This window comes from Sedimentitalea xiamensis, from assembly GCF_030164465.1.
Classification (GTDB): domain Bacteria; phylum Pseudomonadota; class Alphaproteobacteria; order Rhodobacterales; family Rhodobacteraceae; genus Sedimentitalea; species Sedimentitalea xiamensis.
In genome coordinates, this window is sequence record NZ_JASNJE010000029.1 from 1 (window position 1) to 56,725 (window position 56,725).

Annotated in this window: 53 protein-coding genes, 2 tRNA genes and 1 riboswitch (1 of these 56 cut by a window edge); of the genes, 26 read left to right on the forward strand and 29 right to left on the reverse strand. The window is 65.5% G+C overall.

What is annotated here, in order from left to right; translation table 11 throughout:
* Positions 1-210: hypothetical protein (locus QO034_RS18170; RefSeq protein WP_284486955.1), on the forward strand; the 210-nt coding region annotated here is incomplete at its 5' end.
* Between the two features lie 14 nt (positions 211-224).
* On the opposite strand, the gene QO034_RS18175 is transcribed toward QO034_RS18170, so the two are convergent.
* Positions 225-300 (reverse strand) — tRNA-Lys (locus tag QO034_RS18175).
* Between the two features lie 220 nt (positions 301-520).
* Here QO034_RS18175 and dapF point away from each other — a divergent pair.
* Positions 521-1,354: a diaminopimelate epimerase gene (dapF, locus tag QO034_RS18180; RefSeq protein ID WP_284486956.1), complete on the forward strand. Its 834-nt coding sequence runs from the start codon at positions 521-523 to the stop codon at positions 1,352-1,354.
* Positions 1,351-2,601 (forward strand): tRNA (N(6)-L-threonylcarbamoyladenosine(37)-C(2))-methylthiotransferase MtaB, encoded by a 1,251-nt coding sequence (gene mtaB, locus QO034_RS18185; RefSeq protein ID WP_284486957.1) that lies wholly within the window; start codon positions 1,351-1,353, stop codon positions 2,599-2,601. The genes dapF and mtaB overlap by 4 nt, the downstream gene beginning before the upstream one ends.
* An 11-nt stretch (positions 2,602-2,612) precedes the next feature.
* Here mtaB and QO034_RS18190 read toward each other — a convergent pair whose 3' ends face one another.
* From QO034_RS18190 to thiB, 9 genes are all read right to left on the reverse strand, one after another.
* The gene (locus QO034_RS18190; protein WP_284486958.1) at positions 2,613-4,295 is read right to left on the reverse strand and encodes an adenylate/guanylate cyclase domain-containing protein; all 1,683 of its coding nucleotides are present in this window, start codon (positions 4,293-4,295) and stop codon (positions 2,613-2,615) included.
* Positions 4,296-4,530: 235 nt separating this feature from the next.
* Positions 4,531-5,325 (reverse strand): cytochrome c1, encoded by a 795-nt coding sequence (locus tag QO034_RS18195; RefSeq protein WP_284486959.1) that lies wholly within the window; start codon positions 5,323-5,325, stop codon positions 4,531-4,533.
* A 17-nt stretch (positions 5,326-5,342) separates the two neighbouring features.
* Positions 5,343-6,689 carry a cytochrome b gene (gene petB / locus QO034_RS18200; protein WP_284486960.1) on the reverse strand — a complete coding sequence of 449 codons (1,347 nt, stop codon included), beginning with the start codon at positions 6,687-6,689 and terminating at the stop codon, positions 5,343-5,345.
* A gap of 11 nt (positions 6,690-6,700) precedes the next feature.
* Complete coding sequence (gene petA / locus QO034_RS18205) at positions 6,701-7,261, reverse strand: ubiquinol-cytochrome c reductase iron-sulfur subunit (protein WP_284486961.1); 561 nt, start codon at positions 7,259-7,261, stop codon at positions 6,701-6,703.
* A 221-nt stretch (positions 7,262-7,482) separates the two neighbouring features.
* A complete protein-coding gene (locus QO034_RS18210; RefSeq protein WP_284486962.1) occupies positions 7,483-8,094 on the reverse strand; it encodes a glutathione S-transferase in 612 nt (203 codons plus the stop codon).
* 42 nt (positions 8,095-8,136) lie between these two features.
* Positions 8,137-8,763, reverse strand: coding sequence for an FMN-binding negative transcriptional regulator (locus QO034_RS18215; protein WP_284486963.1), 627 nt, complete (start codon positions 8,761-8,763; stop codon positions 8,137-8,139).
* Between the two features lie 65 nt (positions 8,764-8,828).
* The gene (locus QO034_RS18220; RefSeq protein ID WP_284486964.1) at positions 8,829-9,521 is read right to left on the reverse strand and encodes a thiamine ABC transporter ATP-binding protein; all 693 of its coding nucleotides are present in this window, start codon (positions 9,519-9,521) and stop codon (positions 8,829-8,831) included.
* On the reverse strand, positions 9,508-11,064 hold the full coding sequence (locus QO034_RS18225) for a thiamine/thiamine pyrophosphate ABC transporter permease ThiP (RefSeq protein ID WP_284486965.1): 1,557 nt from the start codon (positions 11,062-11,064) through the stop codon (positions 9,508-9,510). The genes QO034_RS18220 and QO034_RS18225 overlap by 14 nt, the downstream gene beginning before the upstream one ends.
* Complete coding sequence (gene thiB / locus QO034_RS18230; RefSeq protein ID WP_284486966.1) at positions 11,040-12,017, reverse strand: thiamine ABC transporter substrate binding subunit; 978 nt, start codon at positions 12,015-12,017, stop codon at positions 11,040-11,042. Before thiB ends, QO034_RS18225 begins: the two co-directional genes overlap by 25 nt.
* A 33-nt stretch (positions 12,018-12,050) precedes the next feature.
* Positions 12,051-12,152, reverse strand: a riboswitch (TPP riboswitch).
* Between the two features lie 166 nt (positions 12,153-12,318).
* Here thiB and aroC point away from each other — a divergent pair.
* Positions 12,319-13,419, forward strand: a complete 1,101-nt coding sequence (gene aroC / locus QO034_RS18235) for a chorismate synthase (RefSeq protein ID WP_284486967.1) — start codon at positions 12,319-12,321, stop codon at positions 13,417-13,419.
* A gap of 34 nt (positions 13,420-13,453) precedes the next feature.
* Here the strand turns inward: aroC and QO034_RS18240 are convergent, their stop codons facing one another.
* Together QO034_RS18240 and QO034_RS18245 are read right to left on the reverse strand one after the other, a co-directional pair.
* The gene (locus QO034_RS18240; protein WP_284486968.1) at positions 13,454-13,633 is read right to left on the reverse strand and encodes a hypothetical protein; all 180 of its coding nucleotides are present in this window, start codon (positions 13,631-13,633) and stop codon (positions 13,454-13,456) included.
* 98 nt (positions 13,634-13,731) lie between these two features.
* Positions 13,732-14,193: a hypothetical protein gene (locus QO034_RS18245; RefSeq protein ID WP_284486969.1), complete on the reverse strand. Its 462-nt coding sequence runs from the start codon at positions 14,191-14,193 to the stop codon at positions 13,732-13,734.
* 180 nt (positions 14,194-14,373) lie between these two features.
* Between QO034_RS18245 and QO034_RS18250 the strand changes: the two genes are divergently transcribed.
* The 4 genes from QO034_RS18250 to QO034_RS18265 all read left to right on the forward strand — a co-directional run bounded on the left by QO034_RS18250 (position 14,374) and on the right by QO034_RS18265 (position 19,446).
* Positions 14,374-15,309, forward strand: a complete 936-nt coding sequence (locus QO034_RS18250; RefSeq protein WP_284486970.1) for a DMT family transporter — start codon at positions 14,374-14,376, stop codon at positions 15,307-15,309.
* Between the two features lie 254 nt (positions 15,310-15,563).
* Positions 15,564-17,480: a DUF3604 domain-containing protein gene (locus QO034_RS18255; RefSeq protein ID WP_284486971.1), complete on the forward strand. Its 1,917-nt coding sequence runs from the start codon at positions 15,564-15,566 to the stop codon at positions 17,478-17,480.
* Between the two features lie 128 nt (positions 17,481-17,608).
* On the forward strand, positions 17,609-18,451 hold the full coding sequence (locus QO034_RS18260) for a peptidylprolyl isomerase (RefSeq protein ID WP_284486972.1): 843 nt from the start codon (positions 17,609-17,611) through the stop codon (positions 18,449-18,451).
* Entirely contained in the window at positions 18,448-19,446 is a 999-nt protein-coding gene (locus tag QO034_RS18265) for a HupE/UreJ family protein (protein ID WP_284486973.1), read from the forward strand. Before QO034_RS18260 ends, QO034_RS18265 begins: the two co-directional genes overlap by 4 nt.
* Before the next feature lie 103 nt (positions 19,447-19,549).
* On the opposite strand, the gene QO034_RS18270 is transcribed toward QO034_RS18265, so the two are convergent.
* Entirely contained in the window at positions 19,550-20,416 is an 867-nt protein-coding gene (locus QO034_RS18270; RefSeq protein WP_284486974.1) for a branched-chain amino acid aminotransferase, read from the reverse strand.
* 154 nt (positions 20,417-20,570) lie between these two features.
* On the opposite strand from QO034_RS18270, the gene QO034_RS18275 reads away from it, so the two are divergent.
* The 7 genes from QO034_RS18275 (at position 20,571) to QO034_RS18305 (ending at position 26,761) form a co-directional block, all read left to right on the forward strand.
* The gene (locus tag QO034_RS18275; RefSeq protein WP_284486975.1) at positions 20,571-21,080 is read left to right on the forward strand and encodes a MarR family winged helix-turn-helix transcriptional regulator; all 510 of its coding nucleotides are present in this window, start codon (positions 20,571-20,573) and stop codon (positions 21,078-21,080) included.
* Positions 21,080-21,781 (forward strand): response regulator, encoded by a 702-nt coding sequence (locus QO034_RS18280; protein WP_284486976.1) that lies wholly within the window; start codon positions 21,080-21,082, stop codon positions 21,779-21,781. Before QO034_RS18275 ends, QO034_RS18280 begins: the two co-directional genes overlap by 1 nt.
* Positions 21,782-21,851: 70 nt before the next feature.
* The gene (locus tag QO034_RS18285) at positions 21,852-22,781 is read left to right on the forward strand and encodes a histone deacetylase family protein (protein ID WP_284486977.1); all 930 of its coding nucleotides are present in this window, start codon (positions 21,852-21,854) and stop codon (positions 22,779-22,781) included.
* Positions 22,778-23,020 carry an exodeoxyribonuclease VII small subunit gene (locus QO034_RS18290; RefSeq protein ID WP_284486978.1) on the forward strand — a complete coding sequence of 81 codons (243 nt, stop codon included), beginning with the start codon at positions 22,778-22,780 and terminating at the stop codon, positions 23,018-23,020. Before QO034_RS18285 ends, QO034_RS18290 begins: the two co-directional genes overlap by 4 nt.
* On the forward strand, positions 23,021-23,887 hold the full coding sequence (locus QO034_RS18295) for a polyprenyl synthetase family protein (protein ID WP_284486979.1): 867 nt from the start codon (positions 23,021-23,023) through the stop codon (positions 23,885-23,887). It begins immediately after the preceding gene.
* A 22-nt stretch (positions 23,888-23,909) separates the two neighbouring features.
* A complete protein-coding gene (gene dxs / locus QO034_RS18300; protein WP_284486980.1) occupies positions 23,910-25,838 on the forward strand; it encodes a 1-deoxy-D-xylulose-5-phosphate synthase in 1,929 nt (642 codons plus the stop codon).
* Positions 25,838-26,761, forward strand: coding sequence for a restriction endonuclease (locus QO034_RS18305; protein WP_284486981.1), 924 nt, complete (start codon positions 25,838-25,840; stop codon positions 26,759-26,761). Before dxs ends, QO034_RS18305 begins: the two co-directional genes overlap by 1 nt.
* Here QO034_RS18305 and QO034_RS18310 read toward each other — a convergent pair.
* Positions 26,743-27,624 (reverse strand): SDR family oxidoreductase, encoded by an 882-nt coding sequence (locus QO034_RS18310; protein ID WP_284486982.1) that lies wholly within the window; start codon positions 27,622-27,624, stop codon positions 26,743-26,745. The two genes, QO034_RS18305 and QO034_RS18310, sit on opposite strands and share 19 nt — an antisense overlap.
* 87 nt (positions 27,625-27,711) lie before the next feature.
* Between QO034_RS18310 and QO034_RS18315 the strand changes: the two genes are divergently transcribed.
* Complete coding sequence (locus QO034_RS18315) at positions 27,712-28,344, forward strand: class I SAM-dependent DNA methyltransferase (protein ID WP_284486983.1); 633 nt, start codon at positions 27,712-27,714, stop codon at positions 28,342-28,344.
* A 92-nt stretch (positions 28,345-28,436) separates the two neighbouring features.
* Here QO034_RS18315 and QO034_RS18320 read toward each other — a convergent pair whose 3' ends face one another.
* The 4 genes from QO034_RS18320 to QO034_RS18335 all read right to left on the reverse strand — a co-directional run bounded on the left by QO034_RS18320 (position 28,437) and on the right by QO034_RS18335 (position 33,345).
* Positions 28,437-29,216, reverse strand: coding sequence for a carnitinyl-CoA dehydratase (locus QO034_RS18320; RefSeq protein ID WP_284486984.1), 780 nt, complete (start codon positions 29,214-29,216; stop codon positions 28,437-28,439).
* Entirely contained in the window at positions 29,204-31,234 is a 2,031-nt protein-coding gene (locus QO034_RS18325; protein ID WP_284486985.1) for an acetate--CoA ligase family protein, read from the reverse strand. Before QO034_RS18325 ends, QO034_RS18320 begins: the two co-directional genes overlap by 13 nt.
* A 169-nt stretch (positions 31,235-31,403) precedes the next feature.
* Positions 31,404-32,564: an acyl-CoA dehydrogenase family protein gene (locus tag QO034_RS18330; RefSeq protein ID WP_284486986.1), complete on the reverse strand. Its 1,161-nt coding sequence runs from the start codon at positions 32,562-32,564 to the stop codon at positions 31,404-31,406.
* Between the two features lie 25 nt (positions 32,565-32,589).
* Complete coding sequence (locus QO034_RS18335; RefSeq protein WP_284486987.1) at positions 32,590-33,345, reverse strand: class II aldolase and adducin N-terminal domain-containing protein; 756 nt, start codon at positions 33,343-33,345, stop codon at positions 32,590-32,592.
* 105 nt (positions 33,346-33,450) lie between these two features.
* Here QO034_RS18335 and QO034_RS18340 point away from each other — a divergent pair, with 105 nt between their 5' ends.
* Positions 33,451-34,344, forward strand: a complete 894-nt coding sequence (locus QO034_RS18340) for a LysR substrate-binding domain-containing protein (protein WP_284486988.1) — start codon at positions 33,451-33,453, stop codon at positions 34,342-34,344.
* On the opposite strand, the gene QO034_RS18345 is transcribed toward QO034_RS18340, so the two are convergent.
* On the reverse strand, positions 34,314-34,733 hold the full coding sequence (locus QO034_RS18345) for a VOC family protein (protein ID WP_284487006.1): 420 nt from the start codon (positions 34,731-34,733) through the stop codon (positions 34,314-34,316). The genes QO034_RS18340 and QO034_RS18345 overlap by 31 nt on opposite strands.
* An 88-nt stretch (positions 34,734-34,821) precedes the next feature.
* Between QO034_RS18345 and ade the strand changes: the two genes are divergently transcribed.
* From ade to QO034_RS18370, 5 genes are all read left to right on the forward strand, one after another.
* Positions 34,822-36,618, forward strand: coding sequence for an adenine deaminase (gene ade / locus QO034_RS18350; RefSeq protein ID WP_284486989.1), 1,797 nt, complete (start codon positions 34,822-34,824; stop codon positions 36,616-36,618).
* A 5-nt stretch (positions 36,619-36,623) separates the two neighbouring features.
* The gene (locus QO034_RS18355; RefSeq protein ID WP_284487007.1) at positions 36,624-38,084 is read left to right on the forward strand and encodes an AMP nucleosidase; all 1,461 of its coding nucleotides are present in this window, start codon (positions 36,624-36,626) and stop codon (positions 38,082-38,084) included.
* A 142-nt stretch (positions 38,085-38,226) separates the two neighbouring features.
* Positions 38,227-38,514: an HU family DNA-binding protein gene (locus tag QO034_RS18360; protein WP_284486990.1), complete on the forward strand. Its 288-nt coding sequence runs from the start codon at positions 38,227-38,229 to the stop codon at positions 38,512-38,514.
* Between the two features lie 344 nt (positions 38,515-38,858).
* Positions 38,859-39,533: a VPLPA-CTERM sorting domain-containing protein gene (locus tag QO034_RS18365; RefSeq protein WP_284486991.1), complete on the forward strand. Its 675-nt coding sequence runs from the start codon at positions 38,859-38,861 to the stop codon at positions 39,531-39,533.
* A 509-nt stretch (positions 39,534-40,042) separates the two neighbouring features.
* The gene (locus tag QO034_RS18370; protein WP_284486992.1) at positions 40,043-40,921 is read left to right on the forward strand and encodes a DMT family transporter; all 879 of its coding nucleotides are present in this window, start codon (positions 40,043-40,045) and stop codon (positions 40,919-40,921) included.
* On the opposite strand, the gene QO034_RS18375 is transcribed toward QO034_RS18370, so the two are convergent.
* Complete coding sequence (locus QO034_RS18375) at positions 40,918-41,439, reverse strand: glutathione peroxidase (protein WP_407696785.1); 522 nt, start codon at positions 41,437-41,439, stop codon at positions 40,918-40,920. The genes QO034_RS18370 and QO034_RS18375 overlap by 4 nt on opposite strands.
* A gap of 143 nt (positions 41,440-41,582) precedes the next feature.
* Between QO034_RS18375 and msrB the strand changes: the two genes are divergently transcribed.
* Entirely contained in the window at positions 41,583-42,032 is a 450-nt protein-coding gene (gene msrB, locus QO034_RS18380) for a peptide-methionine (R)-S-oxide reductase MsrB (RefSeq protein WP_284486993.1), read from the forward strand.
* Positions 42,029-42,538, forward strand: a complete 510-nt coding sequence (gene msrA, locus QO034_RS18385) for a peptide-methionine (S)-S-oxide reductase MsrA (protein ID WP_284486994.1) — start codon at positions 42,029-42,031, stop codon at positions 42,536-42,538. Before msrB ends, msrA begins: the two co-directional genes overlap by 4 nt.
* Positions 42,539-42,579: 41 nt before the next feature.
* Here the strand turns inward: msrA and QO034_RS18390 are convergent, their stop codons facing one another.
* The 8 genes from QO034_RS18390 to QO034_RS18425 all read right to left on the reverse strand — a co-directional run bounded on the left by QO034_RS18390 (position 42,580) and on the right by QO034_RS18425 (position 54,432).
* Positions 42,580-42,750 (reverse strand): YegP family protein, encoded by a 171-nt coding sequence (locus QO034_RS18390; RefSeq protein ID WP_284486995.1) that lies wholly within the window; start codon positions 42,748-42,750, stop codon positions 42,580-42,582.
* 255 nt (positions 42,751-43,005) lie between these two features.
* Positions 43,006-45,012, reverse strand: coding sequence for a hydantoinase/oxoprolinase family protein (locus tag QO034_RS18395; RefSeq protein ID WP_284486996.1), 2,007 nt, complete (start codon positions 45,010-45,012; stop codon positions 43,006-43,008).
* 68 nt (positions 45,013-45,080) lie between these two features.
* Positions 45,081-46,205, reverse strand: coding sequence for a tRNA epoxyqueuosine(34) reductase QueG (gene queG, locus QO034_RS18400; protein ID WP_284486997.1), 1,125 nt, complete (start codon positions 46,203-46,205; stop codon positions 45,081-45,083).
* A 69-nt stretch (positions 46,206-46,274) separates the two neighbouring features.
* A complete protein-coding gene (gene fzlA / locus QO034_RS18405) occupies positions 46,275-46,940 on the reverse strand; it encodes an FtsZ-binding protein FzlA (protein ID WP_284486998.1) in 666 nt (221 codons plus the stop codon).
* Positions 46,941-46,997: 57 nt separating this feature from the next.
* Positions 46,998-47,774, reverse strand: a complete 777-nt coding sequence (mtgA, locus tag QO034_RS18410) for a monofunctional biosynthetic peptidoglycan transglycosylase (RefSeq protein ID WP_284486999.1) — start codon at positions 47,772-47,774, stop codon at positions 46,998-47,000.
* A gap of 103 nt (positions 47,775-47,877) precedes the next feature.
* A complete protein-coding gene (gene gltB, locus QO034_RS18415) occupies positions 47,878-52,410 on the reverse strand; it encodes a glutamate synthase large subunit (RefSeq protein ID WP_284487000.1) in 4,533 nt (1,510 codons plus the stop codon).
* Positions 52,411-52,452: 42 nt separating this feature from the next.
* Positions 52,453-52,893, reverse strand: coding sequence for a GFA family protein (locus QO034_RS18420; protein WP_284487001.1), 441 nt, complete (start codon positions 52,891-52,893; stop codon positions 52,453-52,455).
* 102 nt (positions 52,894-52,995) lie between these two features.
* Positions 52,996-54,432 (reverse strand): NAD(P)-dependent oxidoreductase, encoded by a 1,437-nt coding sequence (locus tag QO034_RS18425; protein WP_284487002.1) that lies wholly within the window; start codon positions 54,430-54,432, stop codon positions 52,996-52,998.
* Between the two features lie 230 nt (positions 54,433-54,662).
* Between QO034_RS18425 and QO034_RS18430 the strand changes: the two genes are divergently transcribed.
* Positions 54,663-55,490: an undecaprenyl-diphosphate phosphatase gene (locus tag QO034_RS18430; protein ID WP_284487003.1), complete on the forward strand. Its 828-nt coding sequence runs from the start codon at positions 54,663-54,665 to the stop codon at positions 55,488-55,490.
* Here the strand turns inward: QO034_RS18430 and QO034_RS18435 are convergent.
* Positions 55,467-56,450, reverse strand: a complete 984-nt coding sequence (locus QO034_RS18435) for a complex I NDUFA9 subunit family protein (protein ID WP_284487004.1) — start codon at positions 56,448-56,450, stop codon at positions 55,467-55,469. The two genes, QO034_RS18430 and QO034_RS18435, sit on opposite strands and share 24 nt — an antisense overlap.
* Positions 56,451-56,657: 207 nt before the next feature.
* Here QO034_RS18435 and QO034_RS18440 point away from each other — a divergent pair.
* A tRNA-Leu gene (locus tag QO034_RS18440) sits at positions 56,658-56,725 on the forward strand (it continues 19 nt past the right edge of the window).

Below are 56,725 nucleotides of genomic sequence, written 5' to 3' on the forward strand. Positions count from 1 at the left end.
AACATCCCCAAATTGCTCCCTCAATCCTTTGAGGAAGCTTCTGAAACGAAATATCAGGGGGGTCACTTTTGGACGCCGATTACCCCAATACAGGGGTCAAATTTGCATGCCGGTTCACAGGAGAACGAGACTTCGGCCTCTAAAGCAGCGCGCCACCACGGCGCCACCACCACATTTGGAAATATGACGCACACACGCCAAACTGTCTAAGCCCTTGTTTTCAGTGGTGAGCCGTGCAGGATTCGAACCTGCGACCCACTGATTAAAAGTCAGTTGCTCTACCAACTGAGCTAACGGCCCACACTTTCCAGGAACGATCACCCGATCCTGTGCCGCTCTCTAAGCCAATTGTTCCAGTGGGATCAACCGCCTAAATCGCGCAAAATCGCCCGGAACAAGATTTTCCTGCTCTGGAGCATAGGCGCCTAGGTAGAAAACCCCGGCTGCCGGGTCAAGCCCTCAAAACAGGATTCGCTGCGGCATACTGGATTCATTGAGATCGCGGGGATATATGCCGGGCATGAACGATGGTTTGGACAGCGGCATAGCCTTCATGAAGATGCACGGGCTTGGCAACGACTTTGTCGTTCTGGATTCGCGTGTGCGCCCCGTCGAGATGACCGAAGAGTTGGCGCGCGCCATTGCGCATCGCCATTTTGGCGTCGGTTTCGATCAGCTCGCCGTGATCTCGAACGGGCGCGGCGATGCGCATCTAACGTTCTTCAATGCCGACGGCACGACATCCGCAGCCTGCGGCAACGCGACCCGCTGCATCGCCCGTTTCCTGATGGAGGAAACGGGAAAATCGTCCCTGCATCTGACGACCGACAGGGGCGACCTGGCCGCGGTGGACGCCGGCGGCGGCCTGACCTCGGTGAACATGGGACCGCCACAGCTTGACTGGGCCGACATTCCCCTGGCCGAACCGATGGATACGCTGGAACTTCCGATCGAAGGCGCTCCGACGGCGACCGGAATGGGCAATCCGCATTGCACCTTCTTCGTCCCCGACGCCGATGCGATCCCTCTGACCGAATTCGGCGCGCGCTATGAACATCATCCGCTCTATCCCGAGCGCACCAATGTGCAGGTGGCGCAGATCGTCGGCCCCGATCACATCCGGATGCGGGTCTGGGAACGCGGGGTCGGGATCACGCTGGCCTCCGGAACCTCTTCCTGCGCCACGGCCGTCGCTGCCGCCCGGCGCGGATTGACCGGGCGCAAGGTGCGCATCGATCTGGACGGCGGCACGCTGGAAATCGACTGGCGCGACGACGGCGTCTGGATCACCGGTCGGACGATGCACGTGTTTTCCGGCAGGCTGACGCCGGACTTCCTGGACGGTCTGGCATGAGCGCGCCGAAATTCGCCACGCTGGGCTGCCGGCTCAACGCCTATGAAACCGAGGCGATGAAGGACCTGACCGCCCGGGCCGGGCTGGAGAATGCCGTCATCGTGAACACCTGCGCCGTCACAGCCGAGGCGGTGCGCAAGGCGCGCCAGGAAATCCGCAAGCTGCGGCGCGAGAATCCTGCGGCGCGGATCATCGTCACCGGCTGCGCCGCCCAGACCGAACCGGACAGCTTTGCCGCCATGGAGGAGGTCGATGTCGTTATCGGAAACTCCGAGAAGATGCGGGCCACAACCTGGGCAGGTCTTGCGGGGGATTTCGGCACCGAACCGGTGCAGGTCGATGACATCATGTCCGTTACCGAAACCGCCGGCCACCTGATCGACGGGTTCGGCACCCGCAGCCGGGCCTATGTGCAGGTCCAGAACGGCTGCGACCACCGCTGCACCTTCTGCATCATTCCCTATGGCCGGGGCAATTCGCGTTCGGTTCCCGCCGGCGTGGTGGTCGACCAGATCAAAAGGCTCGTGGACCGGGGTTACAACGAAGTGGTGCTGACCGGGGTGGACCTGACAAGCTGGGGCGCCGATCTGCCGTCGCAACCGCGCCTGGGCGACCTGGTGATGCGGATCCTGCGGCTGGTCCCCGACCTGCCCCGCCTGCGCATCAGCAGCATCGACAGCATCGAGGTGGACGACAACCTGATGGCCGCGATCGCGACCGAGTCGCGCCTGATGCCGCATCTGCACCTGTCGCTGCAACACGGGGACGACCTGATCCTGAAGCGCATGAAGCGCCGACACCTGCGCGACGACGCCATCCGGTTCGCCGAGACCGCCCGCGCCCTGCGGCCGGACATGACGTTCGGAGCGGACATCATTGCCGGGTTCCCGACCGAAACGGACGCGCATTTCGAGAATTCGTTGAAACTGGTGCGGGAATGCGACCTGACATGGCTGCACGTCTTCCCCTATTCGCGGCGCGACGGAACCCCGGCGGCGCGCATCCCCAACCAGGTGAACGGCAAGACCATCAAGTCCCGCGCCGCCCGGCTGCGCGCTGCAGGCGATGCGCAGGTGGCCCGCCATCTGGCCGACCAGATCGGACGGACGCATAGCGTCCTGATGGAAAGCCCCCGCATGGGCCGCACCGAGCAGTTCACCGAAGTTCGGTTCGACGCTCCCCGGCCCGAGGGCGAGATCGTCACGGCGCGGATCACCGGCCAGACCGCGACGGCCCTGACGGCCTGACCGGCCGCGCATCAACCGGGCGCCATGCCCGCTTTCGCCAAGCCTTCGAAATACCGGCGCGTGCCCGGTGTATCCAGATAGCCCGACCGGGTCCGGATCTGGGCGATGGTTTCATCCGGCGACAGTTTCGAGACCGCTTCCAGCGCCGCTGCCGCTTCCTCCGTCCGGCCCAGGTAGCCACAGGCGGCGGCCTTGTGCCGCCATGCGGCGCTGTAGTCCGGATTCTGCCGCAGCGCCTCGTCGAGATACGGCAACGCCTGTTCGAACTGGCCCATCTGCAGAAACGCGAACCCGATCCCGCCCCGCGCCGCGTTGGCCAGGGCTTCGCCGCCGAAGCCGACATTGATGCGCGGCAGGTATTCGAGCGCCGTCTCCGGATCGCCCATGTAGAGAAACAGCCAGCCGCTCCAGAACAGCGTATGCGGATCGAACGGAAGATTCCGGATCAGCGCCCGGATATCGGCCCGCACGGCCTTGCGGTCTCCGGTGCGGATCAACCGTCCAAGCGCGAGCATGACCCTTGCCGGGGATTGCTCCGGTTCCAGACGGTCGACCTGTGCGGCCCAATGATCCATCTTGTCCAGATGCGCCTGGACGAAGTGGGACTGACCCATGGAAACCGCGCTCATCAGGATGACGAGCGCATAGGCATAGGCATATCCAAAACCGGGCTTCAGGCGGATCGCTTCGGCGAAACAGTCCAGGGTTTTGCGATGGGCTTCCCCGGATTGTCCGGCGAAGGCGAAACCATAGACCATCCACTGTTCGGCGGTGCGCAGCGAATCCGGCAGGGTTTCGATCTTGCGGATCTCGGCGCCGATGACGCCCTGCATGATCCGGTTCGACAGGTCCGCCCCCGTCCTGTCCTGCCAGTCGAAGGCGTCCGCCAGATTTCCGCCGATCTTGAAAACCTCCAGCAGCCGCCCGTCCGGCCCCCATAAACGCGCTTCCAACCGCAAGACATCGGATCGCGCGCGCAGCACCGGCGCCACGATGTATCGGTCGGGGTCATTGTCCTGGGAAATGGTCGCGTCCAGCCAGCGCGTCGAGTCCAGGTAGAACAGCAGGTCGCCGGTCAAGGCCGATGCCAGTTCCGTGAGTTCGGCCCGTGTATCCGCAGTTCTGACAGGCTGGATGATCAGCCGGGGAAAGCCCGGAATTGCCAGGGCCGCGTAAGCGCCTGCCACGTCGCCGCCGCGCGACCACAGCCTGACAGGTTTGGCGATGTTCTTGAGAACCCGCTCGCCCGCGTCGTCGAAGGACGGGCGCAGGGTTCCGTCTAGCAATCCGAAAACCGCGTCCGAGACCACCACCGCTCCGGGTTCGGCGATCTCCTGCAGGCGGTCGGCAATGTTCACGCCTTCGCCGAACACGTCCCCTTCCGTTTCGGCGACGTCGCCAAGATGCACACCGATCCGGATCTTCAGCCCGTCGTCGTTCTTCAGCCGGTCTTGAAGCTGCATCGCACATTGAACCGCATCGGAAACCGTGCGGAAGGTCACGATCCAGCCGTCGCCCATGTTCTTGACAACACGCCCTCTCCGGGCGGCAATGACGGGGTCCATGATTTCGCCGCGCAATCGCCGCAGCGTTCGCAGCGTCCCTTCCGCGTCTTCGTTCATCAAGCGGGTATACCCGGCGACATCCGCGGCCAGAACGGCGGTCAGACTCAGATTCACGGACAAATCGGGCATCAGAAAAACCGGTCTTCGAATACCGGTTCAGCCTAGCGATTGTCACGCCCGTTCGACAAGCCCGCCAGAAGGGCAAACGCCACCTCCAACCTCTTTGGACAAGGATAGTTTCTGACCCCGGCAACCCTGTCGGGAAAATCGCCCGACGCCACATCTTAATCGTGTGGACCGGACCGCTGAACTGAAAACCCCCGCGCCATGGGCACGGGGGCAAGATCACTTGTTGCGGAACGGATCAGTCGGTCTTCTTGCCCTTGATCGGCGCCCAGATCCGCTTGTTCGTCAGGTAGAGCAGCACCGACAGGAAGGTCAGGAACAGAACCCCGACAAAACCGGCCTGCTTGCGCGCCATCAATTTCGGCTCGGCAGCCCACATGAGAAACGCCGACACGTCCTGCGCCATGTGGTGCACCGTGTTGGAATGACCGTCCGCGAACTCGACCTGCTCGTCGGACAGCGGCGGCCCCATCGACAGCCAGCCGCCGGGGAAGGCGGTGTTCTCATAGAGAATAACGCCCGCCTCTTCCTTTTCCTCGCCGGTGTAGCCCGTCAGGATCGACGCGATGTATTCGGCTCCGCCCATCCCCCTGAACATCTGGTTCAGACCCAGGCCATAGGGTCCGTGGAACCCGGCGCGTGCCTTGGCCATCAGGCTCAGGTCCGGCGCGCCGAGCGAGTCGTTGGCCGGAAAGTGATCGACCGGCGTGGCGGGACGAAAATCGTCCAGTTCCGGGTCGAAAACCTCGAAATTATCCGCGGCATAGACACGGATCTGATCCTCCGGCATTTGCGGCCCGCCTTCGTCCGACAGGGTGCGGATCGGCACCTGTTTCAGGCCATGACAGGCGGCGCAGACTTCGGTGTATATCTGCAAGCCACGCTGCAACTGGTTCCGGTCAAAGGTGCCGAAGGGACCTTCGAACGAGAACGCAAAGTCCTCGATGTGCTGGTCGCCACCCCCCGCTGCCATGGCCCCGATCGGGGCCATGGCCAAGGCGAAGGCGGCACTGATTGCGAGTTTCTTCATCATCCGTCCCGATCCTTCTCTTACTCGGCGGGTGCCGTGGCGGCGTCAGAACCGGCCCCGGACTTCTTGCCATAATGCGCCTCGAAATCTTCCTCGATGGTCGCGGGCTGCGCAGTAGGCTTCTCGATGACGCCCAGAATGGGCAGAATCACCAGGAAATACCCGAACCAGTAGGCCGATCCGATCAGGGCGAAGCTGGCATAGGGTTCTTCGGCGGGCATCGCGCCCAGCCACATCAGCGCGAAGAAATCGATCACCAGCAGCCAGAACCACCATTTGAACATCGGGCGATACCGACCGGACCGCACACTGGACGTATCCAGCCACGGCACGATCGCCATCACCGCGATCGAACCGAACATGGCCAGCACGCCGAAGAACTTGGCATCGACGATGCCGCCGGTCACGAAGCTGGCGAACTGGACAACCCAGACCTCGGAGGTGAAGGCGCGCAGGATCGCGTAGAACGGCAGGAAGTACCATTCCGGAACGATATGCGCCGGCGTCACCAGCGGGTTGGCTTCGATATAGTTGTCCGGGTGCCCCAGGTAGTTCGGCATGAAGCCGACGACGGCCCAGAACACGGCCATGATGACCGCCAGTGCGAACAGGTCCTTGATCACGAAATAGGGCCAGAACGGAACCGTGTCCTTTTCCGCCTCAGCCTTGGACCCACGGCGCACTTCGACGCCCGTCGGGTTGTTGTTGCCGGTGGTATGGAAGGCCCAGATATGCACCGCAACCAGCCCGACGATGATGAAGGGCAGCAGGTAGTGCAGGCTGAAAAAGCGGTTCAGCGTGGGGTTGTCCACCGCCGGTCCGCCCAGCAGCCAGGTCTGGATCGGTTCGCCGATGAACGGGATCGCGCCAAAGAGACCGGTGATCACCGTCGCGCCCCAGAACGACATCTGCCCCCAGGGCAGAACGTAGCCCATGAAGCCGGTGCCCATCATCGCCAGGAAGATCAGCATCCCGATGATCCAGGTGATCTCGCGCGGGGCCTTGTAGGAACCGTAATAGAGACCGCGGAAGATATGCGCGTAAACCGCGATAAAGAACAGCGACGCGCCGTTCGCATGCAGGTAGCGCAGCATGTGACCGCCGTTGACGTTTCGCATGATGTGTTCGACCGACGCAAAGGCCATGTCCACATGCGGAGTATAGTGCATCACAAGAACGATGCCGGTGACGATCTGCAACACCAGGCAGAAGGTCAGGACGATCCCCCAGATCCACATCCAGTTCAGGTTCTTGGGCGTGGGGATCATGATGGTGTCATACATCAGACCGACGACGGGCAGGCGCTTGTGCAGCCACTTCTCGCCACCGGTCTTGGGTTCGTAATGATCGTGCGGAATACCGGACATATGCTGCTTCCTTATCCCAGTTGGATCGTTGTTTCGTCGATGAACTGCGCCACCGGGACCGGCAGGTTCTCGGGCGCCGGCCCTTTGCGGATCCGGCCTGCGGTATCATAGTGAGACCCGTGGCAGGGGCAGAACCAGCCATGGAAATCTCCGGCGCCGTCGCCAAGCGGCACACAGCCCAGATGCGTGCAGACGCCCATCATGACCAGCCATTCGCCGGCTTCGTCCATCGTGCGGTTCTCGTCCGATGCATCGAGGCCCGGCTTGTTCGCATTGCGATCCTGCGGATCGGGCAGGTCTGCCACGTCGACCGAGCGCGCCATCTCGATTTCTTCCTCGGTCCGGCGCCGGATGAACACCGGCTTGCCCAGGAATTTCACGCTGATCTGGGTGCCGACCTCAACGCCGCTGACATCGACGCGGATCGACGACAGCGCCTGAACATCCGCGGAGGGGTTCATCTGATTGATTAACGGCCAGACGGCGGCCCCTGTAAGTACGGCTCCGGCGCCAGCGGTGGCGTAATAGAGGAAATCTCTCCGGCTGCCTTCGTGATCTTCTGCGTGCGACACGAGGTTTCTCCAATCTCTTCGCCCCGGCGGGGCAGTCATGCATCGAAGCCGTCACCTGTCACGACTTCTGTATGCGGGTCTTTATCGTCGCGCACTTAATTCGTCCACAGGTCATAGTCGCGCAGGTTGTCACATCTGCGCCCATCTGTCGCAAATGCGCCGCTTAAAACCAAGCTGCCGCACAACCAGATAAAAGGAAAATGCGATCTGTGACTTTCAGGTCATCCGGCGGGCGGCAGGGTGGCCATCATGCTGGGGCGCGATTCGAATTCCGAGAACCATGCGGCAAGCGTGTCGTTGCCCTGCCGCCAGTTGCGCAGCCCATGCCGGAAATCGATATATGCCAAGGCGCAGGCGACCGATATCTGGCCCATGTCCAGAGGTCCGGTCAGGTGGCTGATCCAGCGGGCGTTCAGCACCGAAATCGCGCGGGCGATCTTGGCCCATTGCGCTTCGATCCATTCCGGCGACTGCTGTTCCGGGGGGCGCAACCGGGTCTCATAGGTCATCGACACCCCGCAATCCATGATTCCGTCCCCGGTCGCTTCCAGCGTCAAGACTTCCCAGCGCCGCGATCCCTGCGGATAAAGCGATCCCTGGAACAGTTCGTTCAGATAGGCGCAGATCACCCGGCTGTCGTAAAGCGTCGTGCCGTCGTCGCGCACCAGCGCCGGAATCTTGCCGAGCGGATTGCTCGCTACCAGCGTTTCGGACGGTTGAAAAGCGGTGGTGGCCACGGGTTCCAGCGCAACCTCGTCGGTTCTGCCCAATTCGTGCAGCAGAACATTGACCTTGCGCACGAAGGGAGAGGCCGGAGAAAAAAACAGTTTCATGGCAATATCCTGAATTGAAATGACCCTATCTTATCAGGACATTCACCCCTGTCCATCGGCCCCGCGCATCAATGCCGCCAACAGGCGCGTTTCCGCGCCGATCCCGTAGGCGTCCATGTAGTCCGCAGCCCGCAGCCTGACCGCGGCCGGTTTGTTCTGGTTCAGCTTCCAGGTTCCATCCACCGCCGTCACCGTCAGCCGGCAGGGCACGATCGTCCGCATCAACCGGTCAAGGACATCGGCGTCCATCTTTTTCGCGGTCCAGGGCGTTTTCGGCAGCAGGCGATCTTCGAAATACGCCGACTGCCGGTCCAGCAGCCCACGCAATTCGGTCTGTGGCCGCAGTTCCAGCACGCCGGTCAGATGCACCGCCACGTAATTCCAGGTCGGGACCTGGTCCGGCACCTCGTACCAGTCCGGCGAGACATAGCCGTCGGGTCCGGATACGGCGATCCGCGCCGCAAGCGGCGTTTTCAGCGCCCGGACAATCGGGTTGGACCGCACGAGGTGCAGGTTCGCCTGGCCGCCTTCTTCGTTCAGCAGGAACGGAACATGCGACAGCATCGGCGCGCCATCGCCCTGAACCGCGAGCACCCCAAAGGCCCGTTCCCGCGCAAAGGCCAGATTTTCCTGCGCCTGCGCCGTGTGAAAAACCGGGTTGGGGTGCATGGCGTCTCTCCTGTGGCTCCGGGAGCATTTGCAGAACCCCGCCGGTAATTCAAGGGACCGCCAGGTCAGCCGAGATAGTCGCGCAACGCCGGCGGCGGATCGTCCAGAAGCGCCGCCGTGTCCCGCGGCGGACAAGCCACGCCCTCCGTCACCAGAACGACCTGATCGGCGATCCTGCGGGCATCGCCGGGATCATGGCTCACCATCAGCAAGGTCGCGCCGGTCTCGCGGACCAGATCCTCCACCAGCCCCAGCATCTCGACCTTCAGCGCCGGGCCCAGCGCCGCAAAGGGTTCATCCAGCAGCAGCAGCGGCCGCCCCTGCACAAGCACCCGCGCCAGCGCTGCGCGGCTCTGCTGCCCGCCCGACAGGGCGGCGGGCTTGCGGGTCTCCATCCCGGCAAGCCCCACACGGGCGATCGCGGACGCGACCCGGTCCCGTTCCGCTTGGTTCAACCGAAGGTCGGGATGCAGCCCCAGGCCGACATTCTGGGCCACGGTGAGATGCGGAAACAGGTTGCCGTCCTGAAACAGCATCGCGACCGGCCGCTTTCCCGGATCCGCATGGCCGATGTCCTGCCCGTGCCACACGATCCGCCCCGCCCGGACCGGCAGAAAACCGGCGATGCCGCCGATCAGGGTCGACTTGCCTGCGCCCGACGGTCCGATCACGGCGACCTTCGCGCCCGTCGGCACGTCGAAATCCGCCTTCAGGTCGAAACCGCCGTTGTCGATCACCACCGCCTCAAGCTTCAGCATGCCAGCGCCCTCCCCGATCCAGCAGCCAGAACGCCGCGACGGACAGCACCAGCAGCAGCAGGGCCGCCCCCGCCGCAGCCTGCATCTGGTAAGCTCCCATGAGACGATAGACCTGCAACGGCAATGTCGCGCGCTCCGGGTCCGCGAACAGCGCGATCACCCCGAGGTCGCCCATCGACAGCGCCGCCGCGAGCCCCGCTGCAAACCCGATCTGCGCCCGCATCCGCGGCAAGACCACCAAGCGCAGGAACGGCGCCCCCGCCATGTCCAGCGACAATGCCAGCGGGCCATGGCGGTCCACCACCTGCCGCGCCCGCGGCACGAGTATGCGCAGCGCAAAGGGCAGCGACATCACCGCATTGACCAGCGCCGTTACCGGAAGCGCCAGCGCGAAAGGGTCCGCAACCGCATGAACCGCCACGAACAACCCGGTCCCGATCACCAGCGGCGACACGGCCAGCCCCAACAGACCGGCCAGTTCGACGCTGCGGCTCCAGCCCGTCGCCACGGCCAGCGCCATCGGAACCGCCAGCAGGACAAGAACCACGGTGCTGACCGACGCAACCAGCACGGAATTCGCCGCCGCCGCGAAGACGGACGCGGGCAAGAGAGCCAGTCCCGGCAATCCCGCCAGGACGATCGCCGACAGCGGCAACACCAGGAACAGCGCCGCCAGCGCAATGACGCCGACATCCACCGTCCGCGCCAGGCCCGCCCTAGCATCCCACCTTTGCACAACCCGGTCCAGCCCGGCGCCGAACTCGTCGCCACGCGCCGTCCGAAGCGCGATTAGCGCCGCCGCCCCGGTCAGGAAGATCTGAACGCAGGACAGCAGGGCGGCGCGTTCGAGATCGAAATCGAAACGGAACGCCTGGTAGATCGCCAGTTCGATCGTCGTCGCCCCCGGTCCGCCGCCCAGTGTCAGGGCGACCGCGAAACTGGTCAGGCAGATCGCGAAAACGACGGCCAGCACGCCGGGCACGATCCGCTCCAGCATCGGCCGCTCCAGCAGACGCCACATGTCTGCCGACGTCGCCCCCAGATGCGCCGCGAGGCGGAACTGTTCGGCCGGGATCTCCTGCCACCCCTGAAGGATCAGCCGCGTGGCCAGCGGCAGGTTGAAGAAGACATGCGCCAGCACCACGCCATGCAGACCGTAGATTTGCAAGGGCTCCAAGCCGAACCACCCCAGGGCGATGCTGATCCAGCCGCTGCGCCCGAAGACGTCCAGCAGGCCGAGCACGGCAACGATCACCGGCAGGATGAACGGCGCGCCCAGCAATGCGATCAGCAGCCGCCGGCCGGCGAACCGCCGCCGGGCCAGCGCCCGCGCCAGCGGCACCGCCAGCCCGACGCTGAAAACCGCGGACAACACGGCCTGCCAGAGCGTGAACCGCACCGCCGCCCAATCCGACGGCCCCAGTCCACGGCCAACCTCGGCGCGCAGGGCGACCGCCAGCAGCGATCCCAGGATCAGCACCGCGACCAATGCCGCAGCGCCGACTCCGGTCCGATGGCCTACCGGCTGAGCGCGCCCAGCCATTCAGCCAGCGCTTCATCGCGCACCATCGCGGCCTCCTCGGAGGGCACGAGCAACGCCTTGTCCGGCGCGATCAGCGTCTCGAACCCCGCCGGAAGCCCGCTCTCCGGCACCACCGCCGGATACATCCAGTTGGTGGTCGGGATGACCGACTGGAACGCGTCCGACACCATGAACTCCAGGAACCGGTCCGCCAGGTCCGGCTGGTCCGATGCGGCCAGTTTTCCGGCCAGCTCGATCTGAAGGTAATGGCCTTCGGCGAACGGCGCCGCCGCCTTGCTGGCGTCCTCTTCGGCGATCAGGTGGTAGGCCGGTGAGGTGGTGTAGGACAGCACCATGTCGGCTTCGCCCTCCAGGAACAGCCCGTAGGCTTCGCTCCAGCCCTTGGTCACGGTGACGATATTGTCCGCCAGCCCGGCCCAGATCTCGCCGGCTTCCGCGCCATAGGCCGCCTTGACCCACATCAGCAATCCCAGTCCGGGGGTCGAGGAACGCGGATCCTGAATGATGATCTTGCGGTCGCTCTCGCCCAATGCCCGGAAATCGCCGGGCACGTCCTCGCCGACCTCGTGCACGAAGGCGAAGTAACCCCAGTCGTAGGGCACGAACAGATCGTCCGACCAGACCAGCGGCAGATCGTACCCGGCCTCCACCCCGTGCGGCGCGAACAGGCCGCTGTCGCGCGCCGCCTGCGTCAGGTTGGTATCCAGCCCCAGCACGACATCGGCCGCGCTGCGCGCGCCTTCCAGCTTCACGCGGGCCAGCAGCGCCGCGCCGTCGCCGACGCCGACGAACTTCAGATCGCAGCCGCAGATCTCTTCGAATGCCGTCTCGACCGCCGGGCCGGGGCCCCAGTCCGAGACGAAACTGTCATAAGTGTAGACGGTCAGTTCCGGCACGTCGGCAATCGCCCCCGTGGCGCAGAACACTCCCGCAGCAATCGCAAGATACTTCATGGCATCCTCCTGTTGCGGCGACAGGGCAAAGGCGGATTGCGTCCTGACCTTCCCTCCGCCGGTATGAGCCGGTTCAGGTTCAACGGGTCCGCATTCCGCGTCTCAGCCCCACACAGGACTCCCCGAGGTGCCCGACACCCTAGTTCCGGCCCCGGCGCTTGGCAAGCGCCCGCCCTTCATCTTTGCCGAAATACTCCGGGGGAGTCCGCCAAAGGCGGACGGGGGCAGCGCCCCCGCCCCGACAAACGCTTGCGACACTCCCGCCGCGCCGCTAAGCACGACCCAAACGGAGATTGCCACCATGTCGATCAACAGCTTCGGCCACCTGTTCCGCGTCACGACCTGGGGCGAAAGCCACGGCCCCGCCATCGGCGCGACGGTCGACGGCTGCCCGCCCGGCGTGCCCATCAGCGAAACCATGCTCCAGCACTGGCTGGACAAGCGCAAACCGGGACAGAACAAGTTCACGACCCAGCGCCGCGAAGCCGACGCGGTGCGCATCCTGTCGGGCACCTTCGAAGGGCAGACCACCGGCACCCCGGTTCAGCTCCTGATCGAGAACACCGATCAGCGGTCCAAGGACTACAGCGACATCATGGACAAGTTCCGCCCCGGCCACGCGGACATCACCTATTTCCAGAAATACGGCATCCGCGACTACCGGGGCGGCGGACGGTCCTCCGCCCGCGAAACCGCATCGAGGGTGGCCGCCGGCGGCCTCGCGCGCGAAGCGATCAAGGCCATCGCGCCCGGTGTCCGGATCACCGGATACATGGTGCAGATGGGGCCGCACAGGATCGACCGCGACCGGTTCGACTGGGACCAGATCGACGCCAACCCGTTCTGGGTGCCCGACGCAAACGCGGCGATCAAATGGGCCGACTACCTGGACAGCCTGCGCAAGTCCGGCAGTTCCGTCGGCGCGATCGTGGAAGTCACCGCACGCGGCGTGCCGGCGGGTCTGGGCGCGCCGATCTACGGCAAGCTCGACACCGACCTCGCCGCCGCGATGATGAGCATCAACGCCGTCAAGGGGGTGGAAATCGGCGAGGGCATGTCCGCCGCCATGCTGACCGGCGAAGCCAATGCCGACGAAATCCGCATGGGTCCGGACGGACCCGAATATTCGTCAAACCACGCCGGCGGCATCCTCGGCGGCATCAGCACCGGGCAGGACATCGTGGTACGGTTCGCCGTGAAACCCACCAGTTCGATCCTGACCACGCGCAAGACCGTCACGAAATCCGGAGAAGACACCGAGATCATGACCAAGGGCCGCCATGACCCCTGCGTCGGCATCCGCGCGGTGCCCGTAGGCGAAGCGATGATGGCCTGCGTGATCCTCGACCACCTGCTCCTGCATCGCGGTCAGATCGGGGAAAATCGGGGGGTGATCGGCTGATCCGCCATTGCGGGGCGCTGACGGCCCCGCCGCGTCAGTCCATCAACAGCTTGGAATTGTGACCATTGGGCATATCGGCCAGCAACTCCTGCACCCGCATGTCGTCGCGCGGCCGCAACTCGGACATCTGCCGCTGCATGCGATAGGCGGCAATGGCGCCCACGCCGACCAATGTGGTGGCGGACAGCGTCGCAACGATCTCGAACGGTGTCATGTCAGGCTCCTTTCACGCGGTCAGATACACGCTCGGGCTTAATATAGTGTGTCCGAAGGCAAATTACCACGGTCTTCATCGCCAGGACCATTTCCGCCTCATGCCCGCACCAGTTCCGCCACCGCCTCGATCGACTTGATGTCGGCTTCAGTCTGCTCGACGCGATAGCCCCAGACCAGGCGCAAGATCAACAGCCCCGCCGCGGCAACGAAGGACAGGACCCCGATATAGGTCGCCGATACCGGCCCCAGGGCCGAGGTGTTGAAAAAGATCAGCGCGCTGACGGAGGCGCTCAGCGCGACAGTGGGCAGGGTGATCGTGAAAGCGTCGAAATTCGCCTTCGTCAGCAGAATCGTCCGCCGCCGCCGCAGCGCCGACCCCAGCAGAACGCCGCGCAGCACCTTGCGGTCGCCCTCCGATACGATGCGGGGCGCCATGAGCGATGCCGCATGGCAGGCGCGCGGCCCGTCGATCAGGGAGGTGATCAGGACATCCGCGTCGCGCAGATCCGCAGGCTGCCCACCGACTTCGTGATGAGACATCTCCAGAAGCTTCGTCAAGATATCGCTCTCGGCCGCCATTCCGACTCCGTCACCCCGCTGCATCCCGGTCAGAATGAAGAAACCGGCCAGCGGAAACAAGCCGGCAGCGGATGCGGCACCGATCCCGGCGCAAAATCACGCCGGATCGGAACCGGCCGCATCTTGCGCTTTGGCGAGGTTGGGCGCAGACCTGTCGCCATGAACAAGAACTTAACATCGCATCGACCCGGACTGGCGGTAATCCTCAAGATCAGCGCGATTTTCCTGTTCACGATCATGTCCGCCATCATCAAGGCCACCTCCGATGCCGTGCCGCCCGGCGAAGCGGTGTTCTTCCGCTCTTTCTTTGCCATACCGGTCATACTGGTCTGGCTGGCCCTGCGCGGGCAATTGCGCAACGGGCTGCTGACCCGGAACCCGGCCGGGCATTTCTGGCGCGGTATCCTCGGCACGACCGGGATGGGATTGACTTTCGCGGGGCTTGGGCTTCTGCCGCTGCCCGAAGTCACCGCGATTGGCTATGCCACACCGATCTTCACCGTGATTCTCGCGGCCCTGCTTCTCGGGGAGCGTATCCGCATGATCCGCATCACCGCTGTGCTTCTGGGCCTGATCGGGGTGCTCATCATGCTCTGGCCGAGGCTCGGTTCCGGCGCCGTGCAGGACGGAGCCACGCTGGGCGCCATGCTGGTTCTGGGCGCGACCGTGACGCGGGCCTTCGTGCAGATCCATATCCGCAAGATGGTGCAAACCGAAAACACCGCTGCGATCGTGTTCTACTTCTCGGCCACCGCGTCGCTGATTTCCCTGATGACGATGCCGTTCGGCTGGACGTTTCCCGCGCCCGACGTCGCCATCCTCCTGATATTGGCCGGGCTCATCGGCGGCGTCGCACAGATCCTCGTCACCTCGTCCTACCGGTTCGGACCGGCGTCGATGCTGGCCCCCTATGACTATTCCTCGATGATCTTCGCCATCCTCGTCGGTTACGTCTGGTTCAGCGAACTTCCCACCGTCATCATGCTGACCGGGGCGGCGCTGGTCATCGCCGGCAACATTCTCGTCATCTGGCGCGAACACCAACTGGGCCTGAAACGCGGCAAGGCGCGCTCCGTCACCGACCCGAAAAGCTGACCGTTCGATCCAGGACCGGGCGGCGGATGGCAGTGCATTGCACCGGGCACGAATTCCCCGCGCAGCAATTGCCCCAAGCGCGCCGGTCAGGTGCGGTTTCATCCCGTCCGACCGGCGACAGTGTTGATTTTTCACGCCCGATCGCATTCAAATCATACATCCAAAAGTAGAATCCGGACCATGCCGCAATGGGTTGGTTCGCCGAATTCAACACACGGCCTCCTGAGCCGCCCGACAGGTGAAAAGGACATACAATGACCAAACGCTTTGTTTCGCTGCTGCTTTCGACGACCCTGCTTGCTTCGCCGCTGCCGGCCCAGGTCACGACCGACGCCGGCACCATCGACCCGGCCGGCATCGAGCGATTCTTCAACCAGCCGGGCTATTCGCCCTATGCCGGGCGCAGCTTTCCCTCGCGCCCGCTCTGGGGCGAACAGCACCTGCACACCTCCTGGTCGCCCGATGCGTTCGGCGGCGGCACACGGGTCGGTCCGGACGATGCCCTGAAATATGCCAAGGGGGCCGAGATCACCTCGAACACGGGTCAGCAGGTCAGGCTCTCGCGGCCCTATGACTGGATCGTGGTCGCCGATCACTCCGACGCGCTCGGCGTCGTCGCCAGCATCTACGAGGGCGATCCCGCCTTCATGTCCGACCCGACCCTGAAGCGCTGGCACGACGAGATGAGAAAGGGCGGCGAGGCCGCGACCGCCGTGGTCATGGAGATGATCACCCTGCAGGGGGAGGGCAGGATCCCGCCCGCAATGACCGACACCACCACACAGATGGACATGTGGCGCGAAATGACGCGGATCGTCGAGAGCCACAACCAGCCCGGCATCTTTTCTGCCATCATCGGTTACGAATGGACATCGAACTACGGCGGCGGCAACAACCTGCACCGCAACGTGATCTACCGGGACGGCAAGGACAAGGCCGACATGGTCCGCCCCCTGACCACATTCGACACCGAGCTTCCGCGCGAACTCTGGAACTGGATGGCGGCCTACGAGGAGGAGACCGGCGGGCGGTTGCTGGCGATCCCGCATAACGGCAACCTGTCCAACGGCCTGATGTTCGCCACCGAAACCCCCGACGGCGAACCCATCGACGCCGAATGGGCGATGAACCGCGCGCGGTGGGAACCGCTCTACGAAGTCACGCAAGGAAAAGGGACATCCGAACAGCATCCCAGCCTCGCCCCCGCCGATGAATTCGCCGATTTCGAGATCTGGGATGCGGGCAACCTCAACGTGGTGCCCAAGGAACCGGGGATGCTCGACTACGAATATGCCCGCGAGGCGCTGAAACGCGGCCTGGCGCTCGAAAGCGAGTTCGGCACCAACCCGTTCAAGTTCGGCCTGGTCGGATCGACCGATGCGCATACGGGCATTTCCTCGACCGAGGAGAACAACTTCTTCGGCAAGTTCCCGGCCAGCGAACCCGGACCGGAACGCTCGACCGGCAACGCCTTCGATTTCGACGGGCGCACGGTCAAGGACTGGAAACTCGGCGCCTCGGGCCTCACCGCCGTCTGGGCAAAGGAAAACACCCGCGCGGCGATCTGGGACGCGATGAAGCGCAAGGAGGTCTACGGCACTACCGGCACGCGGCCCTTCGTCCGCTTCTTCGGCGGCTGGGACTTCACCGCCGAAGACGCGCAGCGCCGCGACCCCGCGACGGTCGGCTATGGCAAAGGCGTCCCGATGGGCGGCGATCTGCCCCCGGCGCCCGAAGGCGCCGCCCCCAGCTTTCTCGTCGCCGCCCTGAAGGATCCGATCTCGGGCAATCTCGACCGCATCCAGATCGTCAAGGGCTGGCTCGATGCCGGGGGCGGGATGCGGGAACGGATCTACGACGTAGTCTGGTCCGGCGACCGGCAGCCCGACGCCGAGGGCAAGCTGCCCCCGGTGGGCAACACGGTCGATGTCGGGAACGCAACCTGGACCAACACCATCGGCGCGCCCGAACTGATCGCGGTCTGGCAGGACCCGGAATTCGATCCGGCGCAGAAAGCCTTTTACTACGCCCGCGTGATCGAAATTCCGACACCGCGCTGGACGGCCTATGACGCCGCCTACTTCAAGGATGCGAACTTTTCGGAAGATGTTCCAATGACCGTGACGGAGCGTGCCTATACCTCGCCGATCTGGTATGTTCAAAACGATTGATCCATGGGGAACGCGGCAACGGCGGTGACGGTCGGGCACGCTCCGGGCGCCGCGACGCCTCCATCCATCGCATGGCCGGCGCGGGCGGCTTTTCCGGGACGCCGCGCGGCGCAAGAAACGAAAAGACCATGACGATCAAGTCCATCATCCGCTCGCCGCTCCTGCATTTCTTCATTCTGGGCGGCCTGGTCTTCGGTCTCTACGCCCTTATGAACCCTCCCGGTGCGCAGCCCCCCCGCGACGATGTTCTGCGGTTTTCGGAAACCGAGGCGGATCGGCTTGCCGACGCGTTCACCGCCGCCTGGGGACGTCCGCCGACCGAAGCCGAAGCCCGCGGGCTGGTGCGCGACTGGGCGGTCGAAGAGGCTATGGTGCGCGAGGCCCTGACCCTCGGGCTCGACCAGGGCGACGCGATCATCCGCAACCGGCTGCGCACGAAGATGGAATTCCTCGCCGAGGCGCCCGCCGCCGCGATGACACCGGACGACGAGACGCTGCGCGCCTTTTACGACGACAACAGGGACCGCTACGCCCGCCCTGCCATGCTCGGCTTCGCGCAGGTCCTGTTGCCCGAGGATGCCGATGCGGAAGAAATCGACGCGCTGCGGGCGGCACTGGCGCAGGGGGCCGATCCCTCCGGCGTCGGACAGGCGACGATGCTGCCGCCATCCATGGACGGCATGCCCGTTCCGGCCATCGAGCGGGTCTTTGGCGGCGGATTCGGCGCGGCGGTTGCGGCCCTTCCGCCACAACTCTGGTCGGGGCCAGTGACAAGCGGATATGGCCGTCACCTGGTCATGGTCCAGACCGTGCAGGAGACCGCAGCGCCCGCGCTGGACACGGTGCGCGACCGGGTCCTCGCCGACTGGCGTTCCGAGCAGGCGCGCAAGATGCGCGCGGCCTACACAGACGGGCTTCTGCGCCGCTACACGCTGGACCTGCCGGGGGAAGACGGGGAAGAGCGGCCATGAGGCGGCTCGCGGCCCTCGCCCTGCTGCTGCTCGCAACCCTGCAACCGTCGGCGCCGACAGCGCACGCGCTCGATCCCGGATACCTCGAACTCTCCGCGATAGACGCGGCACAGTGGCGGGTCTACTGGCGGATGCCCGACGTGAACGGCCGCCCGATGCCGATCGCGCCGCGGCTTTCGAACGCTTGCGAACAGACCCCGTCCCCCGCGCCGGCGTTTGACGGGCGGGCCTGGGTCGCGTCCTTCATGGCCACATGCCCCGACGGGCTCGCCGGGGTCACGATCCGCATCGAGGGGCTGGAACGCACCCGCACCGATGTGCTGGTCCGCTACGAACTGGCGCCGGGACAGGCCCGGACCCAGCGCCTGACCGCAAGCGCGCCAGACTTCACCGTGCCCTCCGACCCCGGCCGTGGCGCGGTCTTCGCCAGTTACGTCTCGCTGGGCGTCACGCATATCCTCGAAGGCCTCGATCACCTGCTCTTCGTCTTCGCGCTGCTCCTGCTCGTAGGGCAGCCGCGCCGCCTGATCTGGGCGATCACCGCCTTCACTCTGGCGCACAGCCTGACGCTGGCGGCGGCGACGCTCGGCTGGCTGCGGCTGCCATCCGCCCCGGTCGAGGTGGTCGTCGCGCTGTCGATCGTTTTCCTCGCCTATGAACTGGCCTTGCCGCCAGAACGCCGCGATCCGGCGGCAGAGCGTTTCCCGGCGCTCGTCGCCTTCGGGTTCGGCCTGATCCATGGGCTGGGCTTTGCCGGGGCGCTGCGCGAGATCGGCCTGCCGCAAGACGACATTCCATTGGCGCTTTTGTCCTTCAACATAGGGGTCGAACTGGGGCAGCTCCTGTTCATCGCACTGATCCTGACCGTGGGCCATCTGGCGCGCCGGGTGGTGCCGGTCATGGCGCGCAACGGACCGCGGCTCACCCGTGTCAGCAGCTACGTCATCGGCAGCACCGCCGCTTTCTGGGTCATCGAACGGATCGCCGCCTTCTGATCCCACCCGGCCCCGCCCGGCGGGCGGGGGCACGGGGCGGGCCTCCATGAAGCAACCCCGACGAAATCTTGCCGCCGGGGTCCGGGCAGGTTCCGGAACCGCCTTACTGGCGCACGAGCTTTTCGTAGCTCTGCGCGATCTCGCGGGTCAGCGCGCCGACTTCGAAATTGTAGTCGCCGATCTGCCCGACCGGAGTGACCTCGGCCGCGGTGCCGGTCAGCCAGCACTGTTCGAACCCTTCCAGTTCCTCGGGCATGATATGGCGTTCATGCACCTTGACCTGACGATCCTTCAGCATCCCGATGACCGTCTGGCGCGTGAGGCCGTTCAGGAAGCAGTCCGGATCGGGCGTGTGCACTTCGCCGTCCTTGACGAAGAAGATGTTTGCGCCGGTCGCTTCGGCGACATAGCCGCGGTAGTCGAACATCATCGCGTCCGAACAGCCCTTGGCCTCTGCCGCGTGCTTGGACATGGTGCAGATCATGTAAAGGCCCGCGGCCTTGGCATGGGACGGAATCGTTTCCGGGCTTGGACGCTTCCATTTGGAAATATCCAGCTTCGCGCCCTTCATCTTGGCGTCGCCGTAATAGGCGCCCCATTCCCAGGCCGCGATCGCCAGGCGCACCGGATTGCGGGCCGATGCGACACCCATGTCTTCGCCCGCGCCACGCCAGGCGATGGCCCGCACATAGGCGTCTTTCAGGCCGCTGGCTTCCAGAACCTGGATCTTGGCCGCCTCGATTTCATCCACGGTATAGGGGATCTCGAAATCGATCATGTTGGCGGACCGGCGCAGACGCTCGGAATGTTCGCGGGATTTGAAGATCTTGCCGTTATAGGCCCTTTCACCTTCGAACACGGAACTGGCATAGTGCAGCGCATGGGTCAGGATATGCACATTCGCATCCCGCCAGTCGATCATTTGGCCGTCCATCCATATCTGGCCGTCGCGGTCGTCATATCCTGACATTGTTCATCCTCCGGAACCTGTGTTTTTCATTTATTGCGCAGTTATGTCCACATCGGTCATAAAATTGCGTCAAATCTGCGATTCGATACCGCTTCGCTCTTGGAATGTCAACAAGGCTGACGTATGCTGCGTGAAATCAGGGAAGAGGCTCATCATGTCAGACGGGCGTTCGGCACAGGTCTATGGCGGCGAAAGCCTGCTGTTCCTGACCGATGAACAATTGCGGCAGGGCATCGAGGCCATGTTCTTTGCCTATCGCGGCTTCACCGCCGACCCGGACAGGATTCTCGGCGAGATGGCCTATGGCCGCGCCCACCACCGGGCGGTTCACTTCATCAACCGCGCTCCGGGCACGACGGTGAACAACCTGCTCGCGATCCTGGGCGTCACCAAGCAATCGCTGAACCGCGTGCTGCGGACGCTGATCGCCGATGGGCTGGTGGAAAGCCGCGTCGGCACCAGCGACAAGCGCGAACGCCACCTGTTCCTGACCGACCCGGGCCGGGCGCTCGAAGGCCAGCTGAGCGACGCGCAACGCGCGCGCATGCGCGCCGCCTTCCGCGAGGCCGGCCCCGAGGCGGTCGCCGGGTTCAAACAGGTTCTGGAAGCGATGATGGATTCCGACATGCGCCGCGCCTACACGAAATTGCGGGACGGCGCCTGATGACCGACCTCGACGCCCATCTGCTGATCGTCGATGACGACGAACGAATCCGCGACCTGCTCAAGAAGTTTCTGCTGCGTCACGGGTTCCTGGTGACGGCCGCGCGGGACGCGGCGCATGCGCGGCGGGTGCTGTCCGGGCTGGACTTCGACCTGATCGTGATGGACGTGATGATGCCGGGCGAAGACGGCGTCAGCCTGACCCGGTCCCTGCGCGAAACGCATAGTACGCCGATCCTGCTGCTGACCGCGCGGGGCGAAACCGAACACCGGATCGCCGGACTGGAAGCCGGGGCCGACGATTACCTCGCCAAGCCGTTCGAACCCAAGGAGCTTCTGCTGCGGATCAACGCGATCCTGCGGCGGATGCCGGAAACGCCGGTCGAAGAAACGGTCCCGAAGATCCTGCAACTGGGGCCGATCCGGTACAACATCGAGCGCGGAGAACTGTGGCAGGGCGAGGACCTGATCCGGCTGACCGCCACCGAGAGCCAGCTGATGAAGATCTTCTCGGCCTGTCCGGGCGAACCGGTCAGCCGCACCAAGCTGGTCGAGGATCTGGGACGGGACCGCGGACAGGCGCAGGAACGCGCCGTGGATGTGCAGATCACCCGGCTGCGCCGCAAAATCGAAACCGACCCGAAACAGCCGCGCTACCTTCAGACGGTGCGCGGTGCCGGCTACATGCTGGCACCCGATTGAAACGCGGCGCCGCGCGCGGCATGACCCAACGTCGCGCGCACCGGCCTCGCAAGAAAGGATTGACGGAACAGTGACGAAAACCGCCCTGATCACCCATGCGGACTGCCTGAACCACGTGACGCCGGACGGGCATCCGGAACGGGTGGCGCGGCTGGAGCACCTTTTGCACGCGCTGGAACCGTTGGACCTGAACCGTGTGACCGCGCCGATGGCGGCGGATGACGACATCCTGCGCATCCATCCCGCCGCCTATCTGGCGGATCTGCGCCGCGCCCTGCCGGCAACGGGCGAACGCGCCATCGACGCGGACACATGGATGTCGCCCGGATCGCTCGATGCCGCCTTCCGGGGCGCCGGCGCGGCGGTGCGGGCCGTGGACATGGTGCTGGGCGGCGAGGCCCCGAACGCCTTCGCCGCGGTGCGCCCGCCCGGACATCACGCCGAGAAGGAAACGGCGATGGGCTTCTGCTTTTTCGGCAACGCGGCGCTGGCGGCCAGGCACGCCCTGGACCACCACGGGTTGAACCGCGTCGCCGTGGTGGATTTCGACGTGCACCACGGCAACGGAACCCAGGACCTGCTCTGGAACGAACCCAGGACCCTGCTGATCAGCAGCCAGCAGATTCCGCTGTTTCCCGGCACCGGCAACGCGAATGAAACCGGGGCCTTCGACAACATCCTGAACATTCCGCTGCCGCCCGGATCCGGCGGTCGCGAGATGCGGGAGGCCTATAAATCCCTCGCCTTTCCCCGCCTACGGGCCTTCGAACCGGAGCTGATCGTGATTTCCGCCGGCTTTGATGCCCACCGCGACGACCCGCTGGCCAACCTGAACTGGGAGGTCGAGGATTTCGCCTGGATCACCGCCGAGCTTTGCCGGCTGGCCGATGAATTGTGCCAGGGCCGGGTGGTCTCGACTCTGGAAGGCGGCTATGATCTGAACGCCCTGTCCGCGTCGGCGCGGGCGCATGTGCAAGAATTGATGAAGGCCGCGACATGACTGCTACCCCCGTTTCCGATCTGAGTTTCGAACAGGCCATGAAGGAACTGGAATCCGTCGTCGACAAGCTGGAACGCGGGGATGTCGAACTGGATGCGTCCATCGCCCTCTACGAACGTGGCGCCGCGCTGAAGAAACGCTGCGAGGACGAACTCAAGCGCGCCGAGGAAAAGGTCGCCGCGATCACGCTGGACGGCAGCGGCAACCCGACAGGAACCACGCCCGTCGAAGGAAAGTAGATGTTCCACGACCGCCTGGCGGACGCCGCCCATCGGATTCAGTCCGGGTTCGACAGCGTCCTTGGCGGCTTCGACCCGGTGCCCGTCGTCGAGGGCATGCGATACGCGCTCAAGGGCGGGAAAGGCCTGCGCGGCTTCCTGGTGCTGGAATCGGCCCGGCTGCACGGGATCGGGCCGGAACAGGCCATCTGGCCCGCCACCGCCATCGAAGCCCTGCACGCCTATTCCCTCGTGCACGACGACCTGCCCTGCATGGATGACGACGACCTGCGCCGCGGGCGGCCCACGGTCCATGTCACATGGGGCGAAGGCGCGGCGGTCCTGGTCGGGGACGCTCTGCAAAGCCTCGCCTTCGAACTGGTGAGCCACCCCGATTGCGGACCGGCGGAGGTCCGCGCGGAGCTGGCGCTGACGCTGGCGCGGGCCGCTGGCGCGCGTGGCATGGTGCTGGGGCAGGCCCTGGACATGGCGGCGGAAACCGCCGAACGTCCGCTGACGCTCGCCGAGATTACCGCCTTGCAGGCGGGCAAGACCGGGGCGCTGATCGAATGGTCGGCCTGCGCCGGCGCGCGCCTCGCACAGGCGGACATCACGCCGCTGCGGGACTATTCACGGGCGCTTGGCCTTGCTTTCCAGATCGCCGATGACATTCTGGACGTGGAAGGAGATGCCGAGAAGGCCGGAAAGCGGCTGCAAAAGGACGCGGAGGCCGGCAAGGCCACCTTCGTGTCCCTTCTGGGCATCGACGCCGCCCGCGCCCGCGCGACCGATCTCATCGCCGAAGCCTGCGCGGCGCTGGCCCCCTACGGAACAAAGGCGGAAACCTTGCGCGAGGCCGCCCGGTTCGTTATCTCGCGCGAAAACTGACTTGCCCCGCATGGAGGCGCAGATGCCCGACAGACCGCAAACGCCCCTGCTCGATCAGATACACCGGCCGGCGGACCTGAAACGACTGAACGACCGGCAACTGGTCCAGCTGGCGGGCGAACTGCGCTCTGAAACCATCTCGGCCGTCTCCGTGACCGGCGGCCACCTGGGGGCCGGGCTTGGCGTCGTGGAACTGACCGTGGCCCTGCACGCGGTGTTCGACGCGCCGCGCGACAAGCTGGTCTGGGATGTCGGGCACCAGTGCTATCCGCACAAGATCCTGACCGAACGGCGCGACCGGATCCGCACCCTGCGGATGAAGGACGGGCTGAGCGGTTTCACCAAGCGCAGCGAATCCCCCTATGACCCGTTCGGCGCGGCCCATTCCAGCACCTCGATCAGCGCCGCGCTCGGCTTTGCCGTGGCCCGCGATCTCGGCGGCGTGACACCGGAAGGGATCGGCGACGCCATCGCGGTGATCGGCGACGGCTCGATGAGCGCCGGCATGGCCTTCGAGGCGATGAACAACGCGGGCCATCTCAAGAAACGCCTGTTCGTGATCCTCAACGACAACGAGATGAGCATCGCCCCCCCGGTTGGCGCCATGTCGTCCTACCTGTCGCGCCTCTATGCCGAGGAACCGTTCCAGGACCTGAAAGCCGCCGCGAAAGGCGCGGTGTCCCTGTTGCCCGGACCCTTCCGCGAAGGCGCGAAACGGGCCAAGGACATGCTGAAAGGCATGGCGATCGGCGGAACGCTGTTCGAACAACTGGGATTTTCCTATGTCGGACCCATCGACGGCCACGACATGACCCAGCTTCTGCCGGTCCTGCGCACCGTCAGGGCGCGGGCCACCGGGCCGATCCTGATCCATGTGCTAACCAAGAAGGGCAAGGGCTACGGCCCCGCGGAAGAAGCCCGCGACAAGGGCCACGCCACCGCGAAATTCAACGTGCTGACCGGCGAACAGAAAAAGACCGCGAGCAACGCGCCCAGCTACACCAGCGTCTTCGGCAAGACCCTGACGAAACTCGCGGCTGCCGACGACAAGATCGTCGCCGTCACCGCCGCCATGCCAGACGGCACCGGGCTGAACCTTTTCGCCGAACGCTTCCCGAGCCGCTGTTTCGACGTCGGCATCGCCGAACAGCACGGGGTGACCTTCTCGGCGGCGCTGGCCGCCGGCGGGATGAAACCGTTCTGCACCATGTATTCGACCTTTCTGCAGCGCGGTTACGACCAGGTGGTGCATGATGTGGCGATCCAGCGGCTCCCGGTGCGCTTTGCCATCGACCGCGCCGGGCTGGTCGGGGCCGACGGCGCGACCCACGCGGGCAGCTACGACATCGCCTACCTGGCGAACCTGCCGGGCTTCACCGTAATGGCGGCGGCGGACGAAGCGGAACTGGTGCACATGGTCGCCACCGCCGCGGCCCATGACGACGGCCCCATCGCCTTCCGTTATCCGCGCGGCGAAGGGGTCGGCGTGGAACTGCCCGAGACCCCCGAGATCCTGCCGATCGGCAAGGGCCGGATCATCCGGGACGGCAAGCGCGTGGCGATCCTGTCCTTCGGCACCCGGCTCGCCGAGGTGCAGAAAGCAGCCGAGGCGCTGGCCGCCAAAGGCATCGCCCCGACGGTCGCCGACGCCCGCTTTGCCAAGCCGCTGGACCAGGAGATGATCCTCGGCCTCGCCGCGCGGCACGAGGCGCTGCTCACCATCGAGGAAGGCGCCGTCGGCGGGTTCGGCAGCCACGTGGCGCAGCTGCTGGCGGAAGAAGGCGTGTTCGACACCGGCCTCAAGTTCCGCTCGATGGTCTTGCCCGACATCTTCATCGACCAGGCCAGCCCGGAAGACATGTACGCGGTCGCCGGCATGAACGCCGAACAGATCGAAACCAGGGTGCTGGCCATGCTCGGTATTGCCTCGATCGGGGAAAAACGCGCCTGATGCCGGTTCCCGATTATCAGACACTGATGTTGCCGGTTTTGAAGCTCATCAATCAAGGGCATGCCACGGTACGGGATTGTATCGCACCCATCGCCGAAGACTTTGAACTCTCCCAAGAGGATTTGAATGAGATGCTGCCCAGCGGCAAACAAACGCTGATCTCAAACCGGATTCATTGGGCGCGACACTATATGGCGCAAGCCGGTCTCGTGGAGGCAGCCAAACGGGGTCATTTTCAAACGACAGGCTTGGGAAAGAAGGTCTTGTCCGCTCCGCCAACGCGGATCGACAACAAATTCCTAGGAGAGTTTTCCGGCTTCAAAGCATTTCTGGATCGTTCGAAGCCAAAGAACCATTCCGAGACAAGTAATGCGCCTCTCGAACAGCAGATTAACCTTAAAACACCCGAACAGGAGATCGACAGCGCGGCGATCCAAATCGAAGACGCGTTGGCCAAGGAACTTCTCCAGGCGGTTGCCGGCTTGTCTCCCAGTCGCTTCGAAAGACTGGTTGTCGATCTGCTTCTGGCGATGGGCTACGGCGGCGGGGATCTGGAACGGGGCCTGCAGACAAGCCTGTCAGGCGACGGCGGCATCGACGGAATCATCAACGAAGATGAGCTGGGCCTTGACGCAGTCTATGTTCAGGCCAAACGCTACGCGACAGACAACAAGGTCGGTCGTCCTGCGCTCAACGCGTTCGTCGGCTCTCTGACCGGCGAAGGCGCGACCAAGGGCGTCTTCGTCACCACATCCGATTTCTCGCGGGACGCGATGGACTATGTCGCGCGCGTCCAGCAGCGGATCGTGCTGATCAACGGCGATCGGCTGGCGCGCCTGATGATCAAGCACGAGGTCGGTGTCAGACCGCGCAGGACCTACGTGCTTCGCTCGGTGGACGAAGATTATTTCTCCGACACCTGATCCGGCGTTTCCAGCATCGCCGCCAGCCCCTCGCGATAGGTTGGATAGATCAGGGCGACCCCCAGTTCGTCCTTGATCCGGTCGTTCCGGACCCGCTTGCTCTCCGCGTAGAAACTGCGCGCCATCGGGGTCATCTCGGCCTCATCGAACGGAATCGCCGGCGGCACCGGCAAGCCGAGCAGTTCCGCCGCATGGGCGATCACATCCTGCGGCGGCGCCGGATCGTCGTCGCACAGGTTGTAGACCGCCCCCGGACGGGGCCGAGCGATCGAGGCGGCCAGAACCTGCGCAATGTCATCCACGTGGATCCGCGAAAACACCTGCCCGTCCTTGACGATCCGCCGGGCGCTGCCCGCGCGCACCTTGGCGAACGGTCCGCGTCCGGGACCGTAGATTCCCGCGAGCCGGAACAGATGCAGCGGCAATCCATCGATCGCGCGCCAGGCCTCCTCTGCCTCCTGCCGCAGCTTTCCACGCGCGGTGGACGGCGCCAGTTCCGATGTCTCGTCCACCCAGCCGCCACGCCTGTCGCCGTAAACGCCGGTGGTCGACAGGTATCCGGCCCAGGCCAGCTTCGGCGCGACGGCGGCGATCCGGTCGCGCAACACCGCCAATACCGGGTCGCCATCCCTGCCCGGCCCCGCCGAAACCAGCAGATGCGTCGCGGCGTCCAACGCGGCCTCGACCGCCTCAAGCCCGTCGCCGGAAGGAAAAACCAGCGGCCGCACGCTGGTTTCTCCAAGCGCCGCGGCCTTGTCCGGGTCCCGCGTCGTGCCGATCACCGTCCAGCCTTGCGGGATCAGCAGATGGGTCAGGGCCTGTGCGGAATACCCATGGCCGAAGGAAAGCAGAGTCCGTGTCATGCCCCTAGATCGACCGCCCCGCCGGGAAATACAAGCACCGGCAACAAGCCTGTTGATCGAATCTCCCGTTAAGCCTTTGATGATCCCATGACCCGGACAAGACCAGATCTGGACTCCGCCTATGCGCTGCGGACCCCGGAAGACTCCGAACGGCTCTACGAGGAATGGGCCGAAGACTACGATTCGTCCTTCGCCACGCGCGAGGATTACCGCCTTCACATTCAAACGGCCCGGGCCTTCGTCGCGGCCAGGGGACAGGGTCCGGTTCTGGACGTCGGCGCGGGAACCGGGCTTTGCGGCGCTGTCCTGGCGGATCTGGGCGTCGGCCCGCTGGACGCCACCGACATCAGTTCCCGGATGCTGGATCAGGCGATGCGCAAGGACATCTACCGCGACGCGATTGCCGCCGATGTGAACAAGGGCATTCCGGTCCCCGCCGAAAGCTACTCCGGCGTGGTTTCCTCTGGCACGTTCACCACCGGCCACGTCGGCCCCTCGGCCCTGAGCGAACTGCTGCGCGTGGCCCGCCGCGGCGCTCAATTCGCGCTTTCCGTCAACGCGAAACACTATGACTCAGCCGGGTTCGCCGGCGCCTTTGACTCCCTGTCCGAAAACCGCATCCGGAACCTGACCCTCCAGGACACGCCGATCTACGGGCCGCGGGCGACAGGCGCGCACAGGGACGACAGGGCCTTCATCGCGCTTTTCGAGAAAGCCTGACCGCCCAACCGAGGCTTTCCTCTTGCGGAAATACTCCGGGGGAGGCCGCCGCAGGCGGACGGGGGCAGCGCCCCATTACGCGCCGGGAACGTTCAGCGCCCTTTCCAGACCGGATCGCGTTTTTCCGCGAAGGCGCGCGCGCCTTCAAGCTGATCCTCGGAGGAATAGAGCACATCGACGCTGTTCAGCTGGCGGCGCGTGATCCGGTTCATCGCATCCTGGAACTTGGCGTCTTCCGCGTCACGCACGATCTCCTTGATCGCCGCATAGACCAGAGGCGGTCCGCTCGCCAGCAGCCGCGCCAGCTCCCGCGCCCGTTCCATCAGCCGGTCGCGCGGCAGGATCTCGTTGACCAGCCCCCAGCGGTGCGCCTCCGCGGCGTCGAACCAGCGCCCCGTCAACAACAGCTCCATCGCGATGTGATAGGGGATGCGCTTGGGCAGCTTGACGCTGGCCGCATCCGCCACCGTGCCGGACCGGATCTCGGGCAGGGCGAAACTCGCATGCTCCGCCGCCAGGATAATGTCGGCGCTCAGCGCCAGTTCCAGCCCGCCGCCGCAGGCGATGCCGTTCACGGCGGCGATCACCGGCTTGTTCATGCCGCGCAACTCCTGCAACCCGCCAAAGCCGCCGACTCCGTAGTCCCCGTCGACCGCGTCGCCCTCCGCCGCCGCCTTCAGGTCCCACCCCGGGCAAAAGAACTTTTCCCCGCCGCCGGTCAGGATCGCCGCCCGCAACGCCGGATCATCGCGGAAATCCCGGAACACCTCGCCCATGATCCGGCTGGTTTCCAGGTCGATGGCGTTGGCCTTGGGACGGTCCAGGGTCACAAGCAGGATCGCACCATCGCGTTCGGTCTTCACTGGGGACATGTCTTGGCCTTTCTGATGAGCGCATCCACGGCAATCGCCCGGTCGGGCACGCAGATCAACGGGTTCACCTCAACTTCCGAAACTGTATCGGCATTTGCAATCACATAGGACTGGATCGCGTTCACGGCCTGCAGGATCGCGCCGGTATCCGCCGCCGGACGGCCGCGATAGCCGGACAGCAGCCGGGCGCATTTCAGCCGGCTCAGCGCCGCCGCGACCTGCGCATCGGAACTCGGGACCAGCAGCGACACCGTATCCTGCAACAGTTCCGCGAGAACCCCGCCCGCGCCGAGCGTCAGGACGAACCCATGCGCCGGGTCGCGGGTCACGCCGACGATCAACTCGACCACGCCATCCCCGATCATCTCTTCGACGAGAAAGCTTCCGGTGCCGATCTCCGCGGCGATGGCCGCGACATCCTGCGCCGCCACGCCCAGGCGGACCGCGCCATGTTCGGATTTGTGCGCAAGACCGAGCCCTTTCACCGCGAAGGGCGGGCAGAGACGATCCGCCGCGCGCCGCAGCTCATCCGGGTCGGATGCGATGCAGGATCGCGGAACGCGCAACCCGTGTTCCGCCAGCGCCGCCTTCGCCTCGGCCTCGGTCAGCACGGTATCCGGTTCCGCAACCCCCGGCAGCAGGATCGGCGCCGTCTCCGGGCGATACGGGCGCGCCGCCGCCGCGACGGCGGCCAGCGCATCGTCAAGCCCCGCCATCGGCACGACCCCCTCCGCCATGAGACGCCGCGCCACATCCGGCGGCATCAGTTCCGGCAGGCTGGCCACCACAGCAAAGGGCCTGCCGCTGCGCGCGCGCGCGGCGATCGCGGCCTCGGTCGCGCAGTCCCAGTCCCGCGCATCGGTATGCGGATAGTCCACGATGCTCATGGTCAGCGCGACCTCATCCCCGGCCATCGCCGTCCAGACCCCGGCCATCGCCTCTGCGTTCCGCCAGACATAAGTGTGGTAGTCCAGCGGGTTCGCCAGCGCCACCATCGGCCCAAGCACCCGCGCCAGCTCCTGGCTCTGCGCCGCCTGCAAGGGCGGAAATTCCAGGTTCCGGGCCATCGCAAGGTCCGCGATCAGGCTAGCCTCGCCACCGGAACAGCTGATCGATGCGATCCGGTTGGACGGCAGCCGCCCCACGCAATGCAAAAGCTTCAGGGTCTCCAGGAAGTCGGACAAGCCGCGCACCCGGACGATCCCCAGCCGGTCCAGAACCGCCTGCGCCCCGGCATCGCTGCCGGCAAGAGACGCGGTATGGGACACGGTCGCCTTCCGCGCCTGCTCGGACGCGCCGACCTTCACCGCGACTAGCGGCACCTCCCGCGCCCGCGCCTTGTGCGCCAGCGCTTCCCAGCCGCGCAGATCGCCAAAGCCCTCGATATGCAGACCGATGGCGGTGACCCTGGGATCGTCCAGAAGCGCCATCGCCGCCTCCGCCTGGCTGGTCTGCGCCATATTCCCGCAGGTCACCATATATGCGATCGGCAGGCCGCGCGTCTGCATCGTCAGGTTGATCGCGATGTTGGACGACTGGGTGAGGATCGCCACGCCCCGGTCGACGGGTTCCATCCCGTGCTGATCCGGCCAGACCGCCACCCGGTCCAGCGCATTGATGAAACCATAGCAGTTCGGGCCCAGCACCGGCATCCCGCCCGCCGCCGCAACCAGCGCCGCCTGCAGCCCCGACGCATCCGCATCCTCAGCCGTCGACTCTGAAAACCCCGACGCGAAACAGACCGCGCCGCCGGCGGACAGGCGGGACAATTCGGACACCACCCCGATCGCCGCATGCCGGTTGACGCCGACAAAGGCGGCATCGATGGGGCCGGGCCAATCCGCCAGCCGGCGCAGGGCGCGGATGCCCGCGATGTCCTTGCCCTCCGGATGAACCGGAAAAATCTCCCCGTCATAACCGATGCGCCGGGCCGCCCCGACAATCGCCGCGCACCAGGCGCCGCCCCCGACGACCGCAATGCTGCGCGGATTGAACAGCCGACCCAGATCGCGCGTCACGACCTGCCCCGCGCGATGGCACGCTCACGACCCCGGGTGGGCGCGCCGGCCCAAGGGAACCGTCCCGGCCTGCAACCGTCCTTCCTTCCTCTTGCCGGAAATACTCCGGGGAGCGCGAGGGGCTGGCCCCTCGCATCGGTCGGATGGGCGCAGCCCATTCGAAACCGCCTCATGCGCCCAGCGCGCGCAACAGGTCGCGGCTGATGATGTGGCGCTGGATCTCGCTGGTTCCGTCCCAGATGCGCTCCACCCGCGCATCGCGCCAGAACCGCTCCAGCGGATAATCGTCCATCAGTCCCATCCCGCCGTGAACCTGGATCGCGGCATCCGTCACCCGCGCCAGCATCTCGCTGGCGAAAAGCTTGGCGGACGCGATCTCGCGATTGGCGGGCAACCCCTGGTCCAGCCGGTCCGCCGCGGCCAGCGTCAGCAGGTCGGCGGCGTCGATCTCGGTGATCATGTCGGCAATCTGGAAGCTCACGCCCTGGAACCGGCCGATCTTCTGGCCGAACTGCTCCCGCTCCGCGGCATAGTTCAGCGCATAATCGAAGACCCGCCGCGCGCGGCCGACGCTCATCGTGGCGACGGTGATCCGCGTTGCATAAAGCCAGGTGTTCATCACCGCGAAACCGCCGTCGACCTCGCCCAGGACCTGCGCGTCCGGCAACCGGCAATCGTCGAACTCGAGTATCATGTTCTTGTAACCCCGGTGGCTGACCGATCTGTAGCCGTCCCGGATCGTGAACCCCGGCGTGCCGCGATCCACCAGGAACGCCGTGATGCGCTTTTTCGGCCCCTTCGGCGTCTGATCCTCGCCGGTGGCGATGAAGACGATGACGAAATCCGCGTGATCCGCGCCCGAGATGAAATGCTTGGTGCCATTCACCACCCAGTCGCCGCCCTGCCGCACCGCCGCGCATTTCATCCCGCGCACGTCCGATCCCGCGCCGGGCTCGGTCATCGCCAGCGCATCCATCTTCTCGCCGCGCACGGCGGGCATCAGATAGCGTTCCGCCTGTTCCCCTTCACAGGCCATCAGGATGTTCTGCGGCCGACCGAAGAAATGGTTCAGCGCCATCGACCCGCGCCCCAGTTCGCGCTCGACCAGCGCGAATTCCAGGTGGCTCAGCCCCGCGCAACCGACGCTTTGCGGAAAATTGCAGGCATAGAACCCCAGTTCGAGGGTCTTGCGCCTGATCTCCTGCGCGATCTCGCGCGGCACCTCGCCGGTCCGTTCCACCAGGTCTTCGTGCGGATAGATTTCCTTTTCCACGAAGCTGCGGACGGTGGAGACGATCATCTCCTGTTCGTCGCTCAATCCGTATTGCATGTCCGGTCTGTCCCTTGTGCCGCGATCAGCGCGCGTAATCCGACCCTTCGTGATCGAGGATCGCCTTCAGTTCCGACAGGTGGCGGTCCGCCTGCTCCGGATAGTCTTCCAACTCGCGGGCGGTCTTCTCGGCGATCTCGTCCGGCAGCACCCGCAGCGGCCGGCCGGTCTGCAAGGCGCGGATATAGGTCTCCGCCGCGCGTTCGAAGAAATAGAGCCGGTTGAACGTGTCCGCCACCGTGTCGCCGATCACCATGACACCGTGATTGCCCATGATCATGACCTTCTTCTTCGGATCGGTCAGCAGCGCGGCGCAGCGTTCGCCTTCATCCTCGAAGGCCAGCCCGCCATAACTCTCGTCGATCACGTAGCGGTTGAAGAACGTGGCGCAGTTCTGGTCGATCGGCGGCAGGCGGCTGTCGGCCAGCGACGCCAGCACGGTGGCATGGATCGAATGCACATGCATGGCGCAGCGCGCATGCGGGCAATGGCGGTGAATGCCGCCGTGCAGCCCCCAGGCTGTCGGGTCCGGCGCGTCGGGGCCGGACAGCGCATCCGGGTCGTTGGCGTCGACCACCAGCAGATCGCTGGCCTTGATCCGGCTGAAATGCACCTGGTTGCGGTTCATCAGGAACTTCGTTCCATCGTCGTTTATGGCGAGCGAAAAATGGTTGGACACGCCTTCATGCATATTCAGCCGGGCGGTCCAGCGGAAGGCGGCGGCAAGATCCACGCGCTCCTGCCAGTTGCCCATGTTCGGGCGCAGATCTGTGACGGTCATCGGGTCCTCCTGGGGTCGCCGCCGACTCTGCCTGTCCGCCCGCCGCATTGCGAACGAAAAAAACGCCGCTTTCCCATTAGCATTACTTATGGCAGAGTGATGGACATGCACGCCCCCCTGCCTCCCCTCGGCTGGCTGCGCACCTTCGAAGCCGCCGCGCGCCACCTGTCCTTCACCGGTGCCGCGCGCGATCTCAACATGACCCAGAGCGCGGTCAGCCAGCAGGTCAAGTCGCTGGAATCCTTCCTCGGGCGGCCGCTGTTCCACCGCCGGCCCCGCGCCCTGGAACTGACCGAAACCGGCCTCACCTACCTGCCGGTGGTGCGCGACGCCTTCCGCACCCTGGCGCGCGGCACCCGCGCCGTGACCGGCACTGATCAGGACGTGGTGCAGGTGCAGTCCAACCTCAGCTTCGCGGTCTACTGGCTGGCCCCGCGCCTGCCCCGGTTCCGCGCCAGCCACCCCGAGGTGCAGCTCAACATCTCGACCGAACTCTGGGAACCGCGCGACATGGCCGAAGGGATCGATGTCGAGATCCGCTTTTCCCTGCGTCCCGCCGATACCGTCCGCACGGAACTGCTGCGGAACGATCACTATTACCCGGTCTGCGCGCCGGATTACCCCGTCACGCTCGAAGACCTGGCCATGCATCCGCTCTATGACTGCTCCAACCTGCTGTGCAACTGGACCGCCTGGGCCGAGGACCTGTCGCTGCCATGGTCCGACCCGCCGGTGACATACGCCACCACCTTCACCGTGTCGCTGGCGGTGGCGCAGGCCGGCGGCGGACTGGCGCTGGCCCATGACACCATCGCCCGCCGCCTGATCGACACGGGCCGGCTGGTCGCGCCCTTCGCCCACCGCGCCCGGATGCAGGAAGCCTATTACCTGATCCTGTCGCCCCAGGCGGAATACTCGCCCGGCACGGTCGCCTTCGCCGCCTGGCTGCGCAGCGAACTGGCCGCGGATCAGAGCGGCCGGCTCGGCACCCAGGCGTAGCCGTTGTCGCAAAGAATATAGCATTCGCGCAGACCGTGCGGCTTGTCGCCCGGCGCCTGCAATATCACCGCGCCGGCGTTTTCCGCCCGCGCCGCCGCCGCGTCCGGGTCGGTGTCGTAAAGCCTGATCTCTATCCCCGCGCCGCGCGGCGGGGTCTCCGGCAGCAGCCCCAGCAGCGGGTTGGAATGATAGGTGCGGTCGGCATGGATCTGAAACGCCTGCGCGCCATAGGTCACGATGGCGAAATCCGCCGACACCTGGTGCGCCCGCATCCCGAAGACCGCGTTCAGAAAAGCGCATTCCGCCGGCACGTCGCGCACCAGCAGATTGAGCCCGACACCGCGCAGGCTGCGGCCGAAGGCATCGGCCTTGATCGTGTCGTAATCCATCGCCGCAGCTTCCGGCAAAACCGCCGCCCTGACAAGGCCGCCGCGCGGCAGGGGTTGCGCCCGCACCGGCATTCGGGACAATTGCCCCATGACACATGCTCCGTTCCAAAGCTGGGCCGAATCCGCCCCCCGCCTGATCGCCGTCGCCGCCGGACGCGCCCCCGCAGACACGGTCATCCGTGGCGGCCAATGGGTCAACGTGCACAGCCGCGAGGTCCTGCCCGGTCACGATGTGGCCATCGCCGCCGGACGCATCGCCTGCGTCGTGCCGGATGCCGCCTATTGCACCGGGCCGGACACGCAGGTGATCGAGGCGGGCGGGCGCTACATGATCCCCGGTCTGTGCGACGGGCACATGCATATCGAAAGCGGCATGCTGACCCCGGCGGAATTCGCCCGCGCCGTGATCCCGCACGGCACCACCAGCATGTTCACCGACCCGCACGAGATCGCCAATGTCCTCGGTCTGCCCGGCGTGCGGATGATGCATGACGAAGCGTTGATGCAGCCGGTCAACATCTTCACCCAGATGCCCTCCTGCGCGCCCAGCGCGCCGGGGCTGGAAACCACCGGCTATGAAATCAGCCCCGAGGACGTGGCCGAGGCGATGACCTGGCCCGGCATCGTCGGCCTCGGCGAAATGATGAACTTTCCCGGCGTCGCCAATGCCGACCCCGCGATGCTCGCCGAAATCGCCGCGACGCAGACCGCCGGCAAGACCGTGGGCGGCCATTACGCCAGCCCCGATCTCGGACCGGCCTTCGCCGCCTATGTGGCCGGCGGCCCGGCAGACGATCACGAAGGCACCTGCGAGGCCGACGCCATCGCCCGCGTCCGCCAGGGCATGCGCGCGATGATGCGGCTGGGCAGCGCCTGGTATGACGTCGCGACCCAGATCACCGCGATCACGGAAAAAGGGCTGGACCCGCGCAATTTCATCCTCTGCACCGACGATTGCCATTCCGGCACGCTGGTCAATGACGGCCATATGAACCGGGTGGTGCGCCACGCCATCGCCTGCGGCTGCGACCCGCTGGTGGCGCTCCAGATGGCGACGATCAACACCGCCACCCATTTCGGACTGGAACGCGAGATCGGCTCGATCACGCCGGGGCGGCGGGCCGACGTGATCCTGACCTCCGACCTCGTGACCCTGCCGATCGAAACCGTGATCGCGCGCGGCCGCATCGTCGCACGGGACGGCAAGGGACTGGTGGACTGCCCGCATTTGCACTGGCCCGACGCCGCACGCAACACCGTCCACCTGGGCCATGCGCTGACGGCGGCAGATTTCGACATCAAGGCCCCCGAAGGCGCCAACACCGCCCGGGCCAACGTCATCGGCGTGGTCGAGAACCAGGCGCCGACCCGGGCGCTCAAGGCCGATCTGCCGGTGCGCGACGGGCTGGTGGAAGGCACGGGCGATGTCTGCCAGATCGCGCTGGTGGAACGCCACCGTGCCACTGGCGGCGTGACCAATGCCTTCGTGTCGGGCTTTGGCTACACGGGTGCGATGGCGATGGCCTCCACCGTGGCCCATGACAGCCACCACATGATCGTCGTCGGCACCGACCGCGCCCAGATGGCGCTGGCCGCGAACCGCCTTGCGGAAGTCGGCGGCGGCATCACGATCTTCCGCGACGGCGCGGAACTGGCGCTGGTCGAACTGCCGATCGCAGGGCTGATGTCGGACGCGCCCGCCGCCGAGGTCGCCCGCGCCGCCGACCGCATGATGGCCGCGATGCGCGATTGTGGCTGCACGCTGAACAACGCCTATATGCAGCATTCCCTGCTGGCCCTGGTGGTGATCCCCGAACTGCGGATTTCGGACCTGGGTCTGGTGGATGTGCGCACATTCGAAAAGATCCCGGTGCTGGAAACGTGACCGCGCTGGACATCCTCACCCCGGATCCAACCCCGCCGGAACAGTTCACCGACGCGGCCGAGGCCGTCGCCCACCTGCAACGGCTCTACTGCCAGGCCACGTCGTTTCTCTGCGACCGGTTCATCGCGGCCATGCGCGACGGCGCGCCCGCGCACCGCATCCGCGCCTTCTATCCCGAGATCCGGGTGACCACATCGAGCTATGCGCATGTGGACACGCGGCTCAGCTTCGGCCACCTCGCGTCGCCGGGCACCTATGCGACGACGGTGACGCGCCCCGACCTGTTCCGCGCCTACCTGACCCAGCAGATCGGCCTCCTGATCCGCAACCACGGGATTTCCGTGACCATCGGGGCCTCCGATACGCCGATCCCGGTGCATTTCGCCGTCGCGCTGGACCCGACCCTGACGGTGCCGCAGGAAGGCGCCGCCGATTTCATCCTGCGCGACGTGTTCGACGTGCCCGATCTCGCCACCACAAATGACGATATCGTCAACGGCACCTATACTGCGCCGAGCGGCACCGGCGCCCTGTCTCTGTTCACCGCGCAGCGGGTCGATTATTCGCTGGCGCGGCTGTCGCATTACACCGCCACGGACCCCGAGCATTTCCAGAACCACGTCCTGTTCACCAACTACCAGATCTACGTGTCCGAATTCGAAAGCTACGCCCGCGCGCAGCTGGCCGACCCGGACAGCGGCTATTCCAGCTTCGTCGGCACCGGCAATGTCGAGATCACCGACGCCGAGGCGTCTTTCGACCTGCCGCTGAAACTGCCGCAGATGCCGACCTATCACCTGAAACGCCCCGACGGGTCCGGAATCACGCTGGTCAACATCGGCGTCGGCCCGTCCAACGCCAAGACCGCCACCGACCATATCGCGGTGCTGCGGCCCCATGCCTGGCTGATGGTCGGCCACTGCGCCGGGCTGCGCAACACCCAGGCGCTCGGCGATTTCGTTCTGGCCCATGCCTATCTGCGCGAAGATCACGTGCTCGACGACGACCTGCCGGTCTGGACCCCGATCCCGGCGCTGGCGGAAATCCAGATCGCTCTGGAACAGGCGGTGGCAGAGGTTTCGCAGCTTCAGGGCTACGACCTGAAACGGATCATGCGCACCGGCACCGTCGCCACCATCGACAACCGCAACTGGGAACTGCGCGACCAGTCCGGCCCGGTGCAGCGCCTGTCCCAGTCACGCGCCATCGCACTGGACATGGAAAGCGCCACCATCGCCGCCAACGGCTACCGGTTCCGGGTGCCATACGGCACATTGCTCTGCGTTTCGGACAAGCCGCTGCATGGCGAACTGAAGCTGCCCGGCATGGCGTCGGACTTCTACAACACCCAGGTCGCGCGCCATCTGAGCATCGGAATCCGCGCCATGGAATCCCTGCGCGACATGCCGCTGGAGCGGTTGCACAGTCGGAAATTGCGGTCTTTTGACGAAACCGCCTTCCTCTGACCCGTAAAAACAGTGAAAAACAGCGAAAAACAACAGATTTGGGCTTGCCAGAGACCGCTATTCATTGTGTTCCTACACCACATCACGTTAAATATGCGGATTGAGGCCCAAGAAATCGGGCGGACGAAGGAGACAAAGAACAATGTCAAAGCCTATGACCAAAACCCAACTCGTCGCCGCGCTGGCCGAGAAAATGGACACCGACAAGAAATCCGCCGGCGAAGCGCTGGACGCGATCACCGACCTGATCACCAGCGAAGTGTCGAGCGGCGGCGCCGTGACCCTTCCGGGCGTCGGCAAGATCTACTGCCGTGAACGCCCCGAGCGCATGGTGCGCAACCCCGCCACCGGCGAGCAGTTCAAGAAGGAAGCCGACAAGGTGGTGAAGATGACCATCGCGAAAGCGCTGAAAGACAGCGTCAACGGCTGACGCGGATCCGCAAGGAACGACGAAGGGGAGGTCGCCGCAAGGCGGCCTCTTTGTGTACAGGGGCCCGGAAACGCCACTACCCGCCGAATCATTCACCGGTCCGATCCTCAACAGCCTGAAAAGGTTAACGAATTTCAATCTCCGGCTGCGCTGAAAAAGTCCGGTTCAATCTGGGCGATTTGAAGGGTCAGCCAATGTTGCGCCTGCCACGGTGCCGGATGCAAAAGAATCGGTAAATCTACGGTTACAAGCCTGAAATCAACGTTTTGGTAAGGACTGCACGTTGACGCAGCCGCACCTGCCGCGTCATCATCTGAACAGTTTCATTAGTTTGGATGGTTTCGATGAAAAGTATTTTCACCTCATTCTTTGCTGTCATGCTCGCGCATCCACTTCATGCGCTGACCGTCACCGATCAATTTACGAGCGGAGTTCCTCTTGTCTGGAGCTCCCAGTATGGCTGTCAGCCGGTTTGCTCGGAACAATCTCCTTCCATCGTCTACAGTCACCGGTTCGACAATGACATGCCACGGTCTTGGGTTCCGGCTTACAGCCCCGACATGGGCAGGTTGGAACGCGTTTCCTTCGCCATGGATTACAGTTTTCGGGCCGATGACGTCGACTTTGTCACAGTTGGAGCAACCCCGACATTCTGGGGAGAAGGCTATGGTAGCTGGACCGGACCTGACGCCGGGTTTTCGGGACGTCATGGAAGCACCGAGACCGCCTCGTATCGCTGGGATCTTGACGCCGACAACCTGTCCGGATTCGCCTCGGGTGCGATCTATGCGCTAACCTTGGTGTTTGATGCCAGCGGATTTTCCGAGCACTACTCCAGTCCGCATCACGGAGGTGGGGATATCGGATATGATCTGACCGTAACCTACCATATTTCTCCTGTCCCTCTGCCGGCCTCCTTCCCTCTCCTGGCGGTCGTGGTGCTTGGTCTGGGGGCGCTCGGGATTGCTGCCGGTCGCCGCCGGAACGGATTGGAGCTTTCGGCGTCGGGCTGCGCGTAGAACCGCGACTCACGGCCGGGCCGCAACAACAACCCACTGACAAGGGGTCACGCAGTTCGGCCAGTGCCCGGCGTTGAACCTGCCTCCGGGGGATATCCGGAGCGGCCACTGAAGCGATTACACCGGGCCGTTCTGTTCGCATCGGTCCAGTGACACCTCGAACATTCTTTCGAGAGGCCATCAGGTCACAAGAGCGTTTCTTGCAGTTTCCTGAAGCCCTTAATGGCATGCTTTGCAGCAATTACTGCAAATGGCTGGCCGGTGGCGGGCGCCCCTTTCCCGAAGGGTAGCGGCTATAGGTCCAACCGGGGCGGCCGGGATGCCCGGACTGCGGGGCGGGGGGCTCAAAGGCGGTGTGCTTGAAGTGCAGGCACTGCCGGGACCCGATGCGCGAAACCGGGGCCGGACATCTTGCTCCTTCCCGGCGGTGCAGGTAACCCCGCGGCATGCCGGGCCGCGCTGACTGATTTTGCGCCGTCATTGCCTCTGTCATAGAAGGAAAGCAGCGAATGGACACGCGCGCAATTCTCATGGGCCTGGCCTTCGCGCTGATGTGGTCGTCCGCCTTCACCTCGGCGCGGATCATCGTCGCCGACGCCTCGCCGCTTTTCTCCCTCGCGCTCCGTTTCCTGGTGTCAGGCCTGCTCGGCGTCGCGATCGCGCGGCTCATGGGACAGACATGGCGGCTGACGCGCAGGCAATGGTATGCCACCTTCCTGTTCGGCCTCTGTCAGAACGCGCTCTATCTCGGCCTGAACTTCGTGGCGATGCAGACGGTGCAGGCCAGCGTCGCCGCCATCGTCGCCGCGACCATGCCCCTGCTGGTCGCCATCGCAAGCTGGCTGCTGCTGGGCGAACGGCTGAAACCGCTCGGCATCGCCGGCCTTGTCGCCGGGATCGCCGGCGTCACGATCATCATGAGTTCGCGCATCGGCGCCGGGGTCGATCTCTACGGTCTCGCCCTCTGCGGGATCGGCGTTCTGGCGCTGACCTTCGCCACGCTGGCGGTGCGCGGCGCGACCTCGGGCGGGAATTTCATGATGATCGTCGGGCTCCAGATGCTGATCGGGGCGGCGATCCTGTTTTGCGCCGTGCCGCTGCTGGAAACGGTCTACATCAACCCGACCCTGCCGCTCGCCCTGGCCTTCGCCTATACGACGCTGGTGCCCGGACTGATCGCGACCCTGGTCTGGTTCATGCTGCTGGACCGCATCGGACCGGTCCGGGCGGCGACCTTCCACTTTCTCAATCCGGTGTTCGGCGTCGCCATCGCCGCCGTGCTGCTCGGCGAAACGCTCGGGCTCTGGGATCTGGTCGGCGTCGTCATCGTGACGCTGAGCATCCTCGCGGTGCAGATCTCGCGCCAGCCCGCGCCGCCGGGGCGCTAGTTCAGAAGGCTTTCGATCCCGCGCAGCACGACATCCGACTCCGGCCGCACCGCCGATCCCCAGGTCGCCACGACGCGGCCCTCCGGCGACAGCAGGATCTTGTTGAAGTTCCAGCCCGGTTCGAACCCGGTTTCGGCCTTCACCGCCTTGAAGAACGGATGCGCCCGCGTCCCCTTCACATGGGTGATGTCGGTCATCGGCATGTCGAGTCCGAAGTTCAGCTCGCAGAATTCCTTGACCTCCGCCGCGCTCGACAGTTCCTGGTTGAAATCGTCCGACGGCACCGCCAGCACCACGAGTCCCCGCGCCCGGTAGCGGTCATAGATCTTCTGCAGCCCGGCGTATTGCCCGGTAAACCCGCATTGCGACGCCGTGTTCACCACCAGCACCGGCTGTCCGCGCCAGTCCTCGATGGCCAGCGTGCCGCCGTCGATCGACGCAAAGACGCCGTTCAGGCCGGCAGCAAGACCCGTCTGCGCGAAGACCACGACCATCGCCGCCAAGACAAACCGTTTCATCCCGATCTCCTGTTGTTTATGGTGATACGGCAGGGCGCCCCGTCCGGATCACCCGCACTTCCGCGCGACCATGGTGACATATTACTGTGTTTCCGGACGTCCCGCCCCATTTAAATGTCTTGCAGCCTTTGCGGAGGACAACGATGACCAGATACAGCAAGGATCCCGAACGGATCAAAGCCCTCGGCCCGGAAGAATTCCGTGTCACCCAGCGAAACGGAACCGAACGCCCCGGCACCGGCGCGCATCTGAACAACAAGCAGCCGGGCATCTACGTCGACATCGTGTCGGGCGAACCGCTGTTCGCATCCGCGGACAAGTATGAAAGCGGCTGCGGCTGGCCCAGCTTCACCCGCCCGATCGAACCCGCCCATGTGACCGAACTGCGCGACACGACCCTTGGCATGATCCGCACCGAAGTGCGCAGCACCCATGGCGACAGCCATCTGGGCCATGTGTTTCCGGACGGGCCGCGCGACCGGGGGGGATTGCGCTATTGCATCAACTCGGCCTCCCTGCGTTTCGTCCATCGCGACGACATGGAGGCCGAAGGCTACGGCGACTATATCGACCAGGTGGAGGACGTGGCATGAGCACCGAACGCGCGGTTCTGGCAGGGGGCTGCTTCTGGGGCATGCAGGACCTGATCCGCAGGAAACCCGGCGTGCTGAAAACCCGCGTCGGCTATACCGGCGGCGACGTGCCCGACGCCACCTACCGCAACCACGGCACCCATGCCGAGGGGATCGAGATCCTGTTCGACCCGGACCGCGTCAGCTACCGCGAGCTGCTGGAACTGTTCTTCCAGATCCACGACCCGACCACACTGAACCGGCAGGGCAACGATATCGGCCTCAGCTACCGCTCCGCGATCTACTACGTGGACGAGGGCCAGAAGGCGACGGCGCTGGACACCATCGCCGACGTGGACGCCTCGGGCCTCTGGCCCGGCAAGGTCGTGACCGAGGTGGAACCGGCGGGCGATTTCTGGGAGGCCGAGCCCGAGCATCAGGATTACCTCGAACGGATTCCCAACGGCTACACCTGCCACTTCGCCCGGCCCGGCTGGGTGCTGCCCCGGCGCAGCGCGGCGGAATAATAAGATAAGTAACCGGCGGCACTTGATGCCGCCGGTTTGTCCTATTGTTCGTAGATCGGAGCTTGGCTCGATGCACGGACAAGATTTATGCCATGAATGGCATCCGACTTGTTCCAATAGCTCTCGGCGGAATCAGCTATTGTCTGGTGATTTGCTGCCTTCAGTGTCCAGCGCCATTGCAGCGATACATCTTTGTACAATTTGAAGTACATCTTCAGGTCCTAATTTGAGCGACAATCTATCGCTCCGTTTTGATCATTGCTGCTGACCGCTTGACCCCAAGCCAGAACCCTGCGATTCTACGCTTGTGTTTGACGACACGGCCGTTGCTCAGCAGCGGCTAAGCGCTCAAGGGAATCCTTGGGCGCTTTTATTTTACCTGTTGGTCATGCCGGAGTCGAATCTTTTCCTATGTATCAACGCCATAGGTTGTATCCGCATTAAAATAGCGCCCAAATGTGGTGGGCTCAAAGGTTGGCCACCCGTGGCCGGCCCCTGGCCTCGACGGTCAGCATCGCCTCCACGAACACCTCCCGCGCTTCGGCGCGGGCGGTGCGGATGTCGCGTTCGACGCTGAACTGCAAACCCTGCGCGCCGGACGCCAGCGCCGCCGCCCCGGCTTCCGCGCGCAGGGCCTCTTCCAGCCGCGCCAAGGCCGCCCCGGCTTCGGCGAAATCCTCCGGCCCGCTGTTCAGATGGACCCGGAACCGGCCCTCGCTGGGCGAGGTCACGGTGCCGCTGCGCCGCATCGTCACCCGCCCGACCACCGCACCGATGGCATTGGCGACGCCCGCATGGGGCGGCAGGATCATCCGGCAATGCAGGCGTTCCGCAACCGCCGGGTAATAGGTCGGGGCCGACGCCCCCAGCCCCACGACATCCACGTTCAGGGCCGTATCCAGGGCGACAAGGCCGCGATGCCCGGCCAGACCGCCCTGCGTCAGCACATGCCGCGCCAGCACCTCGGCAGGCAGGCCAAACCCCGGATCTTCCTCCGCAAAGGCCGTTTCCAGCAGCGTCAGGGCGGTCTGTTCCGTCACCTGACCGACGATCATCCGCGCCAGCGTCTCGGCCGAAACCGCCAGCGGATCGCCGGACGCGGTGCGCCGGCGCGCGAACAGGGTCAGGGCCTTGGCCGCCGCCTCCGCGTCCCAGTCCGCGAGCAGCCCCAGCACATGGCTCGCATCCGACGGCGTCACCCCCGCGACCTGCACCAGGCCGCGGTCCACCAGCCGCGCCAGCGCGCCATGATCCATCCGGTTGCGCAGCACGTCGCCGAGCGGATGCACTTCCTCGCCGATCCGCGCCAGCAGCGCTTCCTCGCGCGCGCCGATACCGGCGTCGGGCAGGCCCGGCACCGCGCGCACGAACCGCCCGTCCATTTCTCCGGTCGTGGCGCCGCGCAACTGCGCCTCCAGCGCCGCATGCACCGCCTCGGGCGCCTCGGCGGCGATCAGGGACACCGGCACCACCCGGCGCGGACCCAGAAAGACACCGCCCGTCAGTCCCTCGTTCCGCACATGCACCTGGCTGTCGCCGCCCAGCCCGCTGGTGTGCATGGCGACCGCCTCGACCATGGTGCGGAACCCGCCGACCCGCGCGCCCTGCGGGTCGATCGCCGGCCTGCCGCCGCGCAGCAGCGCCACATCGGTCGTGGTGCCGCCGATGTCGGACACCAGCGCCCGCTCCGCCCCGGTCAGCCAGCGCGCGCCCACGATCGACGCCGCCGGGCCGCTCAGGATGGTTTCGATCGGCCGCTCCCGCGCCTGTTCCGCCGACATCAGCGCCCCGTCGCCGCGCACCACCATCATCGGCGCCGCGATCCCCAGATCGGCCAGCGTGTCCTGCGCCCGCCCGATCAGCCGGTCGATCATCCCGATCAGCCGTGCGTTCAGCACCGCGGTGACCGCCCGTTTCGGGCCGTTCAGCTTCGCCGAAAGCGCGTGCGAACAGGTCACCGGCGCGCCGGTCGTCTCGGCGATGATCCGGGCCGCCGCCTGTTCATGCGCCGGGTTGCGGGTGGCGAACTGCGCCGCCACCGCATAGCCCGACACCGTTCCGCCCTCTGCCGCGAGAAATGCGCGAAGCCCGGCCACATCCAGCGGCGCGACCTCGCTTCCCGCATGGCTGTGCCCGCCGGCCAGCACGACCGCCGGATCGCCCTTCAGCGCCTCCCGCAGCCCGTGCTTGTCAAGATCCCCGGCGCGGAACCCGATGAACACCAGCGCCACCCGTCCGCCCTGGCCTTCGACCAGCGCATTTGTGGCCAGGGTGGTGGAGAGGGAGGCGAGCGCGATATCCTCGGGCCGGGTGCCGCTCTGCGCCAGCACCGCCCGGATCGCCGCGCCGATGCCCAGCGACAGGTCCGCCCGCGTCGTCAGCGCCTTGGCGCTGGCGATCACCTCGGCCTCGTCCCGCATCAGCACCGCGTCGGTATAGGTCCCGCCGGTATCCACGCCCAGAAGCACTGCCATCCGCCCGCCATCCCCCTTGGTTCAAAGCGGGTGTAGCCGTCCCACGCCGGGCGTCCAGTCTGTTTGCGTCATTCCGCCAGCCTTTTCGCCGCCCAGCGCGCCGCATCCGCGACCGCCGGGTCCCCGTCCCCGGCCAGCCCCTGCGCCACCGCCCGCAATTCCGGCCGCCCGGAATTGCCGATGGCGTAAAGCACGTTGCGCACGAACCGGTCCCGGCCGATCCGCTTGACCGGAGAGCCGGAAAACAGCGCCCGGAACCCGGCGTCGTCCAGCCCCGCCAGCTCCGCCAGCTTCGGGGCGACCAGGTCCGGTCGCGCCGCATAGCGCATGTCGCTCGCCGCCACCGCGAACTTGTTCCACGGACAGGCCGCCAGGCAGTCGTCGCAGCCGTAGATGCGGTTGCCCAGCTTCCCGCGCAGCGATTCCGCCACCGGCCCCTTGTGCTCGATGGTCAGGTAGGAAATGCAGCGCCGCGCATCCAGCCGGTAGGGGGCCGGGAAGGCATCGGTCGGGCAGACATCCAGGCAGGCCCGGCAGGATCCGCAATGATCCCGCTCCGGGGCATCGGCGGGCAGTTCCAGCGTGGTGAAAACCGACCCGATGAAGGCCCAGTTTCCCCAGTCCCGGCTGACCAGGTTGGTGTGCTTGCCCTGCCAGCCCAGCCCGGCCGCCTGCCCCAGCGCCTTTTCCGGCACCGGTGCCGTATCCACGAACACTTTCACGCCTACGGGCGTGAAAGTGTTCGCGTGCGCGTCAGTCGATTGCCCCGCAATCGACGAGAGCGGCACCCGATTCCCGTCTCGCGCATCCCGCTCACCCTCAGCAACCAGCCACCGCGCCAGCCGCTTCAGCCGTTTCTTGACCAGGTCGTGATAGTCCCGGTTCTGCGCATAGACCGACACCGCCCCCCGGTCCGGCCGCGCCAGCACCGCCACCGGGTCGTGTTCGGGCGCATAGCTCTCCGCCAGCATGATGACCGACCGCGCCTCGGGCCACAGCGCCGCCGGGTTTCCCCGCCAGGCCGTGCGCTCGGCCATCCACCCCATCTGCCCGTGATACCCGGCGTCGAGATAGGCCGCCAGCCGCGCCGGCACCTCCGGCACATCCCAGGGCCGGCACACCCGGCAGGCGGCAAAGCCCAGCGCCCCGGCCTCCCGCACCATCCGCGCCTTGAGATCCGCCGCGCCCTTCATCTTTGCCGAAATACTCCGGGGGAGTCCGCCACAGGCGGACGGGGGCGGCGCCCCCGACCCGGTCCGGGTTCAGAAATCGAGATCGGCATAATGCGGCGGCGGACGGAATCCCGGGATCTGGTCGGCCAGGATCGACCGGAAGGCCGGGCGCGACTTGATCTTCGCATACCAGTCCTTCACGACGCTGGACCGGTTCCAGTCCACGTCGGAAATATAGTCTAGGGCCGACAGATGCGCGGCGGCGGCGAAATCGGCCAGCGTCATCGAATCCCCGGCCAGCCAGCGCCGGTGATCGAGCAGCCAGGCCATGTAGTCCAGATGATACTTGATCGCCCGCGCCCCGTCCTTGACGTTGCGGCTGTCCGGGTATCCGGCACCGGTGACCTTCTTGTTGACCCGCTCATAAAGCAGTTTCGACGTCACCTCGTGATGGAACTTGTCGTCGAACCAGCCCACCAGGCGGCGCACCTCGAACCGGCCATCCGCGTCTTTCGGCATCAGCGGCGGCTCCGGCCGGGTTTCCTCGATATACTCGCAGATCGCGGCGCTTTCCGCCAGCATCTTGCCGTCCAGCTTCAAGACCGGCACCTTGGCCGCCGGGTTGCGGCGGAGAAAATCCGGATCCGCCTCCCAATAGCGTTCCTCGACCAGTTCCACCTCGATCTTCTTCTCGGCGAGGGACAGCCGCACCTTGCGGCAGAACGGAGACAGGGGAACGTGAAACAGGCGGGCCATGGTCATCCAGGTGCAGTATTGGGATCAGCCCCTCAATGCCCCGCCGGGACGGGATTTTCAATCCTCGAAACAGGCGGCGCGCCCATCTGCGCGGATGGTGGCCGCACCGTCGGCGATTCCGGCGGCCCGCTTGCGCAGCGCCGCCGAAGGCTTGGCCGCCGACCGGGTCCGGGGCGACGGCAGAACCGCCGCGATCAGCGCCGCCTGCCGCGCGCTCAGCTTGTCCGCGGTCACGCCGAAAGACTGCTGCGCCGCCGCGCCGACGCCGAAGACGCCTTCGCTCATCTCCGCCACGTTGAGATAGACCTCGAGGATCCGGCGCTTGCTCCAGACCAGTTCCACCAGCGGCGTGATCGCCGCCTCCAGCGCCTTGCGGAACCAGCTCCGGCCCTGCCAGAGGAACACGTTCTTCACCACCTGCTGGGAAATCGTCGATCCGCCCCGCGTGCCGCCCTCGGCGATCACGGCGCGGATCGCGGCCACGTCGAACCCCCAGTGCAGGCAGAAATTCGCGTCTTCCGCCGCCACCGCCGACCGCGCCATCACCGGCGCGATCCGCTCCATCGGCACCCAGTCCCGGTGCAGGCTGCGATCCAGCCGCCAGCTTTCGGACATCATGGTGAAGGTCACCGGCGGGTTCACCACCGAAAACAGCAGGACCAGGACGACGACCAGCGCGCCCAGAATCAGCGCGCCGCGCAGGAAAACCGCGCGGATCCAGCCGACCAGGCTGGCCGGGCGATCCAGAAAAACCGCCTTCAGACGCGCCGCAAGCCCGCCCGCCGCCTTGCCGGAACGGGTTCCGGATTTCGATTTTCGCGCCGATCTGGTCATTGCGCCCGTATACGAAGGCCCGGCGCCGCAGGAAAGCACCTAAATGCCAATGGGGCGGGCCACATCGGCCCGCCCGCTGCTCTGTCCCGCTGCGAACCCGCCGCTATTCCGCCGGAACCGCCTCTTGCTCAAGGCTCAGCGGTGCTGTCAGATGCACCAGCATCTCCTTCGGGCAGACCTGCAGGAAGTTGGTCTTCTCCACTTCCCAGTGCTGAAGGATATCCGCGGCCTTGCGGCTGCCGGTCTCCGCCGCGTGGCGTTCGATCAGCTCTTCCAGCTGAATTTCCCAATGCGGCACCGTCACCGGGCAAGTGACCAGCGTTTCCAGGTTCATCATGGTTTCCGCCGTGCCCTCCGGGTCATAGAGATAGGCCATGCCCCCGGTCATCCCGGCGCCGAAATTCGCGCCGATCTCGCCGAGGATCACCGCCACCCCGCCGGTCATGTATTCGCAGCCGTTGGACCCGCAGCCCTCGATCACCACCTTCGCGCCCGAGTTCCTTACCGCGAAACGTTCGCCCGCGCGGCCCGCCGCGAACAGGAAACCGTCGGTCGCGCCGTAGAGCACCGTGTTGCCGATGATCGTGTTGCGGTCCGCCCGCAACGGGCTGACCTGCGGCGGGCGCACCACGATGGTGCCACCCGACAGGCCCTTGCCGACATAATCGTTGGCGTCGCCCGACACTTCCAGCTTCAGCCCCGGCGCCGCGAAAGCGCCCAGCGACTGCCCGGCGCTGCCCTGCAGCTTGACCGTCAGGTGGTCGGGCTGGAAGGCATTGCGCATGCCGAAGTTGCGCACGATATGGCTGGACGTGCGGGTGCCCACGGTGCGATGCGTGTTCTGCACCGCGTAGGACAGCTGCATCTTCTCGCCATCCTTCAGGAACCGCGCCGCGTCGCGCACGATCTCCGCATCCAGCGTGTCGGGCACGACGTTGCGCTCCTTGTCGCGGTCATAGACGATCTCGGATGCGCCATCGACGGTGATCAGCAGCGGGTTCAGGTCGAGATCGTCCAGATGCGCCGAACCCCGGCTGACCTGCGTCAGAAGGTCGGCGCGGCCGATGATCTCGTCCATCGACCGGGCGCCGATGCCGGCCAGCAGTTCCCGCACCTCCTGCGCATAGAAGGTGATGAGGTTCACGACCTTGTCGGCGGTGCCGGTGAACTTGGCGCGCAGCGCCTCGTCCTGGGTGCAGACCCCCACCGGGCAGGTGTTGGACTGGCACTGGCGCACCATGATGCAGCCCATCGCGATCAGGGCGGCGGTGCCGATGCCGTATTCCTCGGCCCCCATCATCGCCGCCATCACGATGTCGCGCCCGGTGCGCAAGCCGCCATCGGTGCGCAGCGTCACCCGGTCGCGCAGCTTGTTCATCGCCAGCACCTGATGCGCTTCGGTCAGCCCCATCTCCCAGGGCAGGCCGGCATATTTGATGCTGGTCGCCGGGCTGGCCCCGGTGCCGCCATTGTGGCCGGAAATCAGGATGATATCCGCCTTGGCCTTGGCCACCCCGGCGGCGATGGTGCCGACGCCGGAACTCGCCACCAGCTTCACCGTCACCTTGGCGCGCGGGTTGATCTGCTTCAGGTCATAGATCAGCTGCGCCAGATCCTCGATGGAATAGATGTCATGATGCGGCGGCGGCGAAATCAGCGTGACACCCTTGGTCGAGTGGCGCAACCGCGCGATCAGATCGGTGACTTTCATCCCCGGCAGTTGCCCGCCCTCGCCGGGCTTCGCACCCTGCGCCACCTTGATCTCCAGTTCCTCGCACTGGTTCAGGTATTCCGCCGTCACGCCGAACCGGCCCGACGCCACCTGCTTGATCTTGGCGGACGGGTTGTCGCCATTGGGTTCGGGCACGAAATGCGCCGGATCCTCGCCGCCCTCGCCGGAATCCGACTTGGCGCCGATCCGGTTCATCGCCACGTTCAGGGTCTTGTGCGCTTCCGGGGACAGCGCGCCCAGCGACATGCCCGGCGTCACGAAGCGCTTGCGGATCGAGGTGATGCTCTCCACCTCCTCGATCGGCACCGGCTTGCCCAGCGGCTTGATGTCGAGAAGATCGCGCAGGTGGATCGGCGGGTTGCTCTGCATCTTGGCCGAATACTGCTTCCACAATTCGAACGACGCCTTGTTGCAGGCCATTTGCAGCATATGCATGCTGGTCGCTTCCCAGGCGTGGCTCTCGCCCGACTTGCGCGCCTTGTAGAAGCCGCCGATCGGCAGCACGTCCTGTCCCGAGGTCCAGCCGCGCGCATGCACCGCTTCGGCCTTGTGCTGGATGCCCGAGACGCCGATGCCCGAGATCCGGCTGGTCATGCCGGGGAAATACTCGGCGCACATGGCGCGGCTCAGCCCCACCGCCTCGAAGTTCAGCCCGCCGCGATAGGAAGAGATCACCGAGATCCCCATCTTGGCCATGATCTTCAACAGCCCCTGGTCGACCGCCTCGCGATAGCGCGCCATCGCCTCGGCCAGGCTGCCGTCGAGCAAGCCGCGGGAAATGCGGTCGCCGATGCTGTCCTGCGCCAGATAGGGGTTCACCGTGGTCGCGCCGCAGCCGATCAGCACCGCGAAGTAATGCGGATCGATGCATTCGGCGCTGCGCAGATTCAGCGAACAGAAGGTGCGCAGCCCGTTGCGCGTCAGGTGGCTGTGCACCGCGCTGGTCGCCAGGATCATCGGCATCGCCACCCTGCCCGGTCCCGAATGCTGGTCGGTCAGCACCAGATGCCCCGCGCCCGAGCGCACCGCGTCCTCGGCTTCCCGGCGGATCCGCTCCAGCCCGGCGCTGAGCGCGCCCGTGCCCGCCTCGAAGGTGCAGTCGATCTCGGTGACCATGGCGTTGAAATGGTTTTGCAGTTCGTCGAATTCGGCATTGGCCAGGAACGGGCTGTCCAGCACCAGGATCTCGGTCTGGCTGCCATCCTCGGCCAGCACGTTCTTCAGGTTGCCGAACCGGGTCTTCAGGCTCATCACCCGGTGTTCGCGCAGACTGTCGATCGGCGGGTTGGTCACCTGGCTGAAACTCTGCCGGAAATAATGGCTCAGCGGGCGGTATTGCCGCGACAGCACCGCGCTCGGCGTGTCATCGCCCATGCTGGCGATGCTTTCCTTGCCGTCCTCGGCCATCGGCGCCAGGATCTGCTCCAGTTCCTCCAGCGTATAGCCCGCCGCCACCTGCCGCTTGCGCAGCTCGGCGCCGGTGTGCATCGGCTCCTCGGGCAGCGCGGTCAGGGTGGTGTCCAGCTCCTTGATCTTCCCCACCCACTCGCCGAACGGGCGCGCCGCGGCGAGCCGGTCCTTGATCTCGGTATCGTGGTAGAGCTTGCCCTCCTCCATGTCGACGGCCAGCAACTGCCCCGGCCCGAGCGCGCCCTTTTCCACCACGCGGGCTTCGTCCACCGGCACCATCCCGGCCTCTGACCCGGCGATCACCAGCCCGTCGCCCGTCACCACGTAACGCATCGGCCGCAGCCCGTTGCGGTCGAGCCCGGCGCAGACCCAGCGCCCGTCGGTCATCGCCAGCGCGGCGGGGCCGTCCCAGGGCTCCATCACCGAGTTGCAGTAGGAATACATGTCCCGCCAGGCTTCCGGCAGTTCCACCGCCTGCTTGGACCAGCTTTCCGGCACCAGCATGGTCTTGGCCATCGGCGCGCTGCGCCCGGCCCGCACCAGCACCTCGAACACCGAATCCAGCGCCGCGCTGTCGCTGGACCCGCTCGCGATGATCGGCTTGATGTCCTCGGCCATGTCGCCGAAGGTCGCGCTCGCCATCCGGATCTCGTGTGACTTCATCCAGTTGATGTTGCCCTTCAGCGTGTTGATCTCGCCGTTATGCGCCAGCATCCGGAACGGCTGCGCCAGCCACCACTGCGGGAAGGTGTTGGTCGAATAGCGCTGGTGATAGATCGCAAAGGCGCTTTCGAACCGTTCGTCCATCAGGTCCGGGTAGAACACCGCCACCTGCTCGGCCAGCATCATCCCCTTGTAGATGATGCTGCGGCAGGACAGGGAGGCGATGTAAAGCCCGTTGATCCCGGCGACCGCCGCGGCCTTCTCGATGCGGCGGCGGATCACGTAAAGCTCGCGCTCGAAGGTTTCCTCGTCCACGCCCTTGGAATTGGACAGGATGATCTGCTCGATCTCCGGCCGGGTCGCGTTGGCCTTTTCCCCCAGGCAGGTCACGTCGACCGGCACGTGCCGCCAGCCATAGATATAATATCCCATGCGCAGGATCTCGGTTTCCACGATGGTCCGGCATTTTTCCTGCGCCCCGAAATCGGTGCGCGGCAGGAACACCTGCCCGACCGCCATCAGCTGATCCGTGCGCGGCGCATGGCCGGTGCGTTCGATCTGGTCATAGAAGAACGGCACCGGGATCTGCACGTGAATGCCCGCGCCGTCGCCGGTCTTGCCGTCCGCATCCACCGCGCCCCGGTGCCAGATCGCCTTCAGCGCGTCGATCCCGGCCTTGACCACCTTACGGCTCTTCTTGCCGTCCACCGACACGACAAGCCCGACCCCGCAGGACGAATGTTCCTCGGTCTCGGAATACAGGCCGTTCTCGGCCATCCACTTGCGCTTGGCTTCTTCTTCGCGGGCCCAATCGGCGTCATACTTGGTCAAGGCGTGTTTCCTTCTTCAAAAGAGGCGTCTGCGGGCGGGCGCTCATGCGCCGCCCTCGACATGGCGGTGCCGGGCCTCGTATTCGGCGCGCGTCGCGCGGGCATGCTCGCCCTTCAGCCGCACCGAGGCCATGGCGGTGTCGGTGTAGATCTCAGATCTGAGCGGCCAGTCGCGGGCCGCGTCGAACAGCCCCGGCATCAGCTCGTAGGGGCTTTCGCTTTCGAGGTCGCGCATCCACAGGTTCGAACCGCAGACGCCGCAAAAGGCGCGCTCGGAAAAGCCGCTCGACCGGTAGCGCGTGACCGGCCCATCGGCGCTCACCGCGTCGGCGGCCGCCTCGAAGCACAGGAACAGCCCGCCGGACCAGCGCTGGCACATCCGGCAGTGGCAGGCGCCGGGGCGGGGATCGTGCGCGCCGGCGACGCGGATCGTCACCGCGCCGCACAGGCAGCGTCCGCTCAGCTGCGTCCTCGCTTCATCCATTCTCAACACTCCGGGTCAGCATTGCTGACCGTTTCAGGCCGCGAAGCCATATCCGCGTCTGCACAACGTATGCACGCGGTATGCACGGGCCGTGCACACCGCCTACTCCGCCGCCAGCGCCGCGCCGCTGCCGAACCGGTCGAGGATCGCCTCGGCGCAGTCCCGCCCGTCCCGGATCGCCCAGACCACGAGGCTCGCGCCGCGCACGATGTCGCCCACCGCGTAGACTCCGGGCATCTGCGTCGCGCCGGTGGTGAAATCCGCCTTCACCGTCCCCCAGCGGGTGACGGCCAGGTCCGGCTGATCCCACAGCGCCGGCAGCGCCTCCGGCTCAAAGCCCAGCGCCTTGATCACCAGGTCCGCGTCTTCCACGTAATCCGCGCCCTCGATGACTTCGGGCGCCTGCCGCCCGGTCGTGTCCGGCGCGCCCAGCCGCATCTTCTGCACCTTCACCCCGGTGACATGCTGCTGGCCAAGAAACGCCCTGGGCGCGCTCAGCCATTCGAACACGACGCCTTCCTCCTCGGCGTTGTTCACCTCGCGCTGGCTGCCCGGCATGTTGGCCCGGTCGCGGCGATAGAGACATTTCACCGATGTCGCGCCCTGGCGGATGCTGGTGCGCACGCAGTCCATCGCGGTGTCGCCGCCGCCGATGACGACGACCCGTTTCCCCTTGGCGTTCAACCGGCCGGAGTCGAACTCCGGCACGTCGTCGCCAAAGTTTTCCCGGTTGCTGGCGGTCAGAAAGTCGATCGCCTTCTCAATGCCCTCCAGCCCCGATCCCGGCGCCTCCATGTCGCGCGACTTGTAGACCCCGGTGGCGATGATGACCGCGTCATGGGCGGAACGGATGTCGTCGAAAGAGATGTCCTCGCCCACGTCGCAGTTCAGCCGGAAGGTCACGCCGCCCTGTTCCAGCTGGGCGTTGCGGCGCATCACCACGTCCTTTTCCAGCTTGAAGCCGGGGATGCCATAGGTCAGCAGCCCGCCCGCCCGGTCATAGCGGTCATAGACCGTGACCTGCACGCCGGCCCGGCGCAGCACGTCCGCCGCGGCCAGCCCGCCGGGGCCGGCGCCGATGATGCCGACGCTTTCGCCGCGTTCACGCGACGGCGCGATCGGTTCGACCCAGCCTTCCTCCCAGGCCGTGTCCGTGATGTATTTTTCCACCGCGCCGATGGTGACGGTGCCGTGCCCGGACTGTTCGATCACGCAGTTGCCTTCGCACAGCCGGTCCTGCGGGCAGATGCGGCCGCAGATTTCCGGAAAGGTGTTGGTCGCCTGGCTGAGTTCATAGGCTTCGCGCAGGCGTCCCTCGGCGGTCAGCCGCAGCCAGTCGGGGATGTTGTTGTGCAGCGGGCAATGAGTCTGGCAATAGGGCACGCCGCACTGGCTGCACCGGCTCGCCTGTTCCCGCGCCTTCGCATCGGCGAATTCGGCATAGATCTCGTGGAAATCGTCCCGCCGGTCTGCCGCTTCACGTTTTGTCGGCATATCCCGATTAACCTGAACGAATTTCAGCATAGGTTGCTTGGCCACGGCGCGGACTCTCCCGAATTTTCTGATTGCGCGTGTCTAAGACAATTCCGGAGGGATTAAAAGTCAGTTTTACTGACCTAATATGATAATATTTTCTCTGCGCTGCCGCATTTGGGTAAATTTTTCTCGATTTTAGGTATTGATCCGGACCTAAATGACGCCTTTTCATTTGAATCAAAGCACTTATACCTGATGGCGATTTCCGCCCCGTCAGCCGAGCTTCGCGCCACATGCCCCTGTTTCAACTTTTCCTTGTGGCCGTCATCCAGGGCCTGACCGAATTTCTGCCGGTCTCCTCCTCCGGTCACCTGATTCTCCTGCCCGGCCTGACCGGGCTGCAGGATCAGGGGCAACTGATCGACGTCGCAGTGCATGTCGGCACGCTGGGCGCGGTGATTCTGTATTTCTGGACCGACGTAAGGGCCGGTCTCGTCGGCCTTTTGCAACTGCTGCTCGGCCGGACCGACACGCCCGGCGCAAGGCTGGCGCTCGGCCTGATCGTCGCCACGATCCCGGTGATCCTCTGCGGGGCGATGCTGCATTTCACCGGCCTCAGCGACGCGATGCGCTCGGTCACCGTGATCGGCTGGACCATGCTGATCTTCGGCATCGTTCTCTACTGGGCCGACCAGACCGGCGGCGACAGCAAGACAGCCAAGCACTGGACGGTCCGGGACGCGCTCGCCATGGGCCTGTGGCAGGCCGTGTCGCTGATCCCCGGCACCTCGCGCTCCGGCATCACGATCACCGGCGCGCGCCGGCTGGGCTACGGGCGCGGCGATGCCGCGCGCCTGTCCATGCTGATGTCGATCCCGACGATCATGGCCTCCGGCATCCTGCTCGGCGCCGAAGTCGCGCTGGACGCGAACACTTCCGCCATGCGGGACGGCGCCATCGCCGCGGCGCTCGCCTTCGTCTCGGCGCTGCTGGCCCTGACCCTGATGATGCGGCTGCTGCGCAGCATCAGTTTCACGCCCTACGTGATCTACCGGATCGTGCTGGGTATCGCGCTGCTGGTCTACGCCTACGGCGGATCAGCTCCGCAGGTTGCGGGCTGAGGCGGTCATCTCGTCATACTGGCCCGACGGACGGAAGCGCCACAGGTATTCCGGCAGCACCGCCCCGATCATCGTCGGCACGATCCCGAGTTCGGCAAAGCCCCTGGAACCCTCGGCCACCACGTTGTCCCGCGCCAGATTGCGCAGCTGGTCGCGCGTCAGAACCCCGTTGGCGATCAGCCCGAAGCTGACCACCTGCACCATGTCAAAACCGAAGGCCATGATCCGCGCGATCCAGAACGGCAGGTTGATCACGATGCGGCGGCGGTGAATCACCGCCAGCATCTGCTCCACCAGCGCCCGGAGCGTCTTGACCTCCGGCCCGCCCAGTTCATAGACGCCCAAAGCGGCCTGGCCGGTGACGGCCTTTTCCGCCGCGGCGGCGACATCGTCCACATAGACCGGCTGGAACCGGCTTCCGCCGCCCGCGATCATCAGCAGCGGGCCGAACCGGGTCATCCCCGCGAACCGGTTGAAGAAATCGTCCTCCGGTCCGAAAATCACCGACGGCCGCAGGATCACGGCATCCGGCATGTACCTCAGCACACCCGCCTCGCCCAGCGCCTTCGTGCGGGCATAGTCGCTGTCGGAATCCGCATCCGCCCCGATCGCCGAGATCTGCACCATCCGCGCCACGCCTGCCGCAGCGGCCAGCCGGGCGACCCGTTCCGCGCCTTCGTCCTGGATCGCGTCGAACCGGTTCTTGCCGGTCTCGTTCAGAATGCCGACGCAGTTCACAACCGCATCCGCGCCCTGCATCGCCGCCGCAACAGAGGCGTCGTCCCGGATGTTGCACAAGACGGGTTCGACCTGCCCGACGACCCCGTAGGGCCTGACGAAAAGCGCTTCGTTCGGACGCCGCACCGCCACGCGCACCCGCCATCCCTGTTTCGCCATGCGGCGCGCGATGTAACGCCCGACAAAACCGGATCCGCCGTAGATTGTGACCAACTTGGACATGTCGAGGCTCCCTGAAACATGGGTTTATGTCGATCTACCGCCCAGCCCCCCGGCGAACAAGGCGCAAAAACGCCGCGCACCTGAATATGGCCGCAAATCACCGCCATATGAGCCGCGGATTCCGATTGCGAGAAGAAGTCGGGGAAACCACGAGAATCCATTTGACACCCCTCGCCACTGAGTCTAGAGGAACGGCTCACGACACCTGCCCAGGTGGCGGAATTGGTAGACGCGCTAGCTTCAGGTGCTAGTATTGGCAACGATGTGGAGGTTCG

Excerpts from the sequence above, each read along its gene's own strand:
- mtaB (WP_284486957.1), top strand. The coding sequence starts at position 1,351 with ATGAGCGCGCCGAAATTCGCCACGCTGGGCTGCCGGCTCAACGCCTAT.
- QO034_RS18195 (WP_284486959.1), bottom strand. The coding sequence starts at position 5,325 with ATGATGAAGAAACTCGCAATCAGTGCCGCCTTCGCCTTGGCCATGGCC.
- queG (WP_284486997.1), bottom strand. The coding sequence starts at position 46,205 with ATGAAGGGCGCGGCGGATCTCAAGGCGCGGATGGTGCGGGAGGCCGGG.
- petB (WP_284486960.1), bottom strand. The coding sequence starts at position 6,689 with ATGTCCGGTATTCCGCACGATCATTACGAACCCAAGACCGGTGGCGAG.
- fzlA (WP_284486998.1), bottom strand. The coding sequence starts at position 46,940 with ATGGCCCGCCTGTTTCACGTTCCCCTGTCTCCGTTCTGCCGCAAGGTG.
- QO034_RS18340 (WP_284486988.1), top strand. The coding sequence starts at position 33,451 with ATGCACGCCCCCCTGCCTCCCCTCGGCTGGCTGCGCACCTTCGAAGCC.
- QO034_RS18390 (WP_284486995.1), bottom strand. The coding sequence starts at position 42,750 with ATGTACTTCAAATTGTACAAAGATGTATCGCTGCAATGGCGCTGGACA.
- QO034_RS18290 (WP_284486978.1), top strand. The coding sequence starts at position 22,778 with ATGACTGCTACCCCCGTTTCCGATCTGAGTTTCGAACAGGCCATGAAG.
- QO034_RS18190 (WP_284486958.1), bottom strand. The coding sequence starts at position 4,295 with ATGCCCGATTTGTCCGTGAATCTGAGTCTGACCGCCGTTCTGGCCGCG.
- QO034_RS18210 (WP_284486962.1), bottom strand. The coding sequence starts at position 8,094 with ATGAAACTGTTTTTTTCTCCGGCCTCTCCCTTCGTGCGCAAGGTCAAT.
- dxs (WP_284486980.1), top strand. The coding sequence starts at position 23,910 with ATGCCCGACAGACCGCAAACGCCCCTGCTCGATCAGATACACCGGCCG.
- QO034_RS18305 (WP_284486981.1), top strand. The coding sequence starts at position 25,838 with ATGCCGGTTCCCGATTATCAGACACTGATGTTGCCGGTTTTGAAGCTC.
- QO034_RS18420 (WP_284487001.1), bottom strand. The coding sequence starts at position 52,893 with ATGGATGAAGCGAGGACGCAGCTGAGCGGACGCTGCCTGTGCGGCGCG.
- dapF (WP_284486956.1), top strand. The coding sequence starts at position 521 with ATGAACGATGGTTTGGACAGCGGCATAGCCTTCATGAAGATGCACGGG.
- QO034_RS18225 (WP_284486965.1), bottom strand. The coding sequence starts at position 11,064 with ATGGCTGGGCGCGCTCAGCCGGTAGGCCATCGGACCGGAGTCGGCGCT.
- QO034_RS18370 (WP_284486992.1), top strand. The coding sequence starts at position 40,043 with ATGGACACGCGCGCAATTCTCATGGGCCTGGCCTTCGCGCTGATGTGG.
- QO034_RS18435 (WP_284487004.1), bottom strand. The coding sequence starts at position 56,450 with ATGTCCAAGTTGGTCACAATCTACGGCGGATCCGGTTTTGTCGGGCGT.
- QO034_RS18220 (WP_284486964.1), bottom strand. The coding sequence starts at position 9,521 with ATGCTGAAGCTTGAGGCGGTGGTGATCGACAACGGCGGTTTCGACCTG.
- QO034_RS18360 (WP_284486990.1), top strand. The coding sequence starts at position 38,227 with ATGTCAAAGCCTATGACCAAAACCCAACTCGTCGCCGCGCTGGCCGAG.
- QO034_RS18375 (WP_407696785.1), bottom strand. The coding sequence starts at position 41,439 with ATGAAACGGTTTGTCTTGGCGGCGATGGTCGTGGTCTTCGCGCAGACG.
- QO034_RS18315 (WP_284486983.1), top strand. The coding sequence starts at position 27,712 with ATGACCCGGACAAGACCAGATCTGGACTCCGCCTATGCGCTGCGGACC.
- QO034_RS18250 (WP_284486970.1), top strand. The coding sequence starts at position 14,374 with ATGAACAAGAACTTAACATCGCATCGACCCGGACTGGCGGTAATCCTC.
- QO034_RS18310 (WP_284486982.1), bottom strand. The coding sequence starts at position 27,624 with ATGACACGGACTCTGCTTTCCTTCGGCCATGGGTATTCCGCACAGGCC.
- aroC (WP_284486967.1), top strand. The coding sequence starts at position 12,319 with ATGTCGATCAACAGCTTCGGCCACCTGTTCCGCGTCACGACCTGGGGC.
- msrB (WP_284486993.1), top strand. The coding sequence starts at position 41,583 with ATGACCAGATACAGCAAGGATCCCGAACGGATCAAAGCCCTCGGCCCG.
- QO034_RS18280 (WP_284486976.1), top strand. The coding sequence starts at position 21,080 with ATGACCGACCTCGACGCCCATCTGCTGATCGTCGATGACGACGAACGA.
- QO034_RS18395 (WP_284486996.1), bottom strand. The coding sequence starts at position 45,012 with ATGGCAGTGCTTCTGGGCGTGGATACCGGCGGGACCTATACCGACGCG.
- ade (WP_284486989.1), top strand. The coding sequence starts at position 34,822 with ATGACACATGCTCCGTTCCAAAGCTGGGCCGAATCCGCCCCCCGCCTG.
- QO034_RS18260 (WP_284486972.1), top strand. The coding sequence starts at position 17,609 with ATGACGATCAAGTCCATCATCCGCTCGCCGCTCCTGCATTTCTTCATT.
- QO034_RS18295 (WP_284486979.1), top strand. The coding sequence starts at position 23,021 with ATGTTCCACGACCGCCTGGCGGACGCCGCCCATCGGATTCAGTCCGGG.
- msrA (WP_284486994.1), top strand. The coding sequence starts at position 42,029 with ATGAGCACCGAACGCGCGGTTCTGGCAGGGGGCTGCTTCTGGGGCATG.
- QO034_RS18240 (WP_284486968.1), bottom strand. The coding sequence starts at position 13,633 with ATGACACCGTTCGAGATCGTTGCGACGCTGTCCGCCACCACATTGGTC.
- QO034_RS18330 (WP_284486986.1), bottom strand. The coding sequence starts at position 32,564 with ATGCAATACGGATTGAGCGACGAACAGGAGATGATCGTCTCCACCGTC.
- QO034_RS18255 (WP_284486971.1), top strand. The coding sequence starts at position 15,564 with ATGACCAAACGCTTTGTTTCGCTGCTGCTTTCGACGACCCTGCTTGCT.
- QO034_RS18365 (WP_284486991.1), top strand. The coding sequence starts at position 38,859 with ATGAAAAGTATTTTCACCTCATTCTTTGCTGTCATGCTCGCGCATCCA.
- QO034_RS18265 (WP_284486973.1), top strand. The coding sequence starts at position 18,448 with ATGAGGCGGCTCGCGGCCCTCGCCCTGCTGCTGCTCGCAACCCTGCAA.
- QO034_RS18215 (WP_284486963.1), bottom strand. The coding sequence starts at position 8,763 with ATGCACCCCAACCCGGTTTTTCACACGGCGCAGGCGCAGGAAAATCTG.
- QO034_RS18335 (WP_284486987.1), bottom strand. The coding sequence starts at position 33,345 with ATGACCGTCACAGATCTGCGCCCGAACATGGGCAACTGGCAGGAGCGC.
- mtgA (WP_284486999.1), bottom strand. The coding sequence starts at position 47,774 with ATGACCAGATCGGCGCGAAAATCGAAATCCGGAACCCGTTCCGGCAAG.
- QO034_RS18275 (WP_284486975.1), top strand. The coding sequence starts at position 20,571 with ATGTCAGACGGGCGTTCGGCACAGGTCTATGGCGGCGAAAGCCTGCTG.
- QO034_RS18270 (WP_284486974.1), bottom strand. The coding sequence starts at position 20,416 with ATGTCAGGATATGACGACCGCGACGGCCAGATATGGATGGACGGCCAA.
- QO034_RS18345 (WP_284487006.1), bottom strand. The coding sequence starts at position 34,733 with ATGGATTACGACACGATCAAGGCCGATGCCTTCGGCCGCAGCCTGCGC.
- thiB (WP_284486966.1), bottom strand. The coding sequence starts at position 12,017 with ATGAAGTATCTTGCGATTGCTGCGGGAGTGTTCTGCGCCACGGGGGCG.
- QO034_RS18320 (WP_284486984.1), bottom strand. The coding sequence starts at position 29,216 with ATGTCCCCAGTGAAGACCGAACGCGATGGTGCGATCCTGCTTGTGACC.
- QO034_RS18430 (WP_284487003.1), top strand. The coding sequence starts at position 54,663 with ATGCCCCTGTTTCAACTTTTCCTTGTGGCCGTCATCCAGGGCCTGACC.